This is a genomic window from Pseudomonas sessilinigenes (assembly GCF_003850565.1).
GTDB classification, from domain to species: Bacteria; Pseudomonadota; Gammaproteobacteria; order Pseudomonadales; family Pseudomonadaceae; genus Aquipseudomonas; species Aquipseudomonas sessilinigenes.
The window spans coordinates 3,007,605-3,063,358 of record NZ_CP027706.1 but is presented as its reverse complement, the minus strand read 5'-3'; the positions used below and the strand labels follow the sequence as shown (position 1 = coordinate 3,063,358).

The window sequence follows — 55,754 nt, the reverse complement described above, 5'->3', positions numbered from 1 at the left end:
AAACCGGCGTTCTGCAACCACAACCGGCCACCGTCGGCCAGCACCTGGGGTTGGCCGCCCAGCACCCCGAACAGGCCGAAGGTGATCACCAGCGGTACGCAGAACTGCATCACCGACACCCCGAGGTTGCCCAGCCCGGCGTTCAGGCCCAGGGCCGTGCCCTGCTGCGACTTGGGGTAGAAGAAGCTGATGTTGGCCATGCTCGAGGCGAAGTTGCCACCGCCAAAACCGCACAGCAGCGCGATCATCACGAACACGCTGTAGGGCGTGGCCGGGTCCTGCACGGCAAAGCCCATCCACAGCGACGGCGCCAGCAGCGAGGCGGTGCTCAGGGCGGTCCAGCGCCGGCCGCCGAAGATCGGCACCATGAACGAGTAGAACACTCGCAGCGCCGCCCCCGAGAGTCCCGGCAGGGCCGCCAGCCAGAACAGCTGGTCGGTACTGAAGCTGAAGCCGATGGCATTGAGGCGCACGATCACCGTGCTCCAGACCATCCACACGGCGAAGGCCAGCAACAGCGCGGGAATCGAGATCCACAGGTTGCGGGTGGCCGTGCGCTTGCCGCTCTGGCCCCAGAAGGCCGGGTCCTCCGGGCGCCAGTCGTGGATCACCGGGCCAGTGCCGGGCGTATTAAGAACCGACATGTTCTTCTCCTTGGGAAATGCTCGAAAACGGTGCCTGGATGGCGGATGGGTGCTTGCCCAGTAGCGGGCGCCGACGGATCTCGCTGAGGTACATCCAGATCAGCGACACCCAGACCACGCCGTACATCAACATGAAGCAGGAAGAGCGCACGCCGGTGAGGTCCACCAGGGCGCCGAACAGGATCGGCAGGATGAAGCCGCCCAGGCCACCGGCCAGGCCGACGATGCCGGACACCGCGCCCATGTTCTGCGGGTAGTCGTTGGCGATGTACTTGAAGACCGAGGCCTTGCCGAAGGCGAAGGCGATGCCCATGACGAACAGCAGCACGGTGAACAGCGCAGGGTTCAGACCGATATGCAAGTCCAGCGGGCCGTTGACGGTCTGCACCTGCAACTGGGTCTGCGGGTAGGACAGCAGGAACAGGCAGATCCAGCTCACCCACAGCACCCACCAGGTCACGCTCTGGGCGCCCCAGCGGTCCGACATCCAGCCGCCGACGGCGCGCAGCACCCCGCCCGGCAGGGAGAAGCAGGCAGCCAGCAGCGCGGCGCTCTGCAGGCTGAAGCCGTACTCCTGCACGTAGTACTTGGTCATCCACAGGGCCAGGGCCACATACCCGCCGAAGACGATCGAGTAGTACTGGCAGTAGCGCCACACGGCAGGCTCGGCCAGGGCCTTGAGCTGTTCGCCCAGGCCGACCGTGGACACCCGGCGATGGGCCTTGTTGTCAGCGCTGAAGAACCAGAACAGCAGCGCGGTGAGGAACAGGATGGCGCTGAACACCTTGGGTACCAGTTGCCAGCTACCGGCGGCGATCAGCGCCGGAGCGAGGAACTTGGTGACGGCCGAACCGGCATTGCCCGCACCGAAGATGCCCATGGCCAGGCCCTGGTTGTCCTGGTCGAACCACTTGGCGACATAGGCGATGCCCACCGAGAACGAGCCCCCGGCCAAGCCGACGAACAAGCCCAGCACCAGGAACTGCCAATAGGCGGTGGCGTGGCTGACCAGGTACAGCGGCAGTACGCAGGCCAGCATCAGCAGGCAGAACACGCTGCGTCCGCCGAAGCGGTCGGTGAGCATGCCCAGCGGCAGGCGCACCAGGGAACCGGTCAGCACCGGGGTGGCGGTCAGCAGGCCGAACTGGGTTTCGTTGAGCTGCAACAGCTCCTTGATCGGCACGCCGAGCACGGCAAACATCATCCAGACCATGAAGCAGACGGTGAAGGCCAGGGTGCTCATGCCCAGTACCAGGCCTTGGCGTAATCGTGGTTGAGTCATCTTGGAGTCTCCAGCCATTGATCCATGGCTGCAGACTAGGGAGGCCAACCCCGATAAAACTTGACACCGATCAAGGAAGCCCAGGCGCCTGCATGTCTATGCTTGCGCCGCCTACCTCCAAGGAGGTAGCGCCGAAAAACCTCTGAACCCTTTGTTTATCAGGGCCTTGCCAGTTTCCCCAGGAGCTGCGCGAGGCAACCTTGGGTGAGCAACTCTTTAGAGGTAGAGCGCCAGGGACCGGCTGCGAAACAACCTTTTGCCATCCCGGAGCGCTACATGCCCCCTTCTCACCTGCCCGCTTTCGGTGATCACCGATGATCGCCTGGTTGCGCAGTTCGCTGCCGGCCCGCGCCGGCCTGGCGGTGATCCTGATCAGCGTGCTGGCCCTGGCCAGCTCTCTGAGCGCCGGCCTGATCGCCTGGTTCAGCCAGGGCGACGCAGCGGCGATCAATACCGCAGGCTCGGTGCGCATGGAGACCTACCACCTGAGCTGGAAACTGGCCGCCGGCGCCGGGGCCGACGAGCTCGAGCGCATCAGCCAGAGCCTGCAGCAACGCCTCAACAGCCCGGCGCTCAAGACCGTGCTGGAGGACGGCAACGACCTCGACCTGCAGCTCAGCTACCGGCAGTTGCAGGACGACTGGCAGCAGATCCTGCAACCGGCGCTGCAACGCGGCGATGCCAGGCTGTTCCAGGCCAGCACCCAGTCCTTCGTCGAGCGGCTCAACCAGTTCGTCAGCCTGTTGCAGCACGAGAACGAGCACAAGCAAGGCTGGCAGCAACTGATCCAGGGCGCGGCCTTGTTCACCACCATGATCGTCCTGCTGTTCGGCCTATATGAACTGCAATCCAACGTGATCAGTCCGCTCAAGGAGCTGGTGGACGCCACCCAGCGCTTTCGCTGCGGCGATTTCCGGGCCCGGGTCAACCACCAGTCCGAGGACGAGCTGGGCCAGCTGGCCACCAGTTTCAACGCCATGGCCGAGACCATCGAGCAGTCCCATCGCACCCTGGAAACCCAGGTCCGGCAGAAGACCCTGCACCTGCAACAAGCCAACGCCGCGCTGGAGCTGCTGTACCAGAGCAGTCGCAACCTGGCCACCCGCCAAGCCAACGCCGAAGGCCTGGACGAGCTGATCCGGCGCTTCCAGGAGCGCCTGCCGGGCCTGCGCCTGTCGTTGTGCCTGCAAGGCCAGGCCCAGGCCAAGCAACTGCTGGCCCTGCATGGCAGCGACAACCGGCAGATCTGCGCCAGCAGCGACTGCGCCAGCTGCCGCCAGCGCAGCGACAGCCTGGCCTTCGACATCAGCCACCAGGGCGGTGCCTTCGGTGAACTCAAGGCGCACTTTCACAACGGCCTGGAACCCCAGCCCTGGGAAATCGAACTGATCCAGGCCCTGGCCAACCTGATCGGCACCTCACTGCAGCTCAAGCGCCAGCGCGAGCAGGATCACCGCCTGGTGCTGCTGGAGGAACGCGCGATCATCGCCCGCGAACTGCACGACTCCCTGGCCCAGGCGCTGTCCTACATGAAGCTGCAGGTCAGCCGCATGCAGACCCTGATGCGCCGGGGCGAGCCGGTGGCGACCCTGGAGAACGTCACCAGCGAGCTGCGTGAAGGCCTGAACACCGCCTACCGCCAACTGCGCGAGTTGCTGACCACCTTTCGCCTGCGGATCCAGGACGCCGGGCTGGTGCAGGAACTCAAGGACACTGCCGGTGAGTTTTCCCGCCGGGGTGAGTTCCAGGTCCACCTGCATATCGACAGCCTGGCCTTCGAGCTGTCGGCCAGCGAACAGATCCACATCCTGCAGATCACCCGCGAGGCCCTGTCCAACTGCCTGCGCCATGCCCACGCGCAAAACGCCTGGCTGCAACTGCGCCAGCACGGCGAGCGGCTTTGCCTGTCGATCGAGGACGATGGCCGCGGCTTCAGCGGGAGCCACGACCTGCGCGAGCACCACGGCCTGAACATCATGGACGAGCGGGCCCGCAGCCTGCGCGGCCAATTACAGATTTTTTCCCGGGAGCCCCAGGGCACCCTGGTCAAGATGGAGTTTCGCCCGGAATTTCTCGGGCGCCTGACAGAAGGTAAACCCTCATGAACCCCTCCCCGCGCCACCGCATCCTGCTGGTGGACGACCATCCGATGATGCGTCGCGGCATCCGCCAGATGCTCGAACTCGAAGACGACTTCATCATCGTCGGCGAAGCCAACCACGGTGCCGAGGCCCTGGCCCTGCTGGACTCGCTGCAACCGGACCTGATCCTGCTGGACAACAACATGCCGCAGATGAACGGCCTGGAAACCCTGCGCCACCTGCGCGCGCAGGATTTTGCCGGCAAGGTCCTGCTGTTCACCGTATCCGATGCCGAGGACGACATTCGCGATGCCCTGCGCCTGGACGCCGATGGCTACCTGCTCAAGGACATGGAACCGGAGCTGCTGATCCAGTACATCCGCGACGCCATGGACGGCGTCCTGGTGATCAGCCCGGGGCTGACCCGGGTCATGGCCCAGGCCCTGCGCTCGCCACCACGGCAGAACGAAGTCGAGCTCACCGAGCGCGAGCGCCAGGTCCTGCGCAGCATCGCCAGCGGCTACAGCAACAAGGTCATCGGCCACAAGCTGGGCATCACCGAGGGCACGGTCAAGGTGCATGTGAAGAACCTGCTGCACAAGCTGGGCCTGCGCTCGCGGGTCGAAGCCGCCGTGTGGGCCATGGAGCACCTGCGCCAGGTCTCCTGACTGCTCCCTTGGAGGTAGGCCGGTGGAGGCATGGGCCGCCGGCGTCCGTCGCCCTACCATGGGCGGCAGCGGAGGTACGCCATGCTCAATCACCCATCCACCGTCCTGCTGTTGCGTCGCCACTACCTGTTCGCCAAGCTGCCGGGCCAGGTCTTCGAGGACGTCTGCGCCCTGGCCACCCTCAAGCGCCTGGCCTGCCACGACATCCTGGTGCGCCAGGGCGAACCGGCCAAGCGCTTCTTCCTGCTGGTCAGCGGCCAGATCAAGCTGTACCGGCTCAACGTCGAGGGCCAGGAACACCTGGTGGAAATCATCCAGCCGGGCCAGACCTTCGCCGAGGCCTTGCAGTTCAGCCAGGCCCATAGCTTTCCGGTGAGCGCCGGTGCCCTCAAGGATTGCGTGCTGGTGAGCATCGACGGCGCGCACTATCGCCACGCCCTGCAGGACCAGCCGCAGGTGTGCCTGGCAGTCATGGCCAGCATGAGCCAGCACCTGCACCAGCGCCTGCGGGACATCGACACCCTGATCCTGCCCAATGCCAGCCGCCGGGTGATCAACTTCCTGCTCCAGGAGTGCAACCCCGGCGATGGCCGGGTCGAGTTGCAGGTTTCCAAGCGCCTGGTGGCCTCCAAGCTCGGCATCCAGCCGGAGACCTTCTCGCGGACCCTGCACCGGCTGGTGGACGAGGGCTTGATCAGCATGCAAAGGCGCAGCATCCAGATCCTCGCCCTCGACCGCCTGGCCGACTACCCCGGCTGAGCGCCGGGCCCAACGGTGCCGGCCATGCCCTGGCCGGCCCGTTCCAGGTTGCGCCACAACCACCCCGGCAACACCTGCGGGTCAAGGCTGTCGATCAGGTTCTTCAGGGTCAGGCCCAGCTCGGTATCGCCCTCGATCACCAGGCGCCGGCGGAAGAACAAGGTATCCGGGTCTTCCTGGCGGCTGGCCAGCAGCAGGAACTCGCGCCAGTTGCCGCGGATGCTGACGTCGGCCCGGGCCCGCTGGGCGATGTGCAGGCCATCGCGCTGGCGCGTCAGGTACCAGGTCAGGTCCAGGTCGCTGATGCGCAGGCACAACCAGCGCCCGCGCAACAGGTCGAACTCGCCATCGGCCAGGGGCTCGGCCAGGCAGCGATTGAGCGCCTGCTCCAGGGCCAGGCGCTGGAGGCCGAATGGCACCCGGCGCACCAGCGGCAACATCCGGTCAGCGCTCTTGAGCAGCCATTGCGTAGGTTTCAGCACAGTCCCGCCTCCTCGACCCGCAACATGCCCGCCTGGCCATGCCAGTAACCATTGCAGCCGTCCACGCACAGCGGTGGCGCCTCGCCCTGGCAGACCCGGGCGAAGGCCTCCACCACCTGGACCATGCCTTCTGCCCGGGGGCTCAGGCGCAACAGGTCGGCGCCACAGGCCACCAGCCCCGGATAATCGGCCAGCAGGTTGGTGACCTCGGCCGACATGGTCTGGATGCCATTGAGGGTGAACAGCGCCTGGCCTTCCTGGCTGCTCAGGGCCAGGCCGTCGGGGTAGTTGATGCAGCAGAACTGGCAGTCGTCCTTGGGGCGGTTTTCCGCACGGGCGGTGAAGCAACGCGCCGAGTAGGCCAGTGGCAGGTGGCCGTAGGCGAACACCTCGACCTCAGGCAAGGCCCGGCCCAGCCCGGCAACTTGCTCGAGCACGGCGCGCACCAGGGCCGCGGAGCATTCCACCGGTGGCACCCAGCGGATCATCCCGCAGTCCTGCAGCTTGGCCAGGGCATGGCCGTTGTACAGGTTCAGCGCCGGGCCGGCCACGAACGGCAGTTGGCGCTCGGCCAGGAACTGCACCGCGCCCATGTCGTTGGCCTCCACCAGGAACTGGCCGTTGTCACACAGCCGGCGCAGGCTCGACAGCTCGGAGGCGGCCTCGATCAGGGTCAGGCCCGACAGCACGATCTGCGCCGCACCGGCCTGCTGCAGCTCGCGGCCCAGGCCCAGCCACTGGTCCAGGTTGAGCACCCGGCGCTTGGAGCACACGGTTTCCCCCAGGTAGATCACATCCAGCGCCAGGCTGGCCATCTGTTCGTAGAATCGCGCCAAGCGCTCCTTGTCCCAGTAGTAGAGGACGGGTCCCAGGCTGAGCTTCATCGGTAGTCCCTCATTGCCATGAACGGTGGTAGGCGCCCAGGGTGGTCTGGCTGCCTTCGGAAAGCCCGGCCAGCACATGCCGCCACTGGTCCTTGACCGCGAAACGCTCGGGCGCCAGGCGATGGGCATCCAGCGCCGCGCGCCAGACCCGGGTGACCTGCTCGACATAGGCCGGGCTGCGCTGGCGCCCTTCGATCTTCACCGCCTGCACGCCGATCGCCGCCAACTCCGGCAGCAGGTCGAGGGTGTCGAGGCTAGTGGGCTCCTCCAGGGCATGGAAGCGCTTGCCGCCGACCATGAACCGCCCCTTGCACAGGGTCGGGTAGCCGGCCGGCTCGTCGTGCCCATAGCGGTCGATCAGCACTTCGCTCAGGCGGGCGCTCAAGCCCTCGGCATCCTCGCTCCAGCGCACCGCCTTGGCCGGCGAGCAGACCCCGCACAGGTTCGGCGACTCGCCCGTGATGTAGGACGACAGGTGGCAACGGCCCTCGGCCATGATGCACAGGCTGCCGAAGGCGAACACCTCGATGGGCACGGCGCTGTTGACCGCCACCTGGCGCACCTGGGCCAGGGACAGCACCCGGGGCAACACGGCGCGACGGATGTTGTAGTGCTGGGAGTAGAACGCCAGGGCACTGGCGTTGGTGGCCGAGCCTTGCACCGACAGGTGCAGGCTCAGGTGCGGATGGCGCTCGGTGGCATAGCCCAGGACCCCGGGATCGGCGGCGATCAAGGCATCCACGCCATGGTCGGCGGCGCGGTCCACCGCCCGTTGCCAGCGCTCCCAGCCCTGGGGTTGGGGGTAGGTGTTGACCGCCACATAGAGCTGGCGCTGGTGTTGGCGGATATGGGCGACGGCGGCGTCGAACTGCTTGTCGTCCATGTTCAGCCCAGCGAAGCTGCGGGCATTGGTGTCATCGCGAAAACCGACGTAGACCGCGTCAGCGCCTTGGCGCACCGCGGCCTTGAGGGCAGGCAGGTTGCCTGCCGGGCAGACCAGTTGCATGGGCATTCCTCTTCAAAGAACCTGCTCCACCCACCTTTCGTGCAGACCGCCAGCAGGCCCGGAGCACTGGAAAAAAAGCGCTGCCAGTCTAGCCAGCGCACCCGCCAGGACCTTGACGATAATCAAGAGCGCTCACTGCATCAGCTCGGCGAACGAGAGGAATTGCACCGGGTCGTCCTGGCGCAGTTGTTGCTGGCACTCCACCAGCGCCAGGCCATCGGCCCAGCAGGCGGCGCTGAGCATCGCCGAACTCTGCTGGGGATGCAGTTGCACGCGGCACTGGCCGTTATCCCCCGGCACCAGCCGGGCGCGCAGGTACTGGCGCCGGCGATTGGCTTGCGGCCAGTCGAAGCCGGCCGGCAACGCCACCGGTTGCGGCACGACATCGCGCAGGCCCTGGCTGCGCAGCAGGAACGGACGCAACACCACCAGCGCGGTGATCAACGCCGCCGCCGGATTACCCGGCAGGCCGAGCCAGGGCTTGTCCGCCACGGTGCCAAAGGCCAGGGGCTTGCCCGGCTGGATGGCCAGGCGCCAGAAGTCCACCTGGCCCAGTTCGCGGATCGCCTGCTTGAGGTGATCCTCCTCGCCCACCGAGACCCCACCGGAGCTGAGCAACAGGTCGCATTCCTGGGCAGCCAGGTGCAGGGTCTGCTTGCTGGCCTGCAGTTCATCGGCCATCGCGCCGTAGTCGTGGACCTCGACGCCCCACCCCTGCAGCAGCGCCGACAGGCAATAGCGGTTGCTGTTGTAGATCTGCCCCGGCGCCAGGGGCTGGCCGGGTTCGCGCAGCTCGTCGCCACTGCTCAGCAGGCCGACCCGCAGCGGCCGGTAGACCTCGACCCAACTGACCCCGCAAGCCGCCAGCAGGCCCAGCTCCTGGGCCCGCAGACGCTTGCCGGCGGGCAACAGCAGATGCCCTTCACGGACCTCTTCGCCGGCCTTGCGCACGTGCTGGCCAACGCTGACCGCCGGCAACCACAGTTGCTGGCCTTCGACCCGGCACAGCTCCTGGGGCACCACCGTATCGGCGCCCGGTGGCAGCGGCGCGCCGGTGAAGATCCGCACCGCTTGCCCCGCCAGCAACGCCGTGGTCGCCGCCTGGCCCGCAGCGACCCGCCCGGCCAGGACCAGGCAGCCACCCGCGGCCGGCAGGTCGGCAGCGCGCAAGGCATAGCCGTCCATGGCGCTGTTGTCCCAGCCCGGCAAGGCACGGGGGGCATGGACATCGGTTCCGATGACCCGGCCCAGGGCCTGTTCCAGGGCCAGGCAATGCAGTTGCGGCGGGCGTGGCGCGCGTTCGAGCAAATGGCCGATGGCCAGGTCCACCGGCAGCAGCGTGCCGCTGTCGCAAGGCCCGACGCTCATGGTCGTACCTCGCAAGCGGCGATGGCCGCGCCGGGTTGCGGCTTCAGATGCGGGGCGAAGTTGCACGGGCCGGTGCGGCTGTCCAGCTGGTTGTGCAGGATCTGCGTCCAGGCGGTGCGGCAGGCCCCGGGCGAGCCCGGTACGCAGCACACCAGTACGCCATTGCTCATCCCGGCCAGGGCGCGGGATTGCAGGGTCGACATACCGATCTCCGCCAGGGAGACCTGGCGGAACACTTCGCCGAAACCTTCCACGTGCTTGTCCAGTAGCGGTAGCACCGCCTGGGGCGTGTTGTCCCGGGCAGTGAAGCCGGTGCCGCCGGTGGTCAGCACCACCTGCACCGCAGGGTCGGCGATCCAGCGCGAGAGCGTGGCGCGGATCTGGTAGATATCGTCCCGGACCAGCTCGCGGTCCACCAGCGCATGGCCGGCGGCCTGCAACAGGTCCACCAGGGTCTGTCCGGAGCTGTCGGTCTCGAAGGTGCGGGTATCGCTGATGGTCAGCACAGCGATGTTCAAGGGTACAAAAGTGCGTTGCGACAAATGGGCCATGGCCTGGGTGTCCTGTAGCTGGGGAATCGGCTTTGGGCCCAAGCCTGGACCCAAAGCCCCGGCGGGCCCATCCCTCCTTGGAGGTACCTCCGGGGGTGCGGCTCAGGGCGCCAGGCGCTGGCGCCGCCACTGGCCGCCCTGGCGCCGATAGTCGAGACGGTCGTGCAGGCGGTCGGCCCGCCCTTGCCAGAACTCCAGGCGCTCGGGTTGCAGGCAATAGCCACCCCAGTGCGCAGGCCGGTGCAGGGGTTTTTCAACGAAGCGGCGGATGGTCTGGGCCAGCAGCGCCTGCAGTTCATCGCGATCGGCCAGCGGCCGGCTCTGGGGCGAGGCCCAGGCGCCTAGGCGGCTGGCCAGGGGCCGGGAATCGAAATAGGCGTCGGACAGCTCATCCGCCAGGCGTACCACCGGGCCCTCGATCCGCACCTGGCGCTCCAGGGCCGGCCAGAAGAAGGTCATGGCGGCCTGGGGGTTGGCCGCCAGCTCCAGGCCCTTGGCACTCTGGTAATTGCCGAAGAAGGTGAACCCCTCAGCGCTCACCCCCTTGAGCAGTAACACCCGGCCATGGGGCCGGCCCTGGCTGTCCACGGTGGCCAGGTGCATGCTGTTGGCCTCCACGGGGGCGCTCTCGGTTTCCCGCGCCTGCTCCAGCCACTGGCCGAACAGCAGCAGCGGATCGTCCGGCGCCTGCTCTTCGTGCAGGCCACCTAGGGTGTAGTTACGGCGCATCTGGGCAAGGGACAGCGGCATGGCGGTGATCTCCTGGTAAGTGCTGCGCAGTCTGTAAGCAGCGCCACTTACGCACCTTGACCGCCATCAACGCCGCTGGCGCTACTTGAGCCGCAAGCGCCTGGCCAGCTTGTGCAGGTTGCTCGGGTCCACCGCCAGCAGCCGCGCCGCAGCGGCCCAGTTATCCCCGCTCAGGCGCAAGGCCTGGACGATGCACTGGCGCTGGCAGGCATCCACCGCATCCCCCAGGGAGGTCAAAGGCAAGCCCGGATCCGCCGGCTGCTCGGGCACCGGTGGCGCTGCCGGGGTGCTGTCCAGGTCCAGGGCCTCGGGCTCCAGGGTGATGATCAGGCTGCGGCTGCCGTCGCGGCTGAGCTGCTTGAGCGCAGCCCGGCCGATCACGTGTTCCAACTCGCGCACGTTGCCCGGCCAGCGGTAGCCCAGCAGCGCCCGCTCGGCCGCCGCCGACAGGCGCAGCCCGCGCAAGCCCAGGCGGGTGCGGTTGAGTTCGAGAAAGTGCCCGGCGATCAGCAGGACATCCTGGCCACGCTCACGCAGCGGCGGGATCGGTACCGGGTACACCGACAAGCGGTGATAGAGGTCGGCGCGAAACAGGCCATCGCGGATGCTGTCGGGCAGGTGTCGGTTGGTGGCGGCGATGATGCGCACATTGACGTGCAGCGGCTTGTCCGCCCCCAGCCGCTGGATCTCGCCGTTCTGCAAGGTACGCAGCAGCTTGGCCTGGACGCTCAGGGGCAGCTCGCCCACTTCGTCGAGGAACAGCGTGCCGCCGTTGGCCGCGTCGAAGCGCCCGGCGCGATCGCTGGTGGCACCGGAGAACGCCCCTTTGACATGGCCGAACAGCTCGCTCTCGGCCAGGGATTCAGGCAGGGCCGCGCAGTTGACCTGCACCAGAGGCTTGTGGCTGCGCCGCGACAGGCGATGCAGGCGCCGGGCGAACAGCTCCTTGCCGACCCCGGTCTCGCCCAACAGCAACACCGGCAGCTCGGAGTCGGCCAGCACGTCCAGTTCGTTGAGCAACTGGTGCAACACATCGCTCTGGCCGAGGATCTCGCCCTCCTCCAGGGGCCGCCGCACATCCACAGGTTCGCTGCGGGACAAGCGCAGGCTGCGGTTCTCCTGCTCCAGGCGGGTGACGCGCACGGCCGCCTCGATCTGCAAGGTGCAGCGCTTGAGCTCGTCCCGGGCGTCATCGTCAAAGGTGCCGGCCTGCAAGGCATCGAGGGTGATCGCGCCCCAGATCCGGCCTTCGATGTACAGGCTCACGCCCATGCAGTCGTGCACGGCCAAGGGTTCGCTGACGGCAGTATCGAGCAGGCCGTCGTAAGGGTCCGGCAAGCGGCTGTCGGGCTCGAACCAGGTCGGCTCGCGCGAGGCCATGATCGCCGCCAGCCGCGGGTGCTGGGCAATCACGAAGCGCCGCCCGAGGGCCTCGTGCACCAGGCCGACGGTGGCCAGCGGCCGCAGGCTGTCGTCCTCCAGGCGCAACAGGCCGACCGCACCGCAACGAAAGTATTCGCGCAGGGTCTGCACCAGTCGTTGCAACCGCACGGCATTGGGCAACTCGACGATCAGGTCGGCGGCCAGGCTTTCTCGCAACATGGTGGTCCTCACCCTCTATGGTCATATCTACCCAGGGAAATCGCGGTGGATTTCACCATAGTCCAGGAAACGGCCATTGATTCCGGGCAATCAAAGCTGGCATGGGCGATGCAATCACCAGGCAAGACCCACCCCCCCCAGGAATCCCCTGATGAACCAGACACTGTCCCAAAACGAACTTATCGAGCACATCCTGTCGCGTTTTCACGACCGCCACCGCGAGCAACTGCCGGAACTGATCCGCCTGGCCCGCCGGGTGGAACAGGTGCATGCCGGCGACAGCCACTGCCCCGAAGGCCTGGCCGATCACTTGCAGGACATGCAACAGGAACTGGAAAGCCACATGCTCAAGGAGGAACAGGTGCTGTTCCCGATGCTGCAACGGGGCATGGGCCGCCAGGCCGGCGCGCCGATCCACGTGATGCGCCTGGAGCACGACCAGCACGGCGAAGCCCTGGAACGGTTGATGCAACTGACGGGGCAGATCACCACCCCAGAGGCCGCCTGCAACACCTGGCGCACCCTGTACAGCGGCCTGCAGGAGTTTCGCGACGACCTGCTGGAGCACATCCAGCTGGAAAACGACGTGCTGTTCACCCAGGCCCTGCAATAACCCGCCCCTCTCCCGGACCGGCCCGTTCCCTGGTGGAAACGAGCCGGTCCGCGCCGGTCAATGCCAATAGAACATGGCCTTGGCCAGGATCACGATCAACACCATGTGCCCAAGGATGCTGCGGCGGATGCCCAGCGCCCGGCCCTCGCTCAGGCGTCCGCTAAGTAGCCAGAACGCCAGCAGGAGATAGTGGCCAATGATGCTCAGGGCCAGGACGATCTTCAGCCCCAGCAAGCTGGCGAAGGTGCTGCCCAGCGGGTGCGCCAGGGCCAGGCGATGGTGCCAGGCCAGGCCGATTCCAGCGCCATAGAGCAACACCACCACGCCATGCAGGACCTTGCGCGAGCGCACCGACAGCGCCTGGTCGACCCCGGCCAGGGCCGCGGCCGGCACCTGGCGGCGTACCGCCGGCCAGATGAGCAGCTCGAAGAACAGCGTGCCGATGAACGCGATGGCCGCCAACAGGTGGATCAGCAACAGATAGGGATAGAACATCCTGGACTCTCCTGAACCTTAACCTGGGTGGCCGTCGACCCGTGGCTGCAGCAGCATCGGCCCGTAGCGCCAGGCATACAGGGCGAAGGCCAGGGCCCAGCACGCGCCCGCCAGCCACAACCCGGCCTGGGGCAGCCAGGGCACCAGCAGCACCCGGCAGACACCCGCCAGGTTGATCAGGATAAAGGCCTGGGTCATCCCCGCCGGTGGCTGCAACGGCCGCCCGGTATGCCCGAGACTGACCCGCGCGATCATCGCCAGGATCAACCCGGCCATGGCGCCGATGGTCAGGCAGTGCACCGCCAGGCTCGGGTTCAGCGCCACCCCGCCATGCCACAGGGCCATGCCCAGGCAGGCCAGCGCCAGCCAGGCATAGGCCAGGTGCAGCGACCACAGCAGCGGTACCTGCCACAGGCCGCGATCATGCCAGCGCCACAGGCGTACCAGGTGCCCGAGCGCCAGGAAGGCGAACAACAGGCCCAGCCAGGGGCTCGGGGCCAGGGCCAGCCCAGCGGCATACAGCAGCGCCACCAGGGCCGAACCGCCCAGCAACAGCCAGTCCAGCCAGGGCCAGGGCGCCACCGCCTCGGCCCGCCCCAGCCCGCGCTGGGTGAAGAACGGAATCACCCGGCCACCGATCAGGCCCATGATCGCCGCCACCAGCCAGATACCGGCCAGCACCGCCTGGCGCTGCCAACCCTCATCGCCACGCACCAGGCCGCACACCGCCAGGCCATCCACCGCCGTCAGCAACAACAGGACCAGCACCAGCGGATAGTTGCGCTGCTGGCGTACCCGCCACAGGGTCCGCGCCATGACCAGCGCCACCAGCAATGGAAAACCCAGCTCCAGCAGCGCCAGCAGCGACCAGGGCAGGTTCGCCAGCCAGGCCATCCGCGCCGCCAGCCACAACAGCGCCAGGCCCGCCAGCGGCTTGCCGGACAGGCCCGGCTGGCCGGTCCAGGTCTGCACCGCGGTGAGCAGGAACCCGGCGATGATCGCCAGGCCGAAACCGAATACCAGCTCGTGGCGGTGCCAGGCCAGCCAGCCGCCCGCGGGCTGCCAACTGCCCAACACGCCCTGCAGCGCCGCCAGCCACAGCGGTATCGCCAGCAGCGCGAGGACGCAGCCGGCGAGGAACATCGGACGGAACGCCAGGCGCAACAACGGCGCTACGGCCAGGGCCTTACGGCGATCAAGTACTTGCATCAAGCCACTCCTTACCTTGTTGCCGGTGCTATCCACGGCGAAGCGAATCCCGGCGTCACCTTCTGCCATTCGGCGCCTGTCGCCGCTGCGCCACATCAACGAAGCAGTCGATGGGCTGGTCGACGACAACCGCAACCTGGCTGTCCAGACGGGTAGTGCAAGGGTCGTGCCCTGTGCCCGGGCGCGGCTGGCCGGCACCCTGGCGCCCATCACAGGGTAAAAACAACCCGATCATGGTCATTAGAACCCTGATCGTCAGGGTCATTTAAACCCTGCCGTCATTCAGGCCCAGGATTTGCGGGCGCCCGGGCCTGGTCCGGGTCTTGCTCGGCAAAGCTGTCCCGCGTTCCTGGAGTTCCCATGAAAAACATCGTCCAGCCCCTGGCTTGGTTCTGCATCCTCAGCGCCCTGGTGGCGGCCGCCAGCGGTATTTCCCTGAGCCTGGTCTGAACCCGTTCCCTACCCTTTCCTACACGAGGATCAATAGCCATGGTGCTTCACCGAGTCCACCACCAGATCTTGCGCAGCCATCACCTGTTCGAGCCCTTGAACGACGAGCAGCTTGACGAGCTGATGGCCACCAGCCAACTGCTCAGCGTCGACAAGGGCGAGCCGCTGTTCCACCAGGGCGAAGTGGCCGATGCGTTCTATTTCGTCATTGCAGGGGCGGTGAAGATCTACCGCCTGACCCCGGACGGCCAGGAGAAGGTCTTCGAGGTGATTGGCCCGCGCCAGACCTTCGCCGAAGCGATGATGCTGATGGACACCCCCAACTACGTGGCCTCGGCCGAGGCCGTCGGCCCCGCGCAGCTGTACCGGCTGTCCAATGCCACCTATATCCGCCTGCTGCAAAGCAACAGCCGGCTGACCTTCGCCCTGCTGGGCAAGCTCTGCGTACGCCTGCACCAGCGGGTCAACGAGATCGAGACGCTGTCGCTGAAAAACGCCACCCACCGGGTGGTGCGCTACCTGCTCACCCAGCTGATGCAGGCCCAGCCCGTGGAGCGCCAGTTCGAGCTGCCGATGGCCAAGCAACTGATCGCCGGGCACCTGGCGATCCAGCCCGAGACCTTCTCGCGGATCATCCGGCGCCTGATCGACGACAAGATCATCAGCCAGGACGGCCGGCGCATCGTCATTCTCGACCGGCCACGGCTGGAGCAATTCGAATGAGCCTCCAGGTGCAATGCCTGTACTGCCAGCAGGACAATCCGCCCGGGGCCGACCACTGCCAGCACTGCGGCATGCCGCTGCCGGCCAGGGCGGCCCAGGCCGGGGCACGCCGGCAGAAGCGCTTCATGGGGTTCTGTATCGCCCTGACGCTGTTCTGCCTGGCGATGGTGCTGTGGTTGCCGCGCTAGGCATCGCCCTCGACCCGGCCTCAGGGCTGGGTCAATTGGCGGTACAGCTGCGGCAGGCGCAGGGGTAGCTGCTCGGGCTGGTGGATCAGGCTGTAGCCGTGGCTGCCGAACATGTACGGCAGATAGGCCCCGGCCTCGCGATCGATGGTGATGCAGAACGGCGTGAGCCCCTGGCGCCGGGCTTCGCGCAGCGCCTCACGGGTGTCTTCGACGCCATAGCGCCCTTCGTACAGATCCAGGTCGTTGGGCTTGCCATCGGTGAGCAGCAACAGCAGCTTGCGCTGGTGCTTGCGCCCTTGCAGCAGGCGCGTGGCCTGGCGGATCGCCGCGCCCATGCGGGTGTAGTAGCCGGGCCTGAGGCTCTGGATCTTGCCCCGGATACGGTCGTCGTAGGCCTGGTCGAAACCCTTGAGTTCCTGCAGTCGTACCTGCTGGCGGCGCAGCGAGGAAAAACCGTACAAGGCGAAATCGTCGCCGAGCAGCGACAGGGTCTCGCCGAACAGCAACAGGCTGTCGCGGATCACCTCGATCACCCGGTGCTGGTCGTTCAGGTGCGCATCGGTGGACATCGACACATCCGCCAGCAGCAGGCACGCCAGGTCGCGCTGGGTCTGGCGCCGCTCCAGGAACAAACCGCGCGCGGCGCTGCGCCCGTGCTGGCGCTCGACGTGGAAGTCCAGCCAGGCTTGCAGGTCCAGCTCGCTGCCCTGGGGTTGCTGGCGCAGCCATTGGCGACGGTCGCGCAACTGCTCGAACTGGCGGCGCAAGCGCCGGGCCGGGGCCTGCAGATGGCCCGGCAGCGCTTGCGGTTGGCAATCCCGTGGCTCGAACAGCTGCAGATTGACGAAGTCCTCCCGCAACCGGCCCTGGCGATAGTCCCACTCCGGCAGCTTGATGCCCTCGCCCAGGGGCAGGTCGTCGATGTCCGCCGGTGGCAGGTCCAGGTGCAACTTGAGGCCGCCGCCCTTGCGGATCCGCGTGCGCGACAGGGTCAGGTGGTCGAGGTCCTCGGCGACCCGGGCGGCGTCGGGGTCCTGGCTGTCATCCTCCCAGCGGTCGAGCTCGACGTGTTCGGTCCAACTGAACAGGTTCTCCAGGCGCACGATCAGCAGGCCGCCCTTGGCCGGCGCGTCATCGATGCGCGTGGCCCGCTTGCGCCCGCCCTGCTGCTCACCGGCACTGACCGGCAGTGGGCTGTCGTCCTGCTCGAAGTCCGCCGCCTGCGGGCTGCAAAGGTGCAGCGGCGGATACAGCCATAGGGGCAGCGGCCAGGCGGCCCGTTCGCTATGGGGAAACTCACGGACACTGCCCGGCTCGCGCAGGGCCCGGCACAGGGCGCGCTCCAGGGCTGCCTCGTCCGGTCGCAGCGTGGCCGGGTCGGGGCGCAACTGCAGGTGCGCCTCCACCAGGCGCCGGTAGCGCCCGACCAGCCCCGGATAGGCCTGCAGCAATGCCTGGGTCCAGCGCTGGTTGTCTCGCCCCCAGTGGCGCATGGGGCCGGCCTGGGCCGCCAGCAACACCAGCCAGCGGTAGAGTTCCGCATTCAGTTGGGGATCGGGAAACACCGCCAGGCTGGCCGGCAAGCGCAGGTGTTGTTCATCGCAACAGGCCAGGGGCGCTTGCCGGCACGTCCCGGCGATCTGCTGCAGCAGGCTGCGGCGCAGCAACAGGTCGCGCTCGCTGGCCGCCTCGAGGTTCTTGCCGGGCGCACCGCCCATGGCCCGATAGAGCACGGCCAGGGCCCGCTGCCGGGACGCCAGCTCGACCCGTGCCTCGGGAAAATCGCTACTGGCCCGGCGAGTGATGAAGCGATGCCAGACGCTGCCGACCCATTCTTCCAGTTCAACCGTGAAGGCCATTGCGGCACCTCCTCTGAACGCCAGGAAGCGGCCCGCCGTACTGGCCGGGCCGCGTTTTTTTTCAAGCGCCAGCCAGCCTCAGGACGCGACCACCGGGGCCGGTGCGGCCAGGGCGGCGCGACCCCGCTGGCGAAAGCTCAGCAGGTAGCAGATCAGTCCGGCCATGAAGCCCACGCCACTGGCCAGGCGCGCCCAGAACAGGCCACGCAGGTGCTCGGTGGTGGACATGAACGGCAAGGCGCTGCCGTCTTCGGCCCAGCGTTGCAGCAGCACCTGGACCACGCCGGCGGCGGTGAGCAGCAAGGTGATCATCACCATCGACAGGGTCATCAGCCAGAAGCCCCAGATTTCCAGGGTCTGCGCACGCTCGTCAGGCGCCTCGCCCAGACCGCGCAAACGCGGCATGGCGTAGCTGATCAGGGTCATGACGATCATCGCGTAGGCCCCGTAGAACGACAGGTGACCGTGGGCCGCAGTCAGTTGCGTGCCGTGGGTGTAGTAGTTGACCGGCGCCAGGGTGTGCAGGAAGCCCCAGACCCCGGCACCGAAGAACGCGGTGACCGTAGTGCCCTTGGCCCACAGCGTGGCGGCGCGGTTGGGGTGTTGGCGCCGACGGTTGCGCACCATGGTGAAGGCGAACATCACCATGGCCAGGAACGGCAGCGGTTCCAGGGCCGAGAAGATCGAGCCGACCCACAACCAGACCTCGGGCGCGCCGATCCAGAAGAAGTGGTGGCCGGTGCCGATGATGCCGCTGATCAGCGCCATGGCGATGATCACGTACAGCCACTTCTCCACCACCTCGCGGTCGACGCCGGTGATCTTGATCAGCACGAAGGCCAGCATCGACCCCATGATCAATTCCCACACACCTTCCACCCAGAGGTGCACCACCCACCACCAGTAGAACTTGTCACGGGCCAGGTTGCCGGGGTTGTAGAAGGAGAACAGGAAGAACACCGCCAGGCCGATCAGGCCGGTCATCATCACCATGCTGACGGTGGTCTTGCGACCCTTGAGCAGGGTCATGCCGATGTTGTAGAGGAAACCCAGGCACACCAGCACGATGCCCAGCTTGGTGATGGTCGGCTGCTCCAGGAACTCCCGGCCCATGGTCGGCAGCAGTTCGTTGTGGGTCAGCCGGGCCAGGCCCGCATAGGGCACCAGCAGGTAGCCGAGGATGGTCAGCACCCCGGCCACGGCGAACACCCAGAACAGCACGATCGCCAGTTTCGGACTGTGCAGTTCACGGTCGGCCTCTTCCGGCACCAGGTAGTAGGCCGCGCCCATGAAGCCGAACAGCAGCCAGACGATCAGCAGGTTGGTGTGGACCATGCGCGCCACGTTGAACGGGATGGTGGGGAACAGGAAGTCGCCGACCACGTATTGCAGGCCCATGATCAGGCCGAACAGCACCTGGCCGAGGAACAGCATCAGGGCGAATACGAAGTAGGGTTTGGCCACGGCCTGCGAGGCGAATTTCAGATGTGGATTGGCAATGCTCATCACTCAGCCCTCCTTGTTGGGCGGCCAGCCGTTGGTGTCGATGTTCGAGCTCCACTTGAGGAATTCGGCGATATCGTCGACCTCTTGCTCGCTCAGGTGGAACTGCGGCATGGCGCGGCGCCCGGGCACGCCCAAAGGCTGCATCTTCATCCAGGCCTGCATGAAGGGCTTGAACCCCTCCTCGCCGCCACGGCGCTTGTAGACGTTGCCCAGCTCCGGCGCGAAGTACGCGCCCTCGCCCAGCAGCGTGTGGCAGCCGACGCAGTTGTTCTGCTCCCAAACCGTCTTGCCGCGCACCACTGCCTCGGTCAGCTGCGCCTGATTGCTACGTTTGGGAAAGGTCTGCTCGGTGTGATAGGTCAAGGCCAGGAATATCAGGAAGAAGAACACGCTTCCCCCGAAATAGATGTTCCTGGCCATGCCCTTGGTGAAGGTCTCTGACATGGTCGCGTCCTCTTTGCTTGGCGTGGCCATGATAGAAAGCGCGAGGTCCGAAACCGCTTGATGGCAATCAAGAAAGGCTGATTGTTTTACTCAGGCTTTGCCCGGCAGGTGCGACACCAGGCCCACCAGGGCCAGCACCACCAGGGCCCAGGCCAGCAGAGGCAAGCGCCAGCGCCAGGGGCTGTGGCGCAACTCCATGAAACCCTCGGTGATCAGCCAGGCCTTGGCCACCGCCAGGGCCATGACCCACCCGCCCTGGCCCAGCAGCACGGTGCCCAGGCTGAGCACGGCCAGGGCCAGCCCGCACAGCAGCAGGATGCGTGAAGCCGTCATGGGGATCTCCTCAATCCAGGATGTAGACCAGCGGGAACAGCACCACCCACACCAGGTCCACCATGTGCCAATACAGCACCCCGGATTCGAAGCCGCTGCCGGCTAGCGGGGCCCGGGTCCAGGCGCGGTACGCCAGCCAGGCGAGGATCGCCATGCCCGGCAGCACATGCAGGAAGTGAAAGCCGGTGAGCAGCCAGTACAGGGTGAAGAAGGTGTCGTGCTCCAACCCCAGGCCCAGGCCCGCCAAGTGCCGGTACTCGCCGAGCTTGAGCCAAAGGTAGACGCCAGCCACGCAGCAGGCCAGGCCCAGCAGGCAGGCCGCCCGCCGAGGCCGCAGCTCGCGCAGTTGCTCCAGGGCCAGCGCCGCCAGCAGCCCGGCCCCCAGCAGGCTCAGGGTCATGGCCAGGCCGGTGGAGGTATCGAGCAAGGCGCGGCCGCTGGCGAACAGTGGCGGCTTGAGTTGCGCAGTCACGGCGAACGCCAGGATCAGCAAGGCGAACACCGACAGCTCGACCAGGATGAACAGCCACATCGCCAGGTCCCCCGGCAAGCGGCGTGCCCTCGGTTCAGGGGAAGTGCACATCGACCACGTCCATCAGCGCCGCCACGGTCACCGGGTCGTCGCTCAGTGGCTCGGCCAGGCAGGCCAGGCACGCCTGGCGCGGGTCCATGCCGGCGCCGATCAGGCGCGCGGTGAAGATCAGCAAGCGGGTCGAGGCCACCTCCTCCAGGTCGTGCTGGTCGAGCCGGCGCAGGGCCTGTCCGAGCTTGACCACCTGGCTGGCCAGGGCCGCATCGACCCCGGCCTCGCGGCGGACGATGCGTTCCTCCTGCGCGGCGTCCGGGTAACCCAGGCGCATGGCCACGAAGCGCTGGCGGGTGCTGGGCTTCATGCCCTTGAGCAGGTTCTGGTAGCCGGGGTTATAGGACACCACCAGCATGAACGACGGCGGCGCCTTGAGCACTTCGCCGGTGCGTTCCAAAAACAGCTCGCGGCGATCGTCGGCCAAAGGGTGCAGCACCACCACGGTGTCCTGGCGTGCCTCCACCACTTCGTCGAGGTAGCAGATGCCGCCCTCGCGCACCGCCCGGGTCAGCGGGCCGTCCTGCCACCAGGTGCCCTGGGCACCGATCAGGTGCCGGCCCACCAGGTCGGCGGCGCTCAGGTCGTCGTGGCAGGCCACGGTGTGCAGCGGCAGCTGCAAGCGCTGGGCCATGTGCTGGACGAAGCGCGTCTTGCCACAGCCGGTGGGGCCCTTGATCAGCACCGGCAGGCCGTGGCGCCAGGCTTGCTCGAACAGGGCCGGTTCATTGCCCTGGGCCTGGTAGAAGGGTTCGCAGCGGGGTTCAGAGAGGTCCATGGGATACCTGGATGACGACGGGTTCGCGATCACGCTAAGAGCCCCTGCGACAACCTGGCAAGCGTCGTGGCGCGCAAACTTGATCGCGATCAAGCGAGTCGGGCCCTGCTCCGGCATAGCCTTGGCGACACCAAGAACCTGCGCTCTGTCCTGGCCCCCAGCACATCGCAAAGGTCACGCCTGAGGAGAGAAGGATGCTGATCAGTAATCGAAAAACCTTTGCCCTGTCCGTCGCCAGCCTGTGTTCGGCCCTGGCGCTGACCCTTCCCGCCAACGCCGCCGAGCCCAAGGGCCCGGGGGCAGCGCAACCGGCCATGGTCACCAGCGCCGGGGCGCCGGACATGAGCCAGGCCGACTTCGACGCCGCCAAGGAGATCTACTTCCAGCGCTGCGCCGGTTGCCACGGCGTACTGCGCAAGGGTGCCACCGGCAAGCCCCTGACGCCGGACATCACCCAGGCCCGAGGCCAGGCCTACCTCGAAGCGCTGATCACCTACGGCTCGCCGGCGGGCATGCCCAACTGGGGCACCTCCAACGCCCTGACCAAGGCGCAGATCACCACCATGGCCAACTTCATCCAGCACACCCCGCCCACCCCGCCGGAATGGGGCATGGCCGAGACCCGCAACACCTGGAAGCTGCTGGTCAAGCCCGAGGATCGCCCGACCCGGCAGATGAACACCCTCAACCTGCAGAACCTGTTCTCGGTGACCCTGCGCGACGACGGCAAGATCGCCCTGGTGGACGGCGACAGCAAGCAGATCGTCAAGCTCATCGAAACCGGCTATGCCGTGCACATTTCGCGGATCTCGGCCTCCGGACGCTACTTGCTGGTGATCGGCCGCGATGCGCGCATCGACATGATCGACCTGTGGCCCAAGGAGCCGACCAAGGTCGCGGAGATCAAGGTGGGCATCGAGGCACGCTCGGTGGAGACCTCCAAGTTCAAGGGCTACGAGGACAAGTACGCCATCGCCGGCTCCTATTGGCCACCGCAGTTCACCATCATGGATGGCCAGACCCTGGAGCCCAAGCAGATCGTCTCGACCCGGGGCATGACCGTCGACAAGCAGGAATACCACCCCGAGCCACGGGTGGCGGCGATCATCGCCTCCCACGAATGGCCGGAGTTCATCGTCAACGTCAAGGAAACCGGCAAGGTCATGCTGGTCAACTACGAGGACATCAAGAACCTCACCATCACCAGCATCGATGCCGCGCCGTTCCTGCATGACGGCGGCTGGGACAGCAGCCACCGCTACTTCATGACGGCGGCCAACAACTCCAACAAGGTGGCGGTGATCGACTCCAAGGAGCGTCGCCTGACCGCCCTGGTGGACGTGGGCAAGACCCCGCACCCGGGCCGTGGCGCCAACTTCGACCATCCGCAGTTCGGCCCGGTGTGGGCCACCAGCCACCTGGGCGATGCCGGCATCTCGATGATCGGCACCGACCCGGCCAAGCACCCGCAATACGCCTGGAAACAGGTGGGCTCGCTCAAGGGCCAGGGCGGCGGCTCGCTGTTCATCAAGACCCACCCCGCGTCCCGCCACCTGTATGTGGACACCACCCTCAACCCCGACGCCAAGCTCAGCCAGTCGGTGGCGGTGTTCGACATCGACAAGCTCGACGCCGGCTACAAGGTGCTGCCGATCGCCGAATACTCCGGCATCAAGCAAGGCGCCCTGCGGGTAGTGCAGCCTGAATACAACAAGGCCGGCGACGAGGTCTGGTTCTCGGTGTGGAACGGCCAGACCGAGGAGTCGGCGCTGGTGGTGATCGACGACAAGACCCTGGCCGTCAAGCAGGTGATCAAGGACCAGCGGCTGATCACCCCCACCGGCAAGTTCAATGTCTACAACACCCAGAACGACATTTATTGAGTTTTATCAACGCAAGGAATCGCCATGAAAAATACTCTGCTTTCACTCTTCGTCCTGAGCGCTGCGTTGAACCTGCAAACCGCCTTGGCCGACGACGGCCTGGCCCTGTTCCAGAGCAAGTCCTGCGTGGCGTGCCATAGCGTGGACAGCAAGCTGGTGGGGCCTGCGCTCAAGGAGGTAGCGGCCAAGAATGCCGGGGTCGCCGGTGCGGCCCAGACCCTGGCCGGGCATATCAAGAACGGCACCCAGGGCAACTGGGGACCGATCCCGATGCCGGCCAACGCGGTCAGCGAAGAAGAAGCGGCGCAGCTGGCCAAGTGGGTCCTGAGCCTGAAATGAAACCAACCAGGAGGGCGTCATGAACAGCTACCCCCGCGCAGTGATCCTGGCGACCCTCCTGCTTTGCCCTCCTCTTCACGCCGCGCCTGACGCCCAGCGCCAGGCGCAGCTGCAACACCTGCTGGAACAGGACTGCGGCGCCTGCCATGGCCTGCACCTGACCGGCGGCCTGGGCCCGGAACTGACCCCCGCCGCCCTGGCCGGCAAACCCCGCGACGGCCTGGTCGCCACCGTGCGCCTGGGTCGCCCCGGCACCGCCATGCCGCCCTGGGAGCCGCTACTGAGCGCCGAGGACATCGGCTGGCTGGTCGATCATCTCTTGCAAGGAACCTCTCAACCATGATCCGTCCCCTGATGCTCGGCGCGGCGTGCGCCCTGCTGTTGTCCGCCTGTGCCCAGGCCCCGCTGCGTGGCAGTGGCGACCTGGGCCTGGTGGTGGAGCGCGCCACCGGCAGCGTGCAGATCGTCGAGAGCAGCCAGGGCCGGGCCCTGGCCCGTATCGAAGGGCTGGGCGACCTGTCCCATGCCTCGGCGGTGTTTTCCCGCGACCAGCGCTACGCCTATGTGTTCGGCCGCGACGGCGGCCTGACCCAGGTCGACCTGCTCGAACAGCGCATCGCCCGGCGGGTGATCCAGGGCGGCAACAGCATCGGCGGCGCCATCAGCCAGGACGGGCGCCTGATCGCGGTATCCAACTATGTGCCGGGTGGGGTCAAGGTGTTCGACGCCGCCACCCTGGAGCTTGTGGCCGATATCCCCGCCACCCTGCTGGCCGACGGCAAGAAACGCTCGCGAGTGGTGGGCCTGGTGGATGCCCCGGGCCAGCGTTTCGTGTTCAGCCTGTTCGACACCGGCGAGATCTGGAGCGCCGACTTCAGCCAGGGCAACACGCCACGCATCACGCGCTACACAGGCATCGGCCAGCAGCCCTACGATGCGCTGATCACCACTGACGGCCGCTATTACATGGCCGGCCTGTTCGGTGAGGACGGCATGGCCCAACTCGACCTCTGGCACCCGGAACGCGGGGTCAAGCGAGTGCTTGGCGACTATGGCCGTGGCCAGGAAAAACTGCCGGTGTACAAGATGCCCCACCTGGAAGGCTGGGCCGTAGCGGGCGACCAGGCGTTCGTTCCCGCCGTGGGCCGCCACCAGGTACTGGTGATGGATGCGCGCAGTTGGCAACAGAGCGCCGCCATCGCCGTGGCCGGCCAGCCGGTGTTCGTTACCGCGCGCCCCGATGGCCGCCAGCTGTGGGTCAACTTCGCCTACCCGGACAACGACCGGGTGCAGGTGATCGACAGCCAGAGCCACCAGATCGTCGCCGACCTGCGGCCTGGGCCCGGGGTGCTGCATATGGAGTTCACCGCCCGTGGCGACCAGTTATGGCTATCGGTGCGCGATGGCGACCAGTTGCAAATCTGGGACCCCTATCGCCTCAAGCTGCGGCACAGCCTGCCGGCCGCCGCGCCCAGCGGGATTTTCTTCAGCAGCCGCGCCCAGCAGATGGGGTACTGACATGCCCCTCGACCCCCTGGAAAAACGCCTGATCGAACGCTTCCAGCACGGCATGCCGGTGTGCGCCGAGCCGTACCTGGAAATGGCCCAGGCCCTGGATTGCAGCCAGGAGCAGGTGATCGCCTGCCTGCAGCGGATGGCCGAGCACGGGCGCCTGTCGCGCATCGGCCCGGTGTTCGAGCACCGCCGCGCCGGGGCCAGCACCCTGGCCGCCCTGGCGGTGCCCCAGGAGCGCCTGCAGCAAGTGGCCGAGCGCATCAACCACTACCCCGAGGTCAATCACAACTACGCCCGCGAGCACCACTACAACCTGTGGTTCGTGCTCACCGGGCCGGACCGGGCGCACCTGCAGAACGTCCTCACCGAATTGCAGGCCGACACCGGACTGGTCCCCCTGGACTTGCCGATGCTCACGGCCTATCGCATCGACCTGGGTTTCGCCCTGGGAGACGCCCCATGAACGCCGCCCTCGATGCCAGCCAGGCCCTGGCCCTGCGCCGCCTGCTGGAGACCGGCCTGCCGTTGGAGGCCCGCCCCTACCAAGCCCTAGCCCGGCAGATCGGCGCCGAAGAGCGCCAGGTGCTGGCCCAGGTCGAACAATGGCAGCACCAGGGGCTGTTTCGCCGCCTGGGCCTGGTGCTCAACCACCGCGCCCTGGGTTTCACCGCCAACGCCATGCTGGTGCTGGACATTCCTGACGCGCTGATCGATGAAGTCGGCCAGCGCCTGAGCGGCGAGTCGGCGGTGAGCCTGTGCTACCAGCGGCCGCGGCGCCTGCCGCAATGGCGCTACAACCTGTTCTGCATGATCCACGGCCGCCAGCGCCAACGGGTCGAGGCACAGATCCACGACCTGCTGCAGCGCCATTTACTCAGCGACCTGCCCCACCAGGTGCTGTTCAGCACCCAGGCCTTCAAGCAGTGCGGCGGGCGCTTCGCCCCGGGGGCGGTGAGCCATGGATGAACTGGATCGGCGCCTGGTCAACCGCCTGCAACTGGGCCTGCCGCTGGTGCCCGAGCCCTGGCAGGTATTGGCCCGGGAGCTGGGCAGCGACAGCCAGGTCCTGCGCCAGCGCGTGCAGTGCCTGCTGGACGACGGCACCCTGACCCGCTTCGGCCCGATGTTCGATATCGAGCGCCTGGGCGGTGCCTTCACCCTGGCGGCGCTGCGCGTGCCCGAGGACCGCTTCGAGGCGGTCGCGGCGCTGTTGGAGGCCATGCCCGAGGTGGCCCACAATTACCGTCGCGAACATGCCTGGAACATGTGGTTCGTGCTCGGTTGCGCCAGCGAGCGCGAGCTGCGCCAGACCCTGCGGCGCATCGAGCAGGACAGCGGCCTTGCCGTGCTCAACCTGCCCAAGGAGGAGACCTACCATGTCGGCCTGTACTTCCCGGTCTGAACGCGCGCTGGAGCTGCGCCTGGTGGCCCTGACCCAGGCCGGCCTGCCCCTGGTGGACGATCCCTGGGGCTGGCTGGCCGAGCAGTTGCAACTGAGCCGCGACGCAACCCTGGAGCTGCTCCAGCGCCTGCAGGCCGAGGGCGCCATCCGCCGCATCGCCGCGGTGCCCAACCACTATCGCCTGGGTTATCGCTTCAACGGCATGACCGTCTGGGACGTCGACGACGAGCACATGCCGCGCCTGGGCCAACTGATCGGCGCCCAGCCCTTCGTCAGCCATTGCTACCGGCGTCCGCGCCGTGAGCAGTGGCGCTACAACCTGTTCGCCATGGTCCACGGCCGCAGCGCCATGGAGATCGACAGCTATCGCGAGCACCTGCGTTATCTGCTGGGAGAGGCCTGTCGGGCCGACGAGATGCTGGTCAGCAGCCGCATCCTGAAGAAGACCGGCCTGCGTCTGCACGCCCAGCAGCACTGAGACAAGGAGAGTTGCATGTTGAGGATCAGCCATTACCTGCGCGTCCTGGCGGGCCAGGCGCCGCCCCCCCGCACCAGCGCACCGGGCAGCAGCCGCCCGCCGGTGGTGATCTGGAACCTGCTGCGCCGGTGCAACCTGACCTGCAAGCACTGCTACGCCACCTCGGCCGACAGCGTGTTCCGCGACGAGCTCGACACCCCGGCAGCCTTGCAGGTGATCGACGATTTGGCCGAGGCCGGGGTCAAGGTGCTGATTCTCTCCGGCGGCGAACCGCTGCTGCGCGACGATCTGTTCCAGCTCAGCGCCCACGCCCGGGCCCATGGCATGTTCGTCGCGCTGTCGAGCAACGGCACGCTGATCGACGAGAGCAATATCGAGCAAGTGAGCGCCGCCGATTTCGACTATGTGGGCATCAGCATCGACGGCCTGCAGGACACCCACGACAGCTTTCGCCAGCTCAAGGGCAGCTTCGCCCGCTCGCTCAAGGCCATGCGCCTGTGTCGCGAGCGAGGCATCCGCGTGGGCATGCGCACCACCCTGACCCGCGACAACTACCCGCAACTGCCCGAGCTGCTGGCCCTGATGCGCGACCTGGACGTACAGAAGTTCTACCTCTCGCACCTCAACTACAGTGGCCGGGGCAAGCGCAGCCGAGGCCTCGATGCCCACCTGCAGATGAGCCGCGAAGCCATGGCAATGCTGTTCGACCGGGCCTGGGAGGACATCGTCCAGGGCCGTGACAGCGACTTCGTCAGCGGCAACAACGACGCCGACGCCATCCTCCTGCTGCACTGGACCCGGCACCACCTTCCCGGGCAGTACCCACAGCTGGAACAGATGCTCCGGGCCTGGGGCGGCAATGCCTCGGGCAGCGGCATCGCCAACATCGACAACACCGGCGAAGTGCACCCCGACACCTACTGGTGGCAACACTCGGTGGGCAACGTACGGCGCACGCCATTTCGCACCCTGTGGCTGGAGCAACCCGACGCCCTGCTGCGCCAGTTGCGCCAGCATCCACGTGCCGTCACCGGGCGTTGCGCCAGCTGCCGCTGGCTTCAGATCTGCAACGGCAATACCCGTACCCGCGCCTGGGCCGCTGGCGACCTCTGGGGCCAGGACCCGGGCTGCCACCTGAGCGATGAAGAAATCGGCCTGCCCCCGCTCGCCCGCATTCCCTGCGTCACCTGTTGAGAACCTGGCCCGGCAAGCGTCGATACAGGCGCAGCTGGCCACCCTGATGATGGATCAAGGATCGCCCACATGCATTCAGCCCTCACTCTACCTGCCGCCCTGCACTCGCCGTTCAACCCCGGGGAAGTCGCCCTGGTCGGCGCCGGGCCGGGCGATCCACGCCTGTTGACCCTGCGTGCCTGGAGCCTGCTGATGCAGGCCGATGCCGTGGTCCATGACCGGCTGATCAGCGCCGAGCTGCTGGCGCTGATTCCCAGCCGTTGCCAGCGCCACTACGTGGGCAAGAGCAGCGGCTACCACAGCCTGCCACAACCACGGATCAACCAGCTGCTGGCCGAGCTGGCCCAACAAGGGCTGAGGGTGGTGCGGCTCAAGGGCGGCGATCCGTTCATCTTCGGCCGTGGCGCCGAGGAACTGGACTACCTGCTGCAACAAGGCGTGGACTGCCAGGTGGTGCCGGGCATCACCGCCGCGGCCGGTTGCAGCGCCTATGCCGGGATTCCCCTGACCCATCGCGACCTGGTCAGCTCCTGTCGCTTCATCACGGGCCACCTGCAACGCGATGGCGCCCTCGACCTGCCCTGGCAGAGCCTGGCCGACAGCAGCCAGACCCTGGTGTTCTACATGGGGCTGGGCAACCTCGGGTTGATCACCGAGCGCCTGATGGCCGCCGGCTTGGCCGCCGATACCCCGGCGGCGTTGATCAGCCGGGGCACCTGCCGCGACCAGCAGGTCCTGCGTGGCCGCCTGGCGCAACTGCCGGCATTGGCCGGGCAATGCTCCCTGGCCACCCCGACGCTCACCGTGATCGGCAAGGTGGTCGGCTTGTTCGCCCAGCACAGCATGGAGCAACCTGCGCATTTCGCCGGCGCCGGGCTCGAACTGGAGCTGACGCCATGAGGGCCCTGTGGTTGCTGCCGCTGTTGTGGATCAGCCCGGCCCACGGCAGCCCGGCCCTCGACCAGGCCGCCCGGGATTACCAGCAGTATTGCCAGGCCTGCCACGCCGCCAACCGCTTCGGCGGCAGCGGGCCGGCGTTGCTGCCCGAGAGCCTGGGACGGATCAAGCCGGCCGAGATCCGCCAAGTGATCAGCACCGGCCGCCCGGCCAGCCAGATGGCGGGTTTCGCCCAGGTGCTGGGCCCGGAGCGCATCGACGCCCTGGCCACCTACCTGCAACAACCGCCGGCCACGCCGCCGACCTGGAGCGAGGAGCAGATCCGCGCCAGCCACCAGGTGCTCAACCCCATCGAGCAACTGCCCGCCACGCCCCAGCATGACGCCGACCCGTTGAACCTGTTCGTGGTGGTAGAAGCCGGCGACCACCACATCAGCATCCTCGATGGCGACCGCTTCACCGTGCTGGCGCGTTTCGCCACCCATTTCGCCGTGCACGGCGGGCCGAAGTTCTCCCCCGACGGGCGCTTCGTCTACCTGGCCTCCCGCGATGGCTGGGTCAGCCAGTACGACCTGCACAACCTCAAGCTGGTGGCCGAGGTGCGGGCCGGGCTCAACACCCGCAACCTGGCGGTGAGCAAGGATGGGCGCTGGGTGCTGGTGGGCAATTACCTGCCGGGCAACCTGGTGCTGCTGGACGCCCGCGACCTGACCCCGGTCAAGAGCATCGCCGCCGTCGGCCAGGACGGCACGCCGTCGCGGGTCAGCGCGGTGTACACCGCCCCGCCCCGGGACAGCTTCATCGTCGCGCTCAAGGACGTGAAGGAAGTCTGGGAGCTGTCCAGCGCCGGCAGCAGCCCGGACTTCAGCCCACGGCGGATCCAGGCCCAGGACATGCTCGACGACTTTTCCTTTTCACCCGACTACCGCCAGTTGCTGGCCACTTCACGCCAGGCCCAGGGCGGCCAGGTGCTGGACCTGGACAGCGGCCGGGTGGTGGCCAACATCGCCCTGCCCGGCATGCCGCACCTGGGCTCGGGGACCTACTGGCAGCGCAACGGCGACTGGGTGTTCGCCACGCCGAACATCAGCAAGGGCCTGGTCTCGGTGATCGACCTCAAGACCTGGAAGCTGATCAAGGAGATCCCGACCCTGGGCCCGGGCTTCTTCATGCGCAGCCATGCCAACTCGGCCTACGCCTGGACCGATGTGTTCTTCGGCCCGGACAACGACGCCATCCACCTGATCGACAAACAGACCCTGGAAATCGCCCACACCCTGCGCCCCGTGCCGGGCAAGACCGCCGCCCATGTAGAGTTCAGCCATGACGGCCGCTACCTGTTGCTGAGCATCTGGGCCAACGACGGCGCACTGATCGTCTACGACAGCCAGACGCTGAAGGAGATCAAGCGCATTCCCATGAACAAGCCTTCGGGCAAGTACAACGTGGGCAACAAGATCGAGTTCGCCGAGGGCACCTCGCACTAGGTGCGCCGGGACGGGCCACGGCCTTCAGGAATGGGCGTCGTGGTCCTGCCATTGTTGATAGAGATCCACGGTAGGCCGCTCCAGTTGCTCGAACAGTTGGCAGATGTGGTCTACCTCCAGGCGTCCGGCGGGCAGGATGCTGATGAAATCCTCACTCAACTCCACCAGCCCGGCACGGGCCATGGTCTCCAGCTGGCGCCAGGCCTGGGCAAAGAACTGGCGGAAGATCAGGCCGTAGCGCTGCTCGATGGCCCGCACATCCAGCTCCAGGTCACAGGCGAGCCGTTCCGTGACCCATTGGCGGATCTGCGCTCCGGGCTCGCAGCGCCAACCGCGCCAGGTGGCCAGCTGGCCCTGTTGCAGCTGCTCCAGATAGTCTCCCAGCACCTCGGTATTCTGCGCATGCAAGCGCTCGAACTGGCTGACCGCCCCCAGGCCCAGGCCTATGTGGTCACAGTAGCCATGGCGGGTGAATCCCCGATAGTTGCGGCTCAACTGACCTCGTTCCTGGGCCAGGGCCAGGTCGTCGTCAGGACGTACGAACAGCCCCAGGCCGATGTGCAGGTAACCCGCTGCGGGCAGTTGTTCGAAACACAAGCGGCGCATCAGGGCCTTGTCGGCCGCGCTGCAAGCAGCCTGGTGGAGACTGCGCGGGTAGCGCGCCGGGGGTTGGGCGTAGTCGAAGACCTGCACGCGATCGGGCTCCAGCTCGATCAACGAGGTCAGCTTCAGGGCGAAGCTGGCCGGGGTCTGCCAGGCATGGCCATATCCCAGGTCGACGCTTACCGAGCGATAGCCGAAAGTGCGCGCCGCATCCAACAGCGACTGGATCGGTGCCGGGTCCTGGTAGCAGGCGGTGGAATGCTCGCAGGCGCACCCGCTATCGGGCACCCCGATGCTCACGTGATTGAAACCCTGTTCGCGCAGCAGTCCCATGCTCGCCCAGTCGGTGCCGGGTAGATCGACATCGACCCCGTAGTCGCCCCCTTCGTAGGCCAGGAAGTTGAAACGCTTGTGCAACTGGGCCAGCAGTCGCTGCACAGGCACGGGATCGGGCGTGCCACCGGCCAGGTGAAATTGCTCGACGCGCTGGAAGCCGCCCAAGTGGCAGCCCACCAGGTCGATCTCCCGCAGCAGGGCGTCCAGATAGGCCGCCATGGGCTGCCCGGCGCCGCGCAGGGTGCCGGGCAATTGCAGGTTCAGCGCCAGGGGCCGTGGCTTGCGCCGATTGCCGCGCAGGGCCCGCAGTACATCCAGGGAGCCGATACCGGCGTGAAACCTGCTGATTTCAATCGGGCCGCTGGGGGCGAGCTGGCCGTGGTCACGTCGCTCGACCCGCTCGCCACGAGGGTGAATGACATCGAACATGACAAGGGCTCCGGGACCGGCTGTGGAACTTCAGTGTCTGTCGTTAAGGAGGCTGGGGCGTTGATTTGCATCAAACGCCGGCCTTGTGGCTACCAGGCCAGGTAGAACATGGCCTTGGCCAGCACGACGATCGCGATCATGTGGCTGAACACGCTGGCATGGATCAAGCGTGTCCAACCGGCAGTCATGCGCTCCTGGCGAAACAGCAGCATCGCCCAGACAAAGTGCAGCAGCACGCTGGCCGCCAGCGCGATCTTCAATGCCAACAAGGTGGCGAACGCAGAAGCCAGGGGAGCCGCCAGCAAGGGCAGGTAGCGTTGCCAGACCATACCGATACCGGCCCCGAACAACACCAGCAGCACCCAGGGCATCAGTTGTCGAGCACGTCGGCCAATGGCTTGCTCGAGCAGGAGCATGAGCCTGGCCGGCAGTTGCTTGCGGATGCTGTCCAGGAACAGGACTTCGAAAAACACCGTCCCGATGAAAATCAGCGCGGCGAACAGGTGCAGGGTCAGCAACACGGGGTAAATCATCATCCCCTCACGGATGGCTATGACAGGCTCCAGCCTAGCCCCACCCCTGCCCGTTCCCCTTGATGCCAATCAAGTAAGCATCTGCCAATGCATGCTGCCTCTGGCCTCAGGTGGCGTGGCCATCCGCACCACGGTGGGCCTGGCGCCATTGGATGGGGCTGACGTCGTACCAACGGCGAAAGGCTCGCGAGAATGCACTGATTTCCGAATAGCCCAGCGCCAGGGCCAACTCCGAAATGGGCAGGGTCGACTGTTGCAGGTAGTACAGGGCCAGCTCCTGGCGCACGGTGTCGACCAACGTCGAAAAGCTCAGGCCGCTTTCACTCAGGCGTCGCTGGATGGTCCAGGTGGGTATACGCAGGTTCTGCGCGACGTGCTCCAGGCTCGGATAACCCTCGCCCAGAAGATCCCGGACCTGGGCCCGCACTTGCGCGACGATGCCGGGCTGCGCCTGGCCCATGCCAGCATGGCAAAGCTTGCCCATGCTCTCCAGCAGGATCGCCAGGAGCTTGGGGTCGTGATCGGGCATCGGCCGTTCCAGCACGCTGCGCCGAAACACCAGGGCATTGCAGGGCTGGCCGAACAGCACCGGCGCATCGAACACTTTGCAGTGCTCGTGCCAGGCCTCGGGTTGCGGATGCTCGAACAGCACCCGCTCCGGCGCCCAGTTCTGCCCCAGGGCATGGCGTATCAGGTTGCTGAACATGCCCATGGACAACTCGGCATCCTGGCGCTTGCGCAGGATCGCACCGTGCTGCACCTGGTAGTCGAACCGGCACCATTGGCCCTCCTCCACCAGCCGTAGCAAGCTGCCTTGCTGGTGTGCCGGAAACGTCCTGGCGACATTGCGCAGGCACTCGCCGAGGGTCGCCGAGCACAGCCCGACATACCCCAGGAACCCCAGGGAGTCCGGGCGAAACTGTTGCCCGTAGCGCAGGCCGAAATTGTGATTGCCGGTTTGCCGGGCAGCCTCCTCGAACACCGAGCAGTACTGGTTCAGGTCCAGGCTCAGGGTCGGGTGCAGCAGTTGTTCAGGATCGATGCCCGCCATGCCGAGAATCCGCTCGGGGCTACCGCCCTGTTGCTGGATGAACTCGCTCAGGCCGCTGGCCGCCGAAGCCAGGATGCCGATCTGGCGCTCATGGGAAGCGGCCTGGCAGGCCGTGGACGTTGTGACGGCGGGCATCTGCAACCTCCTTGCACAATCACCCTGGACAGATGGCTGAAGCACGCAAGTTCCATTCCAGATCCTCAGTTTGCCCTGGCCCTGCACCAGCGGCGCCCTCAAGCCCGCCCCTATGGGCGCAACACGTGGGTGCAGGTCGCAGGCCGCTGCCCTGGGGTGGTGCGTAGCGGTTTGTAACATTCGTCTCAATGCCCACCATGGGACATGACATCCCGCAGCCCGTCATCCAGGTAGCGCCGGCACAATCCCAGGGTCTGCACTACCCAATCGCGCCCCAGGCTCTCGACCTGCGGCGTGCCCCGGTGGGTTCCGGTCCAGGCCAGCAATTGCAGGCGTCGCTGCATGATCAATGTCGGCAGCATGGCCAGGTCCTCATCGCCAAGGCTCAGCCGGCTGCAGTAGCCCTGCAGCCAGTTGTCGATCCATTGCGGCAACTCGGCGTGATGCTCGAAGAAGCTCAGGGCAGCGGCCAGGTCGTGCAGGTACCAACCCAGCCCGCAATCATCGAAATCGATGATTCGCGTCTGTTCGCCCTGCACCAACAGGTTGGCCAGGCGCAGGTCGGCATGGATCAGGCCGAAGCGCCCGGCCCCCTGGCCATACTCGGCCAGGCGCTGGCCGAGTAGGCCGACCACCTCGCCGATCAGCGCCCGGTCCGGCTCAGCCAGGTAAGGCGCTGCCTGCCATTTACCCCAGTGCCCTTGGGCACCGAGCATGCTCGCGTGATTCCAGGTCATGCGGGTAAACCCCTCGGGCTGGCGCCAACGTCGGGCCTGTTCGTGCAGTCGGGCATTGATCGCCCCGAGACGGCGGAACGAGGCATCCAGGCCCTGGGGCGCGGGCTCGCTGCCCTCGATCCAGTCGAACAGCACCACATAGCGGCGGCCCAGCCCCGCCAGCTCGACCTGCTGGATCAACTGGCCATCCAGGCCTGCAATGGCATTGGGCACTTGCAGCCCCTCCTCGCGCAGTGCCGCCAGCCACCACAGCTCGCTGACGATCTCCTGGTACGAGTGATAGGCCTGGCGGTGGACCCGCATCACCGAGCGGCGCCGTGCGTTGTACAGCACATAGGTGGCGTTTTCCGAGTGGCTCAGCAGCCGCAGTTGTCCCTGCAGCGCCGGGTCGTAGCGCAAGGCGGCCAGGCTGGCCAGGGGGGCGATGGCATCCAGGCCGGTGGCAAGGTTCGAGGCAGTCATCATCAGCACGCTCCAGGGTAGATAGGCCACCACAGGATGCGAGGCCGCCAGGGAACGTCGCTTGACCCGCCACGGCGAAATCTTGACTCCAGGACACAAGGCGTCCTGTGATCGCCACCGATTTGATAATTCAGGGTAAAAGTTGTGCCGCACGGTCAAGTGCGACCGTGCGTTGAAGTTTCAACATCCAGACAACCTCACGAGAAAAGGACTTAACCATGCTCACTTCCCTTCAAGGCAAGAGCGTTCTGATCACCGGCGCCACCAGCGGCATCGGCCTGGGTATCGCCTACGGATTCGCTCGCCAGGGTGCACAGGTCGCCATCACCGCCCGGCACGCCGACAAGGTCGAGGCCGTGGCCAGGCGCATGCGCGATGAAGGCTTGAAGGTCCACGGCTTCGTTGCCGATGTGGCGCAAGGCGAAGCGGTGAAGCGGCTGATCAACGATGTGGTCCGGGCCCAGGGTGGCCTGGATGTACTGTGCTGCAATGCCGGGGTGTTCCCGTCGGCCAGCCTCGAGCAGATGAGCGAGGCCGACTGGGACGGGGTACTCGCCACCAATGCCAAGGGCAGTTTCCTCTGCGTCCAGGCAGCCCTGCCCCACCTGCGCCGGGCCGAGTACGGCCGGGTGATCCTCACGTCCTCGATCACAGGCCCGGTCACCGGTTTTCCCGGCTGGGCCCACTATGGCGCCAGCAAGGCCGCGCAACTGGGCTTCATGCGCACCGCAGCGATCGAACTGGCCCGTGATGGCATCACCATCAATGCCGTGCTGCCGGGCAACATCCTCACCGAAGGCCTGCAGGGCATGGGCCAGGAGTACCAGGACAGCATGGCTGCCTCGGTGCCCCTGCGGCGCCTGGGCAGTGTCGAGGACATTGCCAACGCCGCGCTGTTCTTCGCCTCCCGCGAAGCCGGCTACATCACTGGGCAGAGCCTGATCGTCGACGGCGGCCAGATCCTGCCCGAATCCCTCCAGGCCCTTGCCTGAAGCCTCACCCCTGTTGACGGAGTGCCCCCATGAGCGAGATCTACACGGACAAGCTGCCCCAGCAACTCGATGCACCGGCCAGGCCCCATGAAGTCCAGCGCTTGCGCAAGAACGCCGTGGGCCTGATGGGGGTACTCTTCATGACGGTGGCCACGGCGGCGCCGATCACCGCCATGCTCGGCAACGTGCCGATCGCCATTGGCAGCGGCAACGGCCAGTACGCGCCCGCCGGCTACCTGGTGGCGACCCTCATCCTGGCGCTGTTCGCCATCGGCTATGCGCAGATGGCCAAGTACATCACCGCCACGGGGGCGTTCTACGGCTTCATTTCCCACGGGCTGGGCCGAGTGACCGGCATGGCGGCCGGTATCGCCGTGACCTTGACCTACATCGTCTTCGAAGCGGCCCTGGTGGGCATCTTCGCCTTCTTCTGCGTCGACCTGCTGGCCAGCTTCAGCGGGGTCCAGGTGCACTGGATCGTGTTCGCCCTGGCCATGCTGGCGGCCAACGGCATCCTCAGCTACTTCGATATTTCCCTGACCGCCAGGGTCCTGGGCATCTGCCTGGTCCTGGAGATCCTGATGCTGGCGATGATGGCGTTCGCCGTGCTCTGGCACGGTGGCGGTCCCCAGGGGCTGGTGCCGGAATCGATCAACCCGCTCAAGGCCTTCACCCCGGCCCAGGGGGTGATCGGCGCCAATGCCGGTATCGGCCTGTTCTTCGCCTTCTGGTCCTGGGTCGGCTTCGAGTCCTCGGCCATGTACGGCGAGGAGTCGCGCAACCCGAAAAAGATCATTCCCCTGGCCACGCTGCTGGCGGTGATCGGTATCGGCGTGTTCTACGTATTCGTGTCCTGGATGGCCATCGCCGGCGTAGGTCCCAGCGAAGCCATCCGCCTGGCCCAGGACCCGGCCCAGGCCGCTGAGGTGTTCTACGGCCCGACGCGCCTGTACCTGGGCGAATGGGCGGTGGGCCTGTTCAAGCTGCTGGTGGTGACCGGCTCGTTCGCCTGCGGCATGGCCTTTCACAACTGTGCCTCGCGCTACCTCTATGCCCTGGGCCGGGAGAACCTGTTCGACTGCCTCGGGCGCAGCGTGGGGCGTACCCATCCACGCCACGGCTCGCCCCATGTGGCCTCTACCGTGCAGAGCCTGATCGCCACGGCCATCGTCCTGGCCTTCCTGGCCGCAGGCAAGGACCCCTATGCCGACCTCTACGCCCTGCTGGCGATCCTCGGCACCATGGGCATCCTGATCGTCCAGGCTCTGTGCGCCTTCGCGGTGATCTGCTACTTCCACCTGGGAACCCGCCATGTGGCCCAGCGCCACTGGTTCAAGACCTTTCTCGCGCCACTGCTGGGCGGGCTGGGCATGCTCTACGTGGTCTACCTGCTGTTTGCCAACCTCAGTTTCGCCGCCGGCAGCGCGGCACAATCGCTGCTGTTCAAGCTGATTCCCTGGATAGTCGCCGCCAGCTTCGCCCTGGGTGCGGCCATTGCCTTGTATTTCCGCCACTTCGACCGGCGCAAGTACCACATCATCGGCAGCATCGTCATGGACGATGAGCGCCAAGAGCCCTGAGGAGCCTCGCCATGTTGAAAGTCAATGCCTTCCAAGCCGAGCACGCCGAGGCCCTGGACAGCGCCCAGCGCGCCATGATCGAGCGCCGGCAACGCTTGCTGGGACCGGCCTACCAACTGTTCTACGAGCAACCCCTGCACCTGGTCAGCGGCAGCGGCGCCTGGCTGCAGGACCACGCCGGGCGCCGCTACCTGGACCTGTACAACAATGTCGCCTCGGTCGGCCATTGCCATCCGCGAGTGGTTCAGGCCCTGGCCGAGCAGGCGGCGCAACTCAATACCCATACCCGCTACCTGCACGAGGGCGTGCTGGACTACGCCGAAAAACTCCTGGCCACCCTGCCCACAGAGCTGGGCCAGGCGATGTTCACCTGCACCGGCAGCGAGGCCAACGACCTGGCCTTGCGCATTGCCCGGGACTACAGCGGCGGCACCGGGGTGATCGTCACCCGCTACGCCTACCACGGCATGACCCTGGCGATTGCCGAGCTGTCGCCCTCGGTGGGTGACTACGTGCCGCTGTCCCGGGACTGCCGGGTGATCGATGCGCCCCTGCATGACCCTCTGCACCCGGAACGGGTGGGCCAGGTGTTCAGCGCCCAGGTGCGCGCGGCCATCGCCGATATGCAGCGCCATGGCATCCGTCCGGCAGCGTTGCTGGTGGACACCCTGTTCACCAGCGACGGGGTGTTCGCCGATCCGCCGGGCTTCCTCGCACCGGCAGTCGAGGCCATCCGCCAGGCCGGCGGCCTGTTCATCGCCGACGAAGTACAACCCGGGTTCGCCCGTACCGGCAGCCATATGTGGGGCTTCGAGCGCCATGGCCTGGTGCCGGACCTGGTGACCATGGGCAAGCCGATGGGCAACGGCCATCCATTGGCGGGCCTGGCGGTGCGCCCGCATATCCTGCAGCGTTTTGGCCAGCACGCCAGCTACTTCAATACCTTTGGCGGCAACCCGGTGTCCGCCGCCGTGGGCCTGGCAGTGCTGCAAGTGATCGAGGACGAAGGCCTGCAGGCCAACGCCCTCGTGGTGGGGCGCAGGCTCAAGCAAGGCTTGCAAGGCCTGGCCGCCAGTCACCCATGCCTTGGGGAAGTACGCGGTGCCGGGCTGTTCCTGGGGGTCGATATCCTGGAGCGCGGTACCGGCGAAATGGACCCGCGGATGGCTCGGCGCCTGGTCAACCTGCTGCGCGACGAAGGCATGCTGATCGGGGTTGCCGGGGCGGCCAACAGCACCCTGAAGATCCGCCCGCCACTGTGCTTCAGCCAGGACCAGGCCGAGCAGTTCCTCCACGCCCTGGAACACGTCCTGCGGCGTCTGTAAGGGCCGCGCCAGCGTTGAAAACCCCGCCAGTCAGTCAACCTGTAGGAGCGAAGCCTGCTCGCGATGGTCGTTAACGCTAGCGCGTATTGACTGGCTCAACGCAGCGTTCTTAAGTCCATCGCGGGCAAGCCGGATCGCTGCCCGCTCCTTCAATCTCCTTGAACACCCTAGCCCGGCCCTGCTCCATAAAAACCCTGCTCGGCGAACAGCTGGCGCAGCTCATCGAGCACCTGGACATCCTCGATGGTCGCCGGCACCGCCACTTCCGGGCCCCGGGCCAGGCTGCGGATAGTCTTGCGCAGGATCTTCCCCGAGCGGGTCTTGGGCAGGCGCTTGAGCACCAGTACCCGACGCAGCGAAGCCAGGGCCCCGACCTGCTCGCGTACCCGCTGCACCAGCTCCTGCTCCAGTTGCCCGGGGTCCACCCGGGCGTCCTGCTTGAGCACCACGAAACCCACCGGCACCTCGCCCTTGAGGGCATCGTCCAGGGCCACCACGGCGCATTCGGCCACCGCCGGGTGCTCGCCCAAGGCTTGTTCCAGGCTGCCGCTGGACAGGCGATGGCCGGCTACGTTGATCACATCGTCGATGCGCCCCATGACGAACACGTAACCCTGGGCATCCACATAGCCGCCGTCGCCGCTCAGGTAGTAGCCGGGAAAGGTCCCCAGGTAGCTGTCGAGAAACCGCTGGCGGTCCTGCCACAAGGTATTGAGCACCCCGGGCGGCAAAGGCAGGCGCAAGACGATGTTGCCCGGCTCGCCAGGGGGCACCGGGTCGCCCTGGTCATCGAGCACCGCCAGCTGGTAGCCGGGTACCGGCAGCCCGGCCGAACCGGACCTGACCGGGTAGCCGGCGTCGATCCGCGGCGTGCTGACCACCGGCCAGCCGGTCTCGGTCTGCCACCAGTGATCGATCACCGGGCATGGCAACGACGCACGCAGCCAATCGTAGGTGGCCGGGTCCAGGCGCTCGCCGGCCACGTACACCGCCTTCAGGCAGGACAGATCGTGTTCCTGGCGCAGCCGGCCATGGGGGTCCTCGCGCTTGATGGCGCGAAAAGCGGTGGGTGCGGTGAAGAATACATTGACCCGGTGTTCGGCAATCACTCGCCAGAATGCCCCGGCATCGGGGGTGCGCACCGGCTTGCCCTCGTAGAGCAAGGTGGTGCAACCACGGATCAAGGGCCCGTAGACGATGTAGGAATGCCCCACCACCCAGCCGATGTCCGAGGCGGCCCAGAACACCTCGCCAGGCTGCGCATCGTAGACCGCCTGCATGCTGTAGTTCAGGGCCACCGCGTGGCCGCCGTTGTCGCGTACCACGCCCTTGGGCTTGCCCGTGGTGCCCGAGGTATGCAGCACGTACAACGGATCGCCAGACATCACAGGCACGGGCGGTACCGCATCGGCACTGGCCATCAGCGCGTCCCAGTCGACATCGCGCCCAGCCTGCAACTGGGCATGGGCCTGGGGCCGGGCCAGCACCACTACCCGGGCCGGCGCCTGGGCCACCCGCTCCAGTGCCTGGTCCACCAGTGGCTTGTAGGGCACCACGCGCTCGTACTCGAGGCCGCAGCTGGCGGTCAGCAGCACCTTGGGCCGGGCATCGTCGATGCGCACCGCCAGCTCCACCGCGGAGAAACCGCCGAACACCACCGAATGCACGGCCCCCAAGCGGGCACAGGCGAGCATGGCGATCACCGCTTCCGGGATCATCGGCATGTACAGCACCACCCGGTCGCCCTGCTCCACCCCCAGCGCCCGCAACATGCCGGCACAGCGAGCCACCTGCTCGAGCAGTTGCCCATAGCTCAGGCGTCGCTGCTGGCCGCTGACCGGGGAGTCGTAGATCAGCGCCAGCCGCTCGCCATGCCCGGCCAGGACATGGCGATCCAGCGCCAGGTGGCAGGTATTGAGTTGCCCGTCGGCAAACCATTGATAGTGCTCGGGACTCTGCTGCTCGAAGATGCGTTGGGGAAAACGCATCCAGTCCAGCTGCCGGGCCTGTTGGCGCCAGAAATCGCTGGGATCGTCCTGGGCATGGGCCGTGGCGGTCAGGTAGGCATTCATTGGGCGATGTCCTGTTCTTGTTGGAAGTCGAAGGACCCGCGCCGTACCAGGCCGGCACAGGCCCAGGTTCCATCCTGGAGAGATCGCGGCCTGCGTGCTTGACCTTGCACCACAGTTTTTTGACCCTGGCCTGCATGAGGTCCGGGGCCCTCTCGGCCCGATCAATATTGCGTCTGGCGAAAGAATTAATTGCGCGTGAGGGAATTGATAGCCACCTAACGAAAGGTGCATGCTAGAGGGCTTTCCTGCGGCTTATATCATTCCGAATGATAGTTACCTTTGCTTCATTCGATTCGTGAGATACAAACCCGCCGAGCATCATCCGCCCATCTCAAATTACCTTGGCGGATGTATCCATGGACCAGTCAGTCAAACTCTTAAGTTTTCCACTAGCCGCGCTCGCCGTGGTGGTGTTGAGCGCCTGCGGCAAGGCTCCACAGACCGCCTCTGCCCCACCGGCAGCCAAGGTCAGCGTGGCCAAGGTGCTGGAGCAGCCTGTCAACGAGTGGGATGAGTTCACCGGGCGCCTGGAGGCGCCGGAAACCGTCGAGATCCGCCCACGGGTCTCGGGCCAGATCGACCAGGTAGCCTTCACCGAAGGCGCCCTGGTGAAAAAAGGCGACCTGCTGTTCCAGATCGACCCACGGCCGTTCCAGGCCGAAGTGCGCCGCCTGGAAGCCCAGCTGCAACAGGCCCGGGCCACCGCGACCCGCAGCGCCAACGAAGCCCAGCGTGGCCAGCGCCTGTTGACCAGCAACGCGATTTCCGCCGAGCTGGCCGACACCCGCACCAGCGCCGCCCAGGAAGCCCGGGCCGGGGTCGATGCGATCCAGGCGCAACTGGACCTGGCCAAGCTCAACCTCAGCTTCACCCGCGTCGTCGCCCCCATCAGCGGTCGGGTCAGCCGGGCGCAGATCACCGCCGGCAACCTGGTGACCGCCGATGTCACCGCGCTGACCAGCGTGGTCTCCACCGACAAGGTCTACGCCTACTTCGACGCCGACGAGCGCGTGTACCTCAAGTACACCCAGCTCGCCCGCCAGGGCCAGCGCGGCCAGAGCACCCCGGTGTACCTGGGCCTGTCCAACGAGGACGGCCACCCGCACCTGGGCCAGATGAACTTCGTCGACAACCAGGTCAACCCCAAGACCGGCACCATCCGTGGCCGCGCGGTGTTCGACAACAGCGACGGCAGCTACACCCCGGGCCTCTACGCCCGGCTGAAGCTGGTGGGCAGCGGTACTTACTCGGCGATGCTGATCAACGACGAAGCCGTGGGCACCGACCTGGGCAAGAAGTTCGTGCTGGTGATGGACGCCGATAACAAGCCGGCCTATCGCGCCGTCGAACTGGGGCCGAAGATCGAAGGCCTGCGCATCGTGCGCAACGGCCTGAGCAAGGACGACACCATCATCGTCAAGGGCCTGCAACGGGCACGCCCGGGGGCACCGGTCACGCCTGAGGTGATCCCCATGGCCAGCAAGGAAACCCTCGCTGCCCTGGCCCAACAACGCCAAGCACTGGAAGCCAGCAACCTGCCGCAGGTCACCCCTGCCAAGCCGGCTGTGGCCGTGAAACTCGCCGCCGCGAATCCGCGCGGTTAAGGGACGACTCTCAAGATGAATTTTTCCCAATTCTTCATATCAAGGCCGATCTTCGCAGCGGTGCTATCGCTGCTGATCCTGATCGCCGGCGCCATCTCGCTGTTCCAACTTCCCATCAGCGAATACCCGGAAGTGGTCCCGCCGACCGTGGTGGTACGCGCCAACTTCCCGGGGGCCAACCCCAAGGTGATCGGTGAAACCGTGGCCGCGCCGCTGGAGCAGGCCATCACCGGGGTCGAGAACATGCTCTACATGTCCTCGCAATCCACCGCCGACGGCAAGATCACCCTGACCGTGACCTTCGCCCTGGGCACTGACCTGGACAATGCCCAGGTCCAGGTGCAGAACCGCGTGACCCGGACCCAGCCCAAGCTGCCGGAAGAGGTGACGCGCATCGGTATCACCGTGGACAAGGCCTCCCCCGACCTGACCATGGTGGTGCACCTGACTTCGCCGGACAAACGCTACGACATGCTCTACCTGTCCAACTACGCCATCCTCAACATCAAGGATGAGCTGGCGCGCCTGGGCGGCGTGGGCGACGTGCAGCTGTTCGGCATGGGTGACTACTCGCTGCGCGTGTGGCTGGACCCGAACAAGACCGCTTCGCGCAACCTGACTGCCACCGACGTGGTCACTGCGATCCGTGAACAGAACCGCCAGGTGGCTGCCGGTGCCCTGGGCGCGCCACCTGCGCCCAACGCCACCAGCTTCCAGCTGTCGGTCAACACCCAGGGCCGCCTGGTCACCGAGGAAGAGTTCGAGAACATCATCATTCGCTCCGGCGAAGACGGCGAGATCACCCGCCTGAAGGACATCGCCCGGGTCGAGCTGGGTTCAAGCCAGTACGCCCTGCGCTCCCTGCTGGACAACCAGCCGGCGGTGGCGATCCCGATCTTCCAGCGTCCGGGTTCCAATGCCATCGAGATCTCCAACGAAGTGCGGGCCAAGATGGCCGAGCTCAAGCAGAGTTTCCCCGAAGGCATGGACTTCAGCATCGTCTATGACCCGACCATCTTCGTCCGTGGCTCCATCGAGGCAGTGGTGCATACCCTGTTCGAAGCCCTGGTACTGGTGGTACTGGTGGTGATCCTGTTCCTGCAGACCTGGCGCGCCTCGATCATCCCGCTGGTGGCCGTACCGGTCTCGCTGATCGGCACCTTCGCGGTGATGCACCTGTTCGGCTTCTCGCTCAACGCGCTGTCGCTGTTCGGCCTGGTACTGGCCATCGGCATCGTGGTGGACGACGCCATCGTGGTGGTGGAGAACGTCGAACGTAACATCGGCCTGGGCCTGAACCCGGTGGAAGCCACCAAGCGCGCCATGCGCGAGGTGACCGGCCCGATCATCGCCACCGCCCTGGTGCTGTGCGCGGTATTCGTGCCCGCGGCCTTCATCAGCGGCCTGACCGGACAGTTCTACAAGCAGTTCGCCCTGACCATCGCCATTTCCACGGTGATCTCGGCCTTCAACTCCCTGACCCTGTCCCCGGCCCTGGCGGCGGTGCTGCTCAAGGAACACCACGCGCCCAAGGACCGTTTCTCGCTGTTCCTCGACAAGCTGCTGGGTGGCTGGCTGTTCAGGCCGTTCAACCGCTTCTTCGAACGCGCCAGCAACGGCTACGTCGGTACTGTGCGCCGGGTCATCCGTGGCAGCGGCATCGCCCTGTTCCTGTATGCCGGCCTGATGGTGCTGACCTGGTTCGGTTTCGCCCACACGCCCACCGGCTTCGTTCCGGCCCAGGACAAGCAGTACCTGGTGGCCTTCGCTCAATTGCCGGATGCGGCGAGCCTGGATCGTACCGAAGACGTGATCAAGCGCATGTCCGACATCGCCCTGAAGCAGCCTGGAGTGGAAAGCGCCGTGGCCTTCCCCGGCCTGTCGATCAACGGTTTCACCAACAGCCCGAACAACGGCATCGTCTTCGTCACCTTGAAGCCCTTTGAAGAGCGCAAGGACCCGAGCATGTCCGCCGGCGCCATCGCCGGGGCCCTGAACGGCAAGTACGCTGATATCCAGGATGCCTACATGGCGATCTTCCCACCGCCACCGGTACAGGGCCTGGGCACCATCGGCGGGTTCCGCCTGCAGGTCGAAGACCGTGGCGGCCTGGGCTACGAGGACCTGTACAAGGAAGTGCAGAACGTCATCGCCAAGAGCCGCAGCGTGCCGGAACTGGCCGGGTTGTTCACCAGCTACCAGGTCAACGTGCCCCAAGTGGACGCGGCCATCGACCGGGAAAAGGCCAAGACCCACGGCGTGGCGATCTCGGACATCTTCGACACCCTGCAGATCTACCTGGGTTCGCTGTATGCCAACGACTTCAACCGCTTCGGACGCACCTACCAGGTCAACGTCCAGGCCGAGCAGCAGTTCCGCCTGGAAGCCGAGCAGATCGGCCAGCTCAAGGTGCGCAACAACAAGGGCGAGATGATCCCCCTGGCGACCTTCATCAAGGTCAGCGACACCGCAGGTCCCGACCGCGTCATGCACTACAACGGCTTCGTCACCGCCGAGATCAACGGCGCGGCAGCCCCGGGCTACAGCTCCGGCCAGGCCCAGGCGGCGATCGAGAAACTGCTCAAGGAAGAACTGCCCAACGGCATGACCTACGAATGGACCGAGTTGACCTACCAGCAGATCCTGGCTGGCAACACTGCGCTGTTCGTATTCCCGCTGTGCGTACTGCTGGCCTTCCTGGTGCTGGCCGCCCAGTACGAAAGCTGGAGCCTGCCGCTGGCGGTGATCCTGATCGTGCCCATGACCCTGCTGTCGGCCATTGCCGGGGTGATCATCTCCGGTGGCGACAACAACATCTTCACCCAGATCGGCCTGATCGTACTGGTGGGCCTGGCGTGCAAGAACGCGATCCTGATCGTCGAGTTCGCCAAGGACAAGCAAGAGGAAGGCCTGGACCCGCTGGCCGCGGTACTGGAAGCCTGCCGCCTGCGTCTGCGGCCGATCCTGATGACCTCCTTCGCCTTCATCATGGGCGTGGTGCCCCTGGTGATCTCCAGCGGCGCGGGTGCGGAAATGCGTCATGCCATGGGTGTGGCGGTGTTCTCCGGGATGCTCGGGGTGACCTTCTTCGGCCTGCTGCTGACCCCGGTGTTCTATGTCCTGATCTGCAACTACGTGGAGCGCAGCGAGGCCCGCAAGGCCGCCCGCACCCCGCAACTGGAGGCGCAACAATGAGTTCGAAAGTCTTCCTGCCGAGCCTGCTGGTACTGGCCCTGAGTGCCTGTGCCGTAGGTCCGGACTACCAGACCCCAAGCACCGAGGCGGCGCACATCAGCGCCGCCGGCGACACCGCTGCGGGCCAGAAGAACTTCGATCGCGCACGCTTCGAAGGCATCTGGTGGCAGCAGTTCGACGATCCGACGCTCAACCAGCTGGTGAGCCAGTCGCTCAAGGGCAACCGTGAGCTGCGGGTGGCCTTCGCCCGCCTGCGGGCCGCCCGGGCGATCCGCGATGACGCCAGCAACGACGCCATGCCGACCATCACCAGCCGCGCCAGCAGCAACCTGGGCAAGGGCCAGGTACCCGGCCAGACCAGCAAGCGGGTCAATAGCGAGCGCTACGACCTGGGGCTGGACATGGCCTGGGAGCTGGACCTGTTCGGCCGCATCCAGCGCAACCTGGAAGCCACCGAAGCCGACCAGCAGGCCGCCGAGGCCGACCTCTACCAACTGCAGGTGACCATGATCGCCGAGCTGGTGGACGCCTACGGCCAGCTGCGTGGCGCGCAACTGCGGGAAAAGATCGCCCTGGCCAACCTGGATAACCAGAAGGCCTCGCGCAAGATCACCGAAAGCCTGCGTGATGCCGGAGTGGGCGACCAGCTGGACGTGGTCCGCGCCGATGCGCGCCTGGCCGCGGTGGAGGCCAGCGTGCCACAACTGCAGGCCGAGCAGGTACGCCAGCGCAACCGCATCGCCACCCTGCTGGGTGAGCGTCCGGACAAGCTCAGTGTCGACCTTTCGCCCGCGCAGTTGCCGGCCATTGCCAAGGCCTTGCCGATCGGCGATCCGGGCGAGCTGCTGCAGCGCCGGCCGGATATCCTCAGCGCCGAACGCAAGCTGGCCGCCGCCACCGCGCGAATCGGCGTGGCCAAGGCCGATCTGTTCCCGCGGGTCAGCCTCAGTGGTTTCCTCGGTTTCACCGCCGGGCGTGGTTCGCAGATCGGCTCCTCGGCGGCCAATGCCTGGGCCCTGGGCCCGAGCATCACCTGGGCCGCCTTCGACCTGGGCAGCGTGCGGGCGCGCCTGCGCGGCGCCGACGCCAATGCCGACGGCGCCCTGGCCAACTATGAGCAGCAGGTGCTGCTGGCCCTGGAAGAATCGGAGAATGCCTTCAGCGACTACGGCAAGCGCCAGCAGCGCCTGCTCTCGCTGATTCGCCAGAGCGAGTCCAGCCGCGCCGCCGCCGACCTGGCCGAGATCCGCTATCGCGAAGGCACCGTGGACTTCCTGGTGCTGCTGGACGCCCAGCGCGAACGCCTGGCCGCCGAAGACTCCCAGGCCCAGGCCGAAGTCGAGCTGTACCGCGGCATCGTCGCCATCTACAAGGCCCTGGGCGGTGGCTGGCAACCCGAGACGGTGGCCAGCAACTAAGTATTTGCAACGAGCTCCTTTGGTTGGCCGCAACCAACCAATGTTTGGCCCCGTGGATCATTCGGTCGCGGGGCTTTTTTTTGCCCGGATACCGACCTGCCGCTACGCAAGGCTGCGTCCGGCTGGGGCGGCATACCGGTGCCGCAGGGGCAGGCGCTTGCGCCCGCTGAAGGTCGCCAAGCAAGGTCCTGCGGACCTTTGTGCAGCCTCGCCGAGGGCTCGACAGCCGCTACACAGTGACGGATCGCCGATAGAGGCGCTCGATCAACCAGTCGGCCATTACGATTGGACAGCCACCCGGCCCGCTCCTAACCTGCGCTCGCCTCGTAGTCGCCCAGGCCTTCATCCCCATGATCGTGCGTCCCAAACCGAACCTGTTCGCCTTGCTCTTCGCCCTCAAGGGCTCGATCGCCAAGCGTATCGCCCTGCGCTGTGCCCTGGTGACCCTGCTGGCCTCGGTCATCGTGTTGGTGGAAACCCTGCAACCGGCCTTCTTCTCCAAAGTCAACGCCACGCCCTTCACCCTGCTGGGGCTGTCGCTGTCGATCTTCATGAGTTTTCGCAACAACGCCTGCTACGACCGCTGGTGGGAAGGCCGCAAGCAACTGGGGCAGTTGACCATCGAGGTGCGTTCGCTGATCCGCGAAAGCCTGGTGATCGAGGGCCACCCCGAGCGCGAGGGCTTGTTGCGCGATCTCTGCGGTTTCGCCCACAGCCTGATCGCCCGGCTGCGCCAAGAGGACGAAGCCCGTGCCCTGGAGCCCTGGGCCCAGGCACCGCTGGAGCGCCAACACCCGAACCTGACCGACGCCCAGTTGCAGCACATTGGGCGCCGTTGCTCGCAATGGGCCCGGCAAGGCCTGATCAGCGAGTGGCGCTATACCCAGCTGGAAAGCCGCCTGGTGAGCCTGAGCCTGGTACAGGCCGCCTGCGAGCGCATCCAGAACACCCCGCTGCCCTTCCCCTACACTTTGCTGCTGCATCGCACCATCTACCTGTTCTGCATCCTCCTGCCTTTTGCCATGGCCGAACCCCTGGGCTGGCTGACGCCGCTCTTCACCGCCATCGTCAGCTACACCTTCCTGGGCCTGGACGAAATCGGTGATGACCTGGAGGACCCGTTCGGCTACGACGACAATGACCTGCCCTGCAGCGCTCTGCTACGGGGCCTGGAGCGCGAAGTGCTGGCGGCGCTGGGCGTGTCCCCATTGCCACCGCTGCTGGAGCCCGAGGAGTACGTGCTGACCTGAAGCGGGGTTTGACTCAAGCCGGTTCCTGACCGAAGCTTGCTCCCTCCCCAAGTCGCTCGCTCCTGGACTTTCGCATGCCCCAAGCCCGCCGCTACCTGCTGATCAGCCTGTCCATCGTCATTCTTCTGGCCCTGGCCTGGTTCTTCCTGCGTAGCAGCCCACCCGCGGTGCCCGAGGCAATCCGCCAGGGTTATGGCGTGGCCCTGGAGAAGGCCCGCAATGGCCAGCCAGGCGCGGCACGGGTGCTCTACCAGCAGTTGGGGCGTCCCGATCTCAGCGACAAGCAACGCACTCGCCTGCTGGCCGTACTGCCCAACTACCCCAGCCCCCAGGCCCTGAAACTGGCGGACGCCGGCCTGCACCATGCCTCGGCGCAAGTACGCAAGGCCGCCATCGCCAGCGTGCTCGGCCTGGTGCCCAGCGGCAAGCGCAGCCTGTTGCTGGGTCCGTTGCTGGACGATCCGGAGCAAAGCGTGCGCTTTGCTGCCGTGGATGCGCTGCTGGGGCTGTCTCCGGATGACCAGGGCCTGTATTTCGGCCCCCTGCAGCAAGTGATCGACGAATACACCCAGGTCCTCAAGACCCGTGGCGACGACGTCGAGGCCCAGTACCAGCTGGCGCGCCTCTACCTGCACAACGCCGACCTGGCCAGGGCCCAGCAGACCCTGGAGCAAGCCTTGAAACTGGCACCGGACAACCTGCAGGCCGTGGTGTTGCAGATCGAGGTGCTCGACAAGCAAGGCCAGAGCGAAGCCGCCCGCCAACTGTTGGCCAAGCAGTTGCAAGCCCAGCAGGATTCAGCCTACCTGCAACATGCCCTGGGGCTCTGGCTGCTCCAGCACGACCAGGGCGAGTTTGCCCTCCTGGGCTTGTCCCGGGCCGTGGAGCTGGAGCCGAACAACGCGGCCTACCGCTACGACCTGGCCACTACCTTGCACAGCGAGCAGGAACTGGAGGCCGCACAGAAGCAGTTGGAGGAAATCGTCCAGCGCCAGCCGTACAACCGCAAGGCGCGGGTGCTGCTGATCAACTATTGGAAGGAAAGCGGCCAATTGCAGAACGTCCAGGTGCTGCTGGCCCAGCTCGAACAGCAGAATCCCGACGATCCGGCATTGCAGCAGGGTCTCTGAGCCTGCGCCGCTGCGCGCCCGGGCGCAGCCTTCGATAGCGGCTACACCGTTGTAGCCGCTGTCGAGCCCGCGAGACTGCGACAAGGCCTGCAGGACCTTCAGCGCTCGACCAGGCGAACGGTTATGGTCCTGCGCGCCCCAGCCCCCGGTGGCGATAAAAGGTTGAACCGCGCTGGCGGCAAACGGTCAAGTGATCAAAGCGACATCGCGACTTGCGTGCCGCCACTGATCGAAGCCATTGCGAGGGTATTGCTTGACCACCCCAACTGCGTTGCACAGCGATAAGGCCGCCACCGGCATCGAGGGCCTGGACGACATTCTCAACGGGGGACTGTCGCGCAGCCACGTCTTCCTGCTGGAGGGTGAGCCCGGTACGGGCAAGACCACCGTCGCCCTGCACTTCCTGCGGACCGGTGCCCTGGCCGGCGAACGCTGCCTGTACATCACCCTTTCGGAAACCGAGCGTGAGCTGCGCCAGGGCGCGCAGTCCCATGGCTGGGAACTGGACGGCAGCATCCACATCTTCGAGCTGACCCCACCGGAAAGCCTGCTCAATGTCGAACACCAGCAGAGCCTGTTGTACTCCTCGGACCTGGAGCTGGGAGAAGCCACGCGGCAGATCTTCGAGGTCGTGGAGCGCGTCAAGCCGACCCGAGTCGTGCTCGACAGCCTCTCGGAAATCCGCCTGCTGGCCCAGAGTTCCTTGCGTTATCGCCGGCAGATCCTGGCGATCAAGCACTACTTCGTGCGCTACGACGCCACCGTCCTGCTGCTGGACGACCTGACCAGCGAAGCCCTGGACAAGACCGTGCACAGCGTGGCTCACGGTGTGATCCGCCTGGAGGAGCTGACCCCGGGTTATGGCGCCGAGCGGCGGCGGATCAAGATCATGAAATACCGCGGCCAGAAGTACCGTGGCGGGTTCCATGACTTCACCATCCAGGGCGACGGCGTGCACGTGTTCCCACGGCTGGTCGCCGCCGAGCACCGACGTCGCCACGAGCGCCAGACCCTGACCAGCGGCATCCGGGAAATGGACGCCCTGCTCGGCGGCGGGATCGCCAGCGGCTCCAGCACCCTGATCCTTGGCCCCGCAGGCACCGGCAAATCGCTGATTGCCATGATCTTCGCTGCGGCCGCCGTGGCCAGGGGCGAGAAAGCCGCGCTGTTCATCTTCGACGAGGAACTGGGGTTGCTGTTCGAGCGCATGGACAACATGGGCATCGACCTCCAGGCCCTGCAAGCCAGCGGCAACCTGATCATCGAACAGGTGGACGCCGCCGAGCTATCGCCTGGAGAGCTGTCGCACCGGGTCAGGCATTGTGTCGACAAGGGCCAGATCAAGACGGTGGTGATCGATAGCATCAACGGCTACCAGGCAGCCATGCCCGAGGAAAACGCCCTGGTCCTGCACATGCACGAGCTGCTGCTGTACCTCAACCGCCAGGGTGCGGCGACCTTCATGACCGTGGCCCAGCACGGCCTGGTGGGTGACATGCAGGCTCCGGTGGACATCACCTACCTGGCCGACACGGTCATCCTGCTGCGCTACTTCGAAGCCCTGGGCAAGGTGCGCCGGGCCATCTCGATCATCAAGAAACGCACCGGCAGCCATGAGTCCACCATCCGCGAATACCGTATCAGCGGCCGCGGCTTGACCATCGGCGAGCCCCTGGAAGCCTTCCAGGGCGTACTGCGCGGCGTCCCCAACTATCAAGGTGCAGGCCAGCCGCTGCTGGGGGACGAAGATCCATGATCCATAGCCCGGAGTTTTCCGAGCGGGCCCTGGTGCTCACGCCCCTGGGCCGTGATAGCCAACTGGCCCAGATGATGCTGCATGAAGCCGGCCTCAGCAGCCTGGCCACCGCAAACCTCGGCGCCCTGTGCCAGGAACTGGAGCACGGCGCCGGCTTGCTGATCATCGCTGTCGAAGCCTTGCGCGGGGGGGACCTCACGCCCTTGCTGCAGTACCTGGAGCAGCAACCGGCCTGGTCGGACCTGCCGATCATCCTGCTGACCCATCATGGCGGGCCGGAACAGAACCCGGCGGCAAGCTTTGGCGCGCCCCTGGGCAATGTCAGCTTTCTCGAACGGCCCTTTCATCCGGCCACCCTGATCAGCCTGGCCAAGGCCGCCTTGCGCGGCCGACGCCGGCAATACGAAGCCCGGGACCGGCTGGTCGATTTGAGCCAGAGTGAACTGCGCCTGCAACGCACCCTGGAGACCCTGGAGCAGCAGGTGGAGGAACGCACTGCACAGCTGCGGCACAACGAGGAAGCCTTGCGCCAGTCGCAGAAGATGGAAGCCGTCGGCCAGCTCACCGGCGGCATTGCCCATGACTTCAACAACATGCTGACCGGCATCATCGGCAGCCTGGAGTTATTGCGCCGGCGCCTGGCCCGGGGACGCACCGAGGACCTGGACAGCCTGATCGATCTTGGGGTGACCTCGGCCAATCGCGCGGCGGGCCTGACCCATCGCCTGCTGGCCTTCTCCCGACGCCAGTCGCTGGACAGCAAGCCCGTGGAAATGAACGCCCTGGTGAGTTCCATGGCACAGTTGCTGCAGGGCAGCCTCAGCGAAAGCATCGAACTGCAACTGCGACTGTGCGAACAGCCCTGGGTAGCCGAGGCCGACCCCAACCAATTGGAAAGCGCCCTGCTGAACCTGGCGCTCAATGCCCGGGATGCCATGCCCAACGGTGGTCGCTTGCTGGTGGAAACCCTCAACTGCAGGCTGGACGAGGACTTTGTCCAAGCCCACGACAACCTCGAGCCTGGCGACTACGTAGTGTTGCGGGTCAGCGATAACGGCTGCGGCATGCCCGAGGCCATCATCAACCGGGTGTTCGACCCTTTTTTCACCACCAAGCCCATCGGCCAGGGCACAGGCCTGGGCCTGTCGATGATCTATGGGTTCAGCAAGCAGTCCCATGGCCATGTGACGTTGGACAGCACCATTGGGCGAGGCACCGAAGTCAGCCTCTACCTGCCGCGCTTCAGCGGCCAGCCGGCCCAGGACCTGCACCCCGAAGCCTTGCTGGCGCCTAGTGCGCACGACGGCGAGACGGTACTGATCGTCGAGGACGATCCTGCGGTGCGAGCCTTGGTCAGTACGGTACTGGGCGAGCTGGGCTACCGCTTTATCGAGGCTGGCGATGCCCGCAGCGCCATGCCGGTCCTCGACTCCGGGCAGCGCATCGACCTGTTGATCAGTGACGTCGGCCTGCCCGGCATGAATGGCCGGCAGCTGGCGGAGATCGGACGGCAGGTCCGTCCGCAATTGAAAGTCCTGTTCATCACCGGTTATGCCGAGCATGCGGCGGCCCGTGGCGGCTTCCTCGACCCGGGCATGCAGTTGATCACCAAGCCCTTCACCTTCGATCTGTTGATCGCCAAGGTCCAGGAAATGCTACGCGACTGAATCCCGGCTCAGGCCAACAGTTGCTGGATCTGTTGATGCAGGCTGTTGAGGTCGAAAGGCTTGGCCAGGATCGGCGCCTTGCGGGTGATGGGGCTGTTGCATTCGAGGATCTCGTTGGGATAGCCGCTGATGAAAATCACCTTGAGGTCCGGGCGCAGTTTCACTGCCGGCTCGGCGATCATCACCCCGGTGATGCCACCTGGCAGCCGGTAGTCGGTGATCATCAGGTCCAGGTTCGGCTTGCTGGCCAGGATCTCGAACGCCTGCTCGCCGTTCTCCGCCTGCAATACCCGATAGCCCAGGCCCGACAGGTAGTCGGCCAGCAGCATCAGGATCACCGGTTCATCTTCGACGATCAGTACGACGTCTTGTGCATCTTCACTCATGGAAAACCTTTGTTCGGTCAATTGCTGCTTGAGGCTGTCGAAGTTTGCCGGACCACCGTGCCGGCAAACCCCGGCAGCCACTGTACGACCATCGGGCCACGCAGAGGTTGCGTGCGGATGAAGTTTTAAGCGCTGGCCGGTAGGTCGATGTCCGCCAGAGGCAGGCAGACGCGAAACAGCGCCCCTTCGCCAATGCGGCTCTCGACGCCGATGGAGCCACCGTGGGCCGTGACGATCTGCTCGGAAATGAACAGCCCCAGCCCCAGGCCCGAAACCACATGGTTGGCGCTGACCCGCTCGAATTGCTGGAAAATGCGCTTCTGGTTGTCTTCGCTGATGCCGATACCGTGGTCACGCACCTCGACCCGGGCTTCACCGCAGGTGGTGTAGACCCGTACCTCGATAGGGCTCTTGGCGCCGTAGCGCAAGGCGTTGGTCAGCAGGTTGGAAACCACTTGCTCGATGCGAAACTCATCCCAGTTGCCCTCCACCGCTTGCTCGGCATGCAGGCTCAGGGATGATTGCGCGGCTTCGACCTGGGGGGCGAAATTCTCCACCAGGCCGCGTACCAACTGCACCAGATCGAAGCGCGACGGGCGGATCGACAGTTTGCCGGTACGAATGCGCGAGATATCGAGCATGTCTTCGATCAATCTGATCAGGCTCTTGATCTGGCGCTCATCGCGGTCGACCATCGCGTGCATCTTGTCCAGGCTGAAGGCTGCGGCATTCTCCCGGGCCAGGTGCATCTTGCGCAGCTGGGTTTCCAGGATCAGGCCATTGAGGGGCGTGCGTACCTCATGGGCGACGATCGACATGAAATCGTCACGCATGCGCACCGCCTGCTCCAGTTCGTTCTGGGTGGCCTGCAGCTTCTTGAGCAGCGCCTCCTGCTCACGACGACTGCGCTCCAGGGCCTCGACCTGCTGCTTCATGGCCTTGCTCTGGCGGTACAGGTCGACGAAGACGTTGACCTTGCTCTTGACCGCATGGATATCCAGGGGCTTGTGCAAGAAGTCCACGGCCCCGCTCTCGTAGCCCTTGAAGGCGTAGTTGAGTTCGCGCCCGGCAGCGCTGACGAACACGATGGGAATGTTCTTGGTCTTTTCCGTGCCCCGCATCAGTTCCGCCAGCTCAAAACCGTTCATGCCAGGCATCTGCACATCGAGGATGGCCATGGCGAACTCATGCTGGAGCAACAGCGACAGGGCTTCGTCGGCCGACAAGGCCTTGTATACCAGGCGATCCTCGCGCTTGATCAGGGCTTCGAGGGCCAGCAGATTCTCCGGCAGGTCATCGACGATCAGCAGCTTGGCTTGGACATTACTCAACATGCGCTTCGTTCCAGCTCGGCGAGCAGACGGCTGATGCCGTGCAAAGGGAGGATGTAGTCCGGTTGGTGCAGGGCCAGGGCCGCATCCGGCATGGTCGATACATGGGCCTCGCTGGGGTCCTGGACGATGGTCAGGCCGCCCTGGCGCTTGACCTCGGCCAAGCCGCGAGCGCCGTCCTGGTTGGCCCCGGTCAACAGCACCGCAGCCAGGCGCGGGCCATAGGCGTCGGCGGCAGATTCGAACAAGACGTCGATGGCCGGCCGCGAATGATGGACCCGCTCCTCCTGGCTCAGGGACAGGCTGTGGTCCTGCTCCACCGACAGGTGATAACCGGGGGCGGCGAAATACAAGGTGCCGGGCAGGATCTGCTCCTTGTCATCGGCCTCCTTGACCCTCAGCGCCAGGCGCCGGTCGAAGACCTCCGCCAGTTGGCTGCGGCGTTCATCGGGCAGGTGCAGGACGACGATCAACGGCAGTCGGAAACCCCGGCCGAACCCGCTGAACAGGCCCAGCAAGGCTTCGACGCCACCGGCGGAGGCGCCCACCACGATGGCCTCGATCGGCGGTAGCGCGCCAGGGCTGAGAATATCCTGCGTCATAGCTTGCGATAGATCCGTTCTTGTTTGACCAGGGGCTCGAAGTGCTTGCCGTAGGCGGAGAAGTCCAGGGTTTCCTTGCTACCCAGCACCAGGAACCCACGATGGCAGAGCGATTCATGGAACAGGCCAAAGGCTCGATCCTGCAACTTTTTATTGAAATAAATCAATACGTTACGGCATGAGATCAACTGCGTCTCAGAAAATACGCTGTCGGTGGCCAGGCTGTGGTCGGCAAAGGTCACGCTTTCGCGCAGGCTCTTGTCGAAGATCGCATAGTCATAGGCCGCGGTGTAGTAGTCGGCAAAGGAGCGCTTGCCACCCGCCCTCTGGTAGTTGTGGGTATAGGCCCGCACGTTCTCCAGGGAGAAGATGCCCTGCTTGGCCTTTTCCAGGGAGTTGGGGTTGATGTCCGTGGCATAGATGATGGTCCGCTCCAGCAAGCCTTCCTCGCGCAGCAGGATGGCCATGGAATAGACCTCTTCACCCGTGCTGCACCCGGCGATCCAGATCTTCAGCGACGGATAGGTCTTGAGCAACGGCACCACTTCCTGGCGGATCGCCAGGAAGTGCGAAGGGTCGCGAAACATCTCGCTGACCGGAATGGTCAGGAACTGCAACAGCTGCATGAACGCGGTCGGGTCGTGCAGCACCCGTTCCTGCAAGGCCGAGATGGTCTTGCATTCGAACTGGCGCAAGGCGTGGTTGAC

Annotated in this window: 52 protein-coding genes and 1 pseudogene (2 of these 53 cut by a window edge); 27 read left to right on the top strand and 26 right to left on the bottom strand. The window is 66.0% G+C overall.

The window, feature by feature from the left end:
* Positions 1-644: the beginning of a NarK family nitrate/nitrite MFS transporter gene (locus C4K39_RS14250; protein ID WP_053129315.1), read on the bottom strand. Its footprint begins 754 nt before the window's first position; only the first 644 of its 1,398 coding nucleotides appear in the window; its start codon is at positions 642-644; the stop codon falls past the left edge of the window.
* On the bottom strand, positions 631-1,926 hold the full coding sequence (locus tag C4K39_RS14245) for an MFS transporter (RefSeq protein WP_068583296.1): 1,296 nt from the start codon (positions 1,924-1,926) through the stop codon (positions 631-633). Before C4K39_RS14245 ends, C4K39_RS14250 begins: the two co-directional genes overlap by 14 nt.
* Before the next feature lie 314 nt (positions 1,927-2,240).
* Between C4K39_RS14245 and C4K39_RS14240 the strand changes: the two genes are divergently transcribed.
* The 3 genes from C4K39_RS14240 (at position 2,241) to C4K39_RS14230 (ending at position 5,434) form a co-directional block, all read left to right on the top strand.
* A complete protein-coding gene (locus C4K39_RS14240) occupies positions 2,241-4,031 on the top strand; it encodes a HAMP domain-containing protein (RefSeq protein ID WP_124346735.1) in 1,791 nt (596 codons plus the stop codon).
* Positions 4,028-4,675, top strand: a complete 648-nt coding sequence (gene narL / locus C4K39_RS14235; protein ID WP_124346734.1) for a two-component system response regulator NarL — start codon at positions 4,028-4,030, stop codon at positions 4,673-4,675. The genes C4K39_RS14240 and narL overlap by 4 nt, the downstream gene beginning before the upstream one ends.
* 81 nt (positions 4,676-4,756) lie before the next feature.
* Entirely contained in the window at positions 4,757-5,434 is a 678-nt protein-coding gene (locus tag C4K39_RS14230) for a Crp/Fnr family transcriptional regulator (RefSeq protein WP_124346733.1), read from the top strand.
* On the opposite strand, the gene ubiT is transcribed toward C4K39_RS14230, so the two are convergent.
* The 7 genes from ubiT to norR form a co-directional block, all read right to left on the bottom strand.
* The gene (gene ubiT, locus C4K39_RS14225; protein ID WP_437179386.1) at positions 5,422-5,874 is read right to left on the bottom strand and encodes a ubiquinone anaerobic biosynthesis accessory factor UbiT; all 453 of its coding nucleotides are present in this window, start codon (positions 5,872-5,874) and stop codon (positions 5,422-5,424) included. The genes C4K39_RS14230 and ubiT overlap by 13 nt on opposite strands.
* A gap of 35 nt (positions 5,875-5,909) precedes the next feature.
* Positions 5,910-6,800, bottom strand: a complete 891-nt coding sequence (locus C4K39_RS14220; protein WP_068583282.1) for a U32 family peptidase — start codon at positions 6,798-6,800, stop codon at positions 5,910-5,912.
* 10 nt (positions 6,801-6,810) lie between these two features.
* Positions 6,811-7,806, bottom strand: coding sequence for a ubiquinone anaerobic biosynthesis protein UbiU (gene ubiU / locus C4K39_RS14215; RefSeq protein WP_068583279.1), 996 nt, complete (start codon positions 7,804-7,806; stop codon positions 6,811-6,813).
* A gap of 132 nt (positions 7,807-7,938) precedes the next feature.
* Positions 7,939-9,174 carry a molybdopterin molybdotransferase MoeA gene (locus C4K39_RS14210; protein ID WP_124346731.1) on the bottom strand — a complete coding sequence of 412 codons (1,236 nt, stop codon included), beginning with the start codon at positions 9,172-9,174 and terminating at the stop codon, positions 7,939-7,941.
* On the bottom strand, positions 9,171-9,725 hold the full coding sequence (gene moaB, locus C4K39_RS14205) for a molybdenum cofactor biosynthesis protein B (RefSeq protein ID WP_068583454.1): 555 nt from the start codon (positions 9,723-9,725) through the stop codon (positions 9,171-9,173). Before moaB ends, C4K39_RS14210 begins: the two co-directional genes overlap by 4 nt.
* A 102-nt stretch (positions 9,726-9,827) precedes the next feature.
* A complete protein-coding gene (gene pdxH / locus C4K39_RS14200) occupies positions 9,828-10,475 on the bottom strand; it encodes a pyridoxamine 5'-phosphate oxidase (protein ID WP_124346730.1) in 648 nt (215 codons plus the stop codon).
* Between the two features lie 81 nt (positions 10,476-10,556).
* Positions 10,557-12,077, bottom strand: a complete 1,521-nt coding sequence (gene norR / locus C4K39_RS14195) for a nitric oxide reductase transcriptional regulator NorR (RefSeq protein WP_068588582.1) — start codon at positions 12,075-12,077, stop codon at positions 10,557-10,559.
* 178 nt (positions 12,078-12,255) lie between these two features.
* Between norR and C4K39_RS14190 the strand changes: the two are divergent.
* Positions 12,256-12,690: pseudogene (locus C4K39_RS14190) on the top strand (hemerythrin domain-containing protein); the annotation flags it as partial.
* A gap of 57 nt (positions 12,691-12,747) precedes the next feature.
* Here C4K39_RS14190 and C4K39_RS14185 read toward each other — a convergent pair.
* Both C4K39_RS14185 and C4K39_RS14180 read right to left on the bottom strand, forming a co-directional pair.
* Positions 12,748-13,185 carry a hypothetical protein gene (locus C4K39_RS14185; RefSeq protein WP_068588493.1) on the bottom strand — a complete coding sequence of 146 codons (438 nt, stop codon included), beginning with the start codon at positions 13,183-13,185 and terminating at the stop codon, positions 12,748-12,750.
* 18 nt (positions 13,186-13,203) lie between these two features.
* Positions 13,204-14,394, bottom strand: a complete 1,191-nt coding sequence (locus tag C4K39_RS14180) for an NnrS family protein (RefSeq protein WP_124346729.1) — start codon at positions 14,392-14,394, stop codon at positions 13,204-13,206.
* Positions 14,395-14,883: 489 nt separating this feature from the next.
* Here C4K39_RS14180 and C4K39_RS14175 point away from each other — a divergent pair, with 489 nt between their 5' ends.
* Together C4K39_RS14175 and C4K39_RS14170 are read left to right on the top strand one after the other, a co-directional pair.
* Positions 14,884-15,567: a Crp/Fnr family transcriptional regulator gene (locus tag C4K39_RS14175; RefSeq protein ID WP_068588483.1), complete on the top strand. Its 684-nt coding sequence runs from the start codon at positions 14,884-14,886 to the stop codon at positions 15,565-15,567.
* Positions 15,564-15,755: a hypothetical protein gene (locus tag C4K39_RS14170; protein ID WP_068588480.1), complete on the top strand. Its 192-nt coding sequence runs from the start codon at positions 15,564-15,566 to the stop codon at positions 15,753-15,755. The genes C4K39_RS14175 and C4K39_RS14170 overlap by 4 nt, the downstream gene beginning before the upstream one ends.
* 20 nt (positions 15,756-15,775) lie before the next feature.
* Here the strand turns inward: C4K39_RS14170 and C4K39_RS14165 are convergent, their stop codons facing one another.
* The 6 genes from C4K39_RS14165 to C4K39_RS14140 all read right to left on the bottom strand — a co-directional run bounded on the left by C4K39_RS14165 (position 15,776) and on the right by C4K39_RS14140 (position 21,258).
* Positions 15,776-17,614, bottom strand: a complete 1,839-nt coding sequence (locus C4K39_RS14165; protein ID WP_124346728.1) for a nitric oxide reductase activation protein NorD — start codon at positions 17,612-17,614, stop codon at positions 15,776-15,778.
* 78 nt (positions 17,615-17,692) lie between these two features.
* Positions 17,693-19,120, bottom strand: a complete 1,428-nt coding sequence (locus tag C4K39_RS14160) for a cbb3-type cytochrome c oxidase subunit I (protein ID WP_053129261.1) — start codon at positions 19,118-19,120, stop codon at positions 17,693-17,695.
* A gap of 3 nt (positions 19,121-19,123) precedes the next feature.
* Positions 19,124-19,564 carry a c-type cytochrome gene (locus C4K39_RS14155; RefSeq protein WP_053129258.1) on the bottom strand — a complete coding sequence of 147 codons (441 nt, stop codon included), beginning with the start codon at positions 19,562-19,564 and terminating at the stop codon, positions 19,124-19,126.
* A gap of 90 nt (positions 19,565-19,654) precedes the next feature.
* Positions 19,655-19,897 carry a cytochrome C oxidase subunit IV family protein gene (locus C4K39_RS14150; RefSeq protein WP_124346727.1) on the bottom strand — a complete coding sequence of 81 codons (243 nt, stop codon included), beginning with the start codon at positions 19,895-19,897 and terminating at the stop codon, positions 19,655-19,657.
* A gap of 10 nt (positions 19,898-19,907) precedes the next feature.
* The gene (locus C4K39_RS14145) at positions 19,908-20,480 is read right to left on the bottom strand and encodes a cytochrome c oxidase subunit 3 (protein WP_124346726.1); all 573 of its coding nucleotides are present in this window, start codon (positions 20,478-20,480) and stop codon (positions 19,908-19,910) included.
* On the bottom strand, positions 20,464-21,258 hold the full coding sequence (locus C4K39_RS14140; RefSeq protein WP_068588473.1) for a CbbQ/NirQ/NorQ/GpvN family protein: 795 nt from the start codon (positions 21,256-21,258) through the stop codon (positions 20,464-20,466). The genes C4K39_RS14145 and C4K39_RS14140 overlap by 17 nt, the downstream gene beginning before the upstream one ends.
* 194 nt (positions 21,259-21,452) lie before the next feature.
* On the opposite strand from C4K39_RS14140, the gene C4K39_RS14135 reads away from it, so the two are divergent.
* The 11 genes from C4K39_RS14135 to C4K39_RS14085 all read left to right on the top strand — a co-directional run bounded on the left by C4K39_RS14135 (position 21,453) and on the right by C4K39_RS14085 (position 30,453).
* Positions 21,453-23,141 carry a cytochrome D1 domain-containing protein gene (locus C4K39_RS14135; RefSeq protein ID WP_068588469.1) on the top strand — a complete coding sequence of 563 codons (1,689 nt, stop codon included), beginning with the start codon at positions 21,453-21,455 and terminating at the stop codon, positions 23,139-23,141.
* A gap of 24 nt (positions 23,142-23,165) precedes the next feature.
* Positions 23,166-23,480 (top strand): c-type cytochrome, encoded by a 315-nt coding sequence (locus C4K39_RS14130; RefSeq protein ID WP_068588466.1) that lies wholly within the window; start codon positions 23,166-23,168, stop codon positions 23,478-23,480.
* A gap of 19 nt (positions 23,481-23,499) precedes the next feature.
* Positions 23,500-23,823: a c-type cytochrome gene (locus C4K39_RS14125; RefSeq protein ID WP_068588463.1), complete on the top strand. Its 324-nt coding sequence runs from the start codon at positions 23,500-23,502 to the stop codon at positions 23,821-23,823.
* Complete coding sequence (locus tag C4K39_RS14120; RefSeq protein WP_068588460.1) at positions 23,820-24,998, top strand: cytochrome D1 domain-containing protein; 1,179 nt, start codon at positions 23,820-23,822, stop codon at positions 24,996-24,998. The genes C4K39_RS14125 and C4K39_RS14120 overlap by 4 nt, the downstream gene beginning before the upstream one ends.
* A gap of 1 nt (position 24,999) precedes the next feature.
* Complete coding sequence (locus tag C4K39_RS14115; RefSeq protein ID WP_124346725.1) at positions 25,000-25,458, top strand: Lrp/AsnC family transcriptional regulator; 459 nt, start codon at positions 25,000-25,002, stop codon at positions 25,456-25,458.
* Complete coding sequence (gene ahbB, locus C4K39_RS14110) at positions 25,455-25,961, top strand: siroheme decarboxylase subunit beta (protein ID WP_068588454.1); 507 nt, start codon at positions 25,455-25,457, stop codon at positions 25,959-25,961. The genes C4K39_RS14115 and ahbB (C4K39_RS14110) overlap by 4 nt, the downstream gene beginning before the upstream one ends.
* Positions 25,954-26,397: an Lrp/AsnC family transcriptional regulator gene (locus tag C4K39_RS14105; RefSeq protein ID WP_068588451.1), complete on the top strand. Its 444-nt coding sequence runs from the start codon at positions 25,954-25,956 to the stop codon at positions 26,395-26,397. Before ahbB (C4K39_RS14110) ends, C4K39_RS14105 begins: the two co-directional genes overlap by 8 nt.
* Complete coding sequence (gene ahbB, locus C4K39_RS14100; protein WP_124346724.1) at positions 26,372-26,875, top strand: siroheme decarboxylase subunit beta; 504 nt, start codon at positions 26,372-26,374, stop codon at positions 26,873-26,875. Before C4K39_RS14105 ends, ahbB (C4K39_RS14100) begins: the two co-directional genes overlap by 26 nt.
* Before the next feature lie 15 nt (positions 26,876-26,890).
* Positions 26,891-28,069: a heme d1 biosynthesis radical SAM protein NirJ gene (nirJ, locus tag C4K39_RS14095; protein WP_068588446.1), complete on the top strand. Its 1,179-nt coding sequence runs from the start codon at positions 26,891-26,893 to the stop codon at positions 28,067-28,069.
* Positions 28,070-28,138: 69 nt separating this feature from the next.
* The gene (gene cobA, locus C4K39_RS14090; RefSeq protein ID WP_068588443.1) at positions 28,139-28,969 is read left to right on the top strand and encodes a uroporphyrinogen-III C-methyltransferase; all 831 of its coding nucleotides are present in this window, start codon (positions 28,139-28,141) and stop codon (positions 28,967-28,969) included.
* Positions 28,966-30,453, top strand: coding sequence for a nitrite reductase (locus C4K39_RS14085; RefSeq protein WP_124346723.1), 1,488 nt, complete (start codon positions 28,966-28,968; stop codon positions 30,451-30,453). The genes cobA and C4K39_RS14085 overlap by 4 nt, the downstream gene beginning before the upstream one ends.
* Before the next feature lie 24 nt (positions 30,454-30,477).
* Here C4K39_RS14085 and C4K39_RS14080 read toward each other — a convergent pair whose 3' ends face one another.
* From C4K39_RS14080 to C4K39_RS14065, 4 genes are all read right to left on the bottom strand, one after another.
* Positions 30,478-31,821, bottom strand: coding sequence for an oxygen-independent coproporphyrinogen III oxidase (locus tag C4K39_RS14080; protein WP_124346722.1), 1,344 nt, complete (start codon positions 31,819-31,821; stop codon positions 30,478-30,480).
* An 89-nt stretch (positions 31,822-31,910) separates the two neighbouring features.
* Positions 31,911-32,354, bottom strand: a complete 444-nt coding sequence (locus C4K39_RS14075) for a CopD family copper resistance protein (protein ID WP_124346721.1) — start codon at positions 32,352-32,354, stop codon at positions 31,911-31,913.
* A gap of 106 nt (positions 32,355-32,460) precedes the next feature.
* On the bottom strand, positions 32,461-33,540 hold the full coding sequence (gene qhpR, locus C4K39_RS14070; RefSeq protein ID WP_068588434.1) for an AraC-like transcriptional regulator QhpR: 1,080 nt from the start codon (positions 33,538-33,540) through the stop codon (positions 32,461-32,463).
* Between the two features lie 185 nt (positions 33,541-33,725).
* Positions 33,726-34,742 carry a phosphotransferase enzyme family protein gene (locus C4K39_RS14065; RefSeq protein ID WP_217884180.1) on the bottom strand — a complete coding sequence of 339 codons (1,017 nt, stop codon included), beginning with the start codon at positions 34,740-34,742 and terminating at the stop codon, positions 33,726-33,728.
* Between the two features lie 215 nt (positions 34,743-34,957).
* Between C4K39_RS14065 and fabG the strand changes: the two genes are divergently transcribed.
* From fabG to C4K39_RS14050, 3 genes are read left to right on the top strand one after another with little or no spacing between them, the layout of a single operon-like run.
* A complete protein-coding gene (gene fabG, locus C4K39_RS14060) occupies positions 34,958-35,731 on the top strand; it encodes a 3-oxoacyl-ACP reductase FabG (RefSeq protein WP_124346720.1) in 774 nt (257 codons plus the stop codon).
* A gap of 29 nt (positions 35,732-35,760) precedes the next feature.
* Positions 35,761-37,311 (top strand): APC family permease, encoded by a 1,551-nt coding sequence (locus tag C4K39_RS14055; protein WP_124346719.1) that lies wholly within the window; start codon positions 35,761-35,763, stop codon positions 37,309-37,311.
* Between the two features lie 11 nt (positions 37,312-37,322).
* Positions 37,323-38,636 (top strand): aspartate aminotransferase family protein, encoded by a 1,314-nt coding sequence (locus tag C4K39_RS14050; protein WP_124346718.1) that lies wholly within the window; start codon positions 37,323-37,325, stop codon positions 38,634-38,636.
* A 167-nt stretch (positions 38,637-38,803) separates the two neighbouring features.
* Here C4K39_RS14050 and C4K39_RS14045 read toward each other — a convergent pair whose 3' ends face one another.
* Entirely contained in the window at positions 38,804-40,708 is a 1,905-nt protein-coding gene (locus C4K39_RS14045) for an acetate--CoA ligase (RefSeq protein WP_124346717.1), read from the bottom strand.
* A gap of 356 nt (positions 40,709-41,064) precedes the next feature.
* Between C4K39_RS14045 and mexE the strand changes: the two genes are divergently transcribed.
* From mexE to C4K39_RS14010, 7 genes are all read left to right on the top strand, one after another.
* Positions 41,065-42,312, top strand: coding sequence for a multidrug efflux RND transporter periplasmic adaptor subunit MexE (gene mexE / locus C4K39_RS14040; protein ID WP_068588418.1), 1,248 nt, complete (start codon positions 41,065-41,067; stop codon positions 42,310-42,312).
* Positions 42,313-42,327: 15 nt separating this feature from the next.
* Positions 42,328-45,507 carry an efflux RND transporter permease subunit gene (locus C4K39_RS14035; protein ID WP_124346716.1) on the top strand — a complete coding sequence of 1,060 codons (3,180 nt, stop codon included), beginning with the start codon at positions 42,328-42,330 and terminating at the stop codon, positions 45,505-45,507.
* A complete protein-coding gene (locus tag C4K39_RS14030) occupies positions 45,504-46,925 on the top strand; it encodes an efflux transporter outer membrane subunit (protein WP_053129208.1) in 1,422 nt (473 codons plus the stop codon). Before C4K39_RS14035 ends, C4K39_RS14030 begins: the two co-directional genes overlap by 4 nt.
* 350 nt (positions 46,926-47,275) lie before the next feature.
* Positions 47,276-48,175, top strand: coding sequence for a bestrophin family protein (locus C4K39_RS14025; protein ID WP_068588409.1), 900 nt, complete (start codon positions 47,276-47,278; stop codon positions 48,173-48,175).
* A 74-nt stretch (positions 48,176-48,249) separates the two neighbouring features.
* Positions 48,250-49,305, top strand: coding sequence for a tetratricopeptide repeat protein (locus C4K39_RS14020; protein WP_068588406.1), 1,056 nt, complete (start codon positions 48,250-48,252; stop codon positions 49,303-49,305).
* A 253-nt stretch (positions 49,306-49,558) separates the two neighbouring features.
* Positions 49,559-51,061, top strand: a complete 1,503-nt coding sequence (locus C4K39_RS14015; protein ID WP_068588403.1) for an ATPase domain-containing protein — start codon at positions 49,559-49,561, stop codon at positions 51,059-51,061.
* The gene (locus C4K39_RS14010) at positions 51,058-52,728 is read left to right on the top strand and encodes a response regulator (protein WP_124346715.1); all 1,671 of its coding nucleotides are present in this window, start codon (positions 51,058-51,060) and stop codon (positions 52,726-52,728) included. The genes C4K39_RS14015 and C4K39_RS14010 overlap by 4 nt, the downstream gene beginning before the upstream one ends.
* An 8-nt stretch (positions 52,729-52,736) precedes the next feature.
* Here the strand turns inward: C4K39_RS14010 and C4K39_RS14005 are convergent, their stop codons facing one another.
* From C4K39_RS14005 to C4K39_RS13990, 4 genes are all read right to left on the bottom strand, one after another.
* Positions 52,737-53,114, bottom strand: coding sequence for a response regulator (locus C4K39_RS14005; RefSeq protein WP_068588398.1), 378 nt, complete (start codon positions 53,112-53,114; stop codon positions 52,737-52,739).
* A 125-nt stretch (positions 53,115-53,239) separates the two neighbouring features.
* Complete coding sequence (locus tag C4K39_RS14000) at positions 53,240-54,448, bottom strand: hybrid sensor histidine kinase/response regulator (protein WP_068588395.1); 1,209 nt, start codon at positions 54,446-54,448, stop codon at positions 53,240-53,242.
* Complete coding sequence (locus C4K39_RS13995; protein ID WP_068588392.1) at positions 54,442-55,047, bottom strand: chemotaxis protein CheB; 606 nt, start codon at positions 55,045-55,047, stop codon at positions 54,442-54,444. Before C4K39_RS13995 ends, C4K39_RS14000 begins: the two co-directional genes overlap by 7 nt.
* On the bottom strand, positions 55,044-55,754 hold the 3' portion of the coding sequence (locus tag C4K39_RS13990) for a CheR family methyltransferase (RefSeq protein ID WP_068588389.1). 105 nt of this gene lie beyond the right edge of the window; 711 of the gene's 816 nt are visible here — the last part of the coding sequence; the start codon falls outside the window, past its right edge; it ends in the stop codon at positions 55,044-55,046. Before C4K39_RS13990 ends, C4K39_RS13995 begins: the two co-directional genes overlap by 4 nt.

What these genes read in the sequence shown, in the direction of transcription:
- C4K39_RS14245 (WP_068583296.1), bottom strand. Translation starts at nt 1,926, where the DNA reads ATGACTCAACCACGATTACGCCAAGGCCTGGTACTGGGCATGAGCACC.
- C4K39_RS14240 (WP_124346735.1), top strand. Translation starts at nt 2,241, where the DNA reads ATGATCGCCTGGTTGCGCAGTTCGCTGCCGGCCCGCGCCGGCCTGGCG.
- narL (WP_124346734.1), top strand. Translation starts at nt 4,028, where the DNA reads ATGAACCCCTCCCCGCGCCACCGCATCCTGCTGGTGGACGACCATCCG.
- C4K39_RS14230 (WP_124346733.1), top strand. Translation starts at nt 4,757, where the DNA reads ATGCTCAATCACCCATCCACCGTCCTGCTGTTGCGTCGCCACTACCTG.
- ubiT (WP_437179386.1), bottom strand. Translation starts at nt 5,874, where the DNA reads ATGTTGCCGCTGGTGCGCCGGGTGCCATTCGGCCTCCAGCGCCTGGCC.
- C4K39_RS14220 (WP_068583282.1), bottom strand. Translation starts at nt 6,800, where the DNA reads ATGAAGCTCAGCCTGGGACCCGTCCTCTACTACTGGGACAAGGAGCGC.
- ubiU (WP_068583279.1), bottom strand. Translation starts at nt 7,806, where the DNA reads ATGCAACTGGTCTGCCCGGCAGGCAACCTGCCTGCCCTCAAGGCCGCG.
- C4K39_RS14210 (WP_124346731.1), bottom strand. Translation starts at nt 9,174, where the DNA reads ATGAGCGTCGGGCCTTGCGACAGCGGCACGCTGCTGCCGGTGGACCTG.
- moaB (WP_068583454.1), bottom strand. Translation starts at nt 9,725, where the DNA reads ATGGCCCATTTGTCGCAACGCACTTTTGTACCCTTGAACATCGCTGTG.
- pdxH (WP_124346730.1), bottom strand. Translation starts at nt 10,475, where the DNA reads ATGCCGCTGTCCCTTGCCCAGATGCGCCGTAACTACACCCTAGGTGGC.
- norR (WP_068588582.1), bottom strand. Translation starts at nt 12,077, where the DNA reads ATGTTGCGAGAAAGCCTGGCCGCCGACCTGATCGTCGAGTTGCCCAAT.
- C4K39_RS14185 (WP_068588493.1), bottom strand. Translation starts at nt 13,185, where the DNA reads ATGTTCTATCCCTATCTGTTGCTGATCCACCTGTTGGCGGCCATCGCG.
- C4K39_RS14180 (WP_124346729.1), bottom strand. Translation starts at nt 14,394, where the DNA reads ATGCAAGTACTTGATCGCCGTAAGGCCCTGGCCGTAGCGCCGTTGTTG.
- C4K39_RS14175 (WP_068588483.1), top strand. Translation starts at nt 14,884, where the DNA reads ATGGTGCTTCACCGAGTCCACCACCAGATCTTGCGCAGCCATCACCTG.
- C4K39_RS14170 (WP_068588480.1), top strand. Translation starts at nt 15,564, where the DNA reads ATGAGCCTCCAGGTGCAATGCCTGTACTGCCAGCAGGACAATCCGCCC.
- C4K39_RS14165 (WP_124346728.1), bottom strand. Translation starts at nt 17,614, where the DNA reads ATGGCCTTCACGGTTGAACTGGAAGAATGGGTCGGCAGCGTCTGGCAT.
- C4K39_RS14160 (WP_053129261.1), bottom strand. Translation starts at nt 19,120, where the DNA reads ATGAGCATTGCCAATCCACATCTGAAATTCGCCTCGCAGGCCGTGGCC.
- C4K39_RS14155 (WP_053129258.1), bottom strand. Translation starts at nt 19,564, where the DNA reads ATGTCAGAGACCTTCACCAAGGGCATGGCCAGGAACATCTATTTCGGG.
- C4K39_RS14150 (WP_124346727.1), bottom strand. Translation starts at nt 19,897, where the DNA reads ATGACGGCTTCACGCATCCTGCTGCTGTGCGGGCTGGCCCTGGCCGTG.
- C4K39_RS14145 (WP_124346726.1), bottom strand. Translation starts at nt 20,480, where the DNA reads ATGTGCACTTCCCCTGAACCGAGGGCACGCCGCTTGCCGGGGGACCTG.
- C4K39_RS14140 (WP_068588473.1), bottom strand. Translation starts at nt 21,258, where the DNA reads ATGGACCTCTCTGAACCCCGCTGCGAACCCTTCTACCAGGCCCAGGGC.
- C4K39_RS14135 (WP_068588469.1), top strand. Translation starts at nt 21,453, where the DNA reads ATGCTGATCAGTAATCGAAAAACCTTTGCCCTGTCCGTCGCCAGCCTG.
- C4K39_RS14130 (WP_068588466.1), top strand. Translation starts at nt 23,166, where the DNA reads ATGAAAAATACTCTGCTTTCACTCTTCGTCCTGAGCGCTGCGTTGAAC.
- C4K39_RS14125 (WP_068588463.1), top strand. Translation starts at nt 23,500, where the DNA reads ATGAACAGCTACCCCCGCGCAGTGATCCTGGCGACCCTCCTGCTTTGC.
- C4K39_RS14120 (WP_068588460.1), top strand. Translation starts at nt 23,820, where the DNA reads ATGATCCGTCCCCTGATGCTCGGCGCGGCGTGCGCCCTGCTGTTGTCC.
- C4K39_RS14115 (WP_124346725.1), top strand. Translation starts at nt 25,000, where the DNA reads ATGCCCCTCGACCCCCTGGAAAAACGCCTGATCGAACGCTTCCAGCAC.
- ahbB (WP_068588454.1), top strand. Translation starts at nt 25,455, where the DNA reads ATGAACGCCGCCCTCGATGCCAGCCAGGCCCTGGCCCTGCGCCGCCTG.
- C4K39_RS14105 (WP_068588451.1), top strand. Translation starts at nt 25,954, where the DNA reads ATGGATGAACTGGATCGGCGCCTGGTCAACCGCCTGCAACTGGGCCTG.
- ahbB (WP_124346724.1), top strand. Translation starts at nt 26,372, where the DNA reads ATGTCGGCCTGTACTTCCCGGTCTGAACGCGCGCTGGAGCTGCGCCTG.
- nirJ (WP_068588446.1), top strand. Translation starts at nt 26,891, where the DNA reads ATGTTGAGGATCAGCCATTACCTGCGCGTCCTGGCGGGCCAGGCGCCG.
- cobA (WP_068588443.1), top strand. Translation starts at nt 28,139, where the DNA reads ATGCATTCAGCCCTCACTCTACCTGCCGCCCTGCACTCGCCGTTCAAC.
- C4K39_RS14085 (WP_124346723.1), top strand. Translation starts at nt 28,966, where the DNA reads ATGAGGGCCCTGTGGTTGCTGCCGCTGTTGTGGATCAGCCCGGCCCAC.
- C4K39_RS14080 (WP_124346722.1), bottom strand. Translation starts at nt 31,821, where the DNA reads ATGTTCGATGTCATTCACCCTCGTGGCGAGCGGGTCGAGCGACGTGAC.
- C4K39_RS14075 (WP_124346721.1), bottom strand. Translation starts at nt 32,354, where the DNA reads ATGATTTACCCCGTGTTGCTGACCCTGCACCTGTTCGCCGCGCTGATT.
- qhpR (WP_068588434.1), bottom strand. Translation starts at nt 33,540, where the DNA reads ATGCCCGCCGTCACAACGTCCACGGCCTGCCAGGCCGCTTCCCATGAG.
- C4K39_RS14065 (WP_217884180.1), bottom strand. Translation starts at nt 34,742, where the DNA reads ATGATGACTGCCTCGAACCTTGCCACCGGCCTGGATGCCATCGCCCCC.
- fabG (WP_124346720.1), top strand. Translation starts at nt 34,958, where the DNA reads ATGCTCACTTCCCTTCAAGGCAAGAGCGTTCTGATCACCGGCGCCACC.
- C4K39_RS14055 (WP_124346719.1), top strand. Translation starts at nt 35,761, where the DNA reads ATGAGCGAGATCTACACGGACAAGCTGCCCCAGCAACTCGATGCACCG.
- C4K39_RS14050 (WP_124346718.1), top strand. Translation starts at nt 37,323, where the DNA reads ATGTTGAAAGTCAATGCCTTCCAAGCCGAGCACGCCGAGGCCCTGGAC.
- C4K39_RS14045 (WP_124346717.1), bottom strand. Translation starts at nt 40,708, where the DNA reads ATGAATGCCTACCTGACCGCCACGGCCCATGCCCAGGACGATCCCAGC.
- mexE (WP_068588418.1), top strand. Translation starts at nt 41,065, where the DNA reads ATGGACCAGTCAGTCAAACTCTTAAGTTTTCCACTAGCCGCGCTCGCC.
- C4K39_RS14035 (WP_124346716.1), top strand. Translation starts at nt 42,328, where the DNA reads ATGAATTTTTCCCAATTCTTCATATCAAGGCCGATCTTCGCAGCGGTG.
- C4K39_RS14030 (WP_053129208.1), top strand. Translation starts at nt 45,504, where the DNA reads ATGAGTTCGAAAGTCTTCCTGCCGAGCCTGCTGGTACTGGCCCTGAGT.
- C4K39_RS14025 (WP_068588409.1), top strand. Translation starts at nt 47,276, where the DNA reads ATGATCGTGCGTCCCAAACCGAACCTGTTCGCCTTGCTCTTCGCCCTC.
- C4K39_RS14020 (WP_068588406.1), top strand. Translation starts at nt 48,250, where the DNA reads ATGCCCCAAGCCCGCCGCTACCTGCTGATCAGCCTGTCCATCGTCATT.
- C4K39_RS14010 (WP_124346715.1), top strand. Translation starts at nt 51,058, where the DNA reads ATGATCCATAGCCCGGAGTTTTCCGAGCGGGCCCTGGTGCTCACGCCC.
- C4K39_RS14005 (WP_068588398.1), bottom strand. Translation starts at nt 53,114, where the DNA reads ATGAGTGAAGATGCACAAGACGTCGTACTGATCGTCGAAGATGAACCG.
- C4K39_RS14000 (WP_068588395.1), bottom strand. Translation starts at nt 54,448, where the DNA reads ATGTTGAGTAATGTCCAAGCCAAGCTGCTGATCGTCGATGACCTGCCG.
- C4K39_RS13995 (WP_068588392.1), bottom strand. Translation starts at nt 55,047, where the DNA reads ATGACGCAGGATATTCTCAGCCCTGGCGCGCTACCGCCGATCGAGGCC.